The sequence below is a fragment of the Nitrospinaceae bacterium genome (assembly GCA_018669005.1).
GTDB lineage: Bacteria > UBA8248 > UBA8248 > UBA8248 > UBA8248 > UBA8248.
Map to the genome: position 1 here is coordinate 1 of JABJAL010000046.1, position 54,861 is coordinate 54,861.

Annotated in this window: 61 protein-coding genes; 32 read left to right on the forward strand and 29 right to left on the reverse strand. The window is 54.2% G+C overall.

From position 1 onward, the window contains the following. Positions 1-249: 249 nt before the first annotated feature. The 3 genes from HOJ95_05860 to HOJ95_05870 form a co-directional block, all read right to left on the reverse strand. Entirely contained in the window at positions 250-945 is a 696-nt protein-coding gene (locus HOJ95_05860) for a c-type cytochrome (protein ID MBT6394207.1), read from the reverse strand. 67 nt (positions 946-1,012) lie between these two features. After that, entirely contained in the window at positions 1,013-1,387 is a 375-nt protein-coding gene (locus tag HOJ95_05865; GenBank protein ID MBT6394208.1) for a hypothetical protein, read from the reverse strand. A gap of 137 nt (positions 1,388-1,524) precedes the next feature. Beyond that, positions 1,525-2,523 carry a Gfo/Idh/MocA family oxidoreductase gene (locus HOJ95_05870; protein ID MBT6394209.1) on the reverse strand — a complete coding sequence of 333 codons (999 nt, stop codon included), beginning with the start codon at positions 2,521-2,523 and terminating at the stop codon, positions 1,525-1,527. A 119-nt stretch (positions 2,524-2,642) separates the two neighbouring features. Here HOJ95_05870 and HOJ95_05875 point away from each other — a divergent pair, with 119 nt between their 5' ends. The 6 genes from HOJ95_05875 to HOJ95_05900 all read left to right on the forward strand — a co-directional run bounded on the left by HOJ95_05875 (position 2,643) and on the right by HOJ95_05900 (position 7,021). Beyond that, positions 2,643-3,833 carry an MFS transporter gene (locus tag HOJ95_05875; protein MBT6394210.1) on the forward strand — a complete coding sequence of 397 codons (1,191 nt, stop codon included), beginning with the start codon at positions 2,643-2,645 and terminating at the stop codon, positions 3,831-3,833. A 156-nt stretch (positions 3,834-3,989) separates the two neighbouring features. Next, a complete protein-coding gene (locus HOJ95_05880; protein ID MBT6394211.1) occupies positions 3,990-4,568 on the forward strand; it encodes a TetR/AcrR family transcriptional regulator in 579 nt (192 codons plus the stop codon). A gap of 72 nt (positions 4,569-4,640) precedes the next feature. Continuing rightward, positions 4,641-4,985, forward strand: coding sequence for a thioredoxin (gene trxA / locus HOJ95_05885; GenBank protein ID MBT6394212.1), 345 nt, complete (start codon positions 4,641-4,643; stop codon positions 4,983-4,985). Positions 4,986-5,044: 59 nt separating this feature from the next. After that, positions 5,045-5,659 carry a pyridoxamine 5'-phosphate oxidase gene (locus HOJ95_05890; GenBank protein MBT6394213.1) on the forward strand — a complete coding sequence of 205 codons (615 nt, stop codon included), beginning with the start codon at positions 5,045-5,047 and terminating at the stop codon, positions 5,657-5,659. Between the two features lie 44 nt (positions 5,660-5,703). Then, positions 5,704-6,150, forward strand: a complete 447-nt coding sequence (locus HOJ95_05895; protein ID MBT6394214.1) for a hypothetical protein — start codon at positions 5,704-5,706, stop codon at positions 6,148-6,150. A 202-nt stretch (positions 6,151-6,352) separates the two neighbouring features. After that, complete coding sequence (locus HOJ95_05900) at positions 6,353-7,021, forward strand: hypothetical protein (GenBank protein MBT6394215.1); 669 nt, start codon at positions 6,353-6,355, stop codon at positions 7,019-7,021. A gap of 35 nt (positions 7,022-7,056) precedes the next feature. On the opposite strand, the gene HOJ95_05905 is transcribed toward HOJ95_05900, so the two are convergent. Continuing rightward, positions 7,057-7,485: a hypothetical protein gene (locus HOJ95_05905; GenBank protein MBT6394216.1), complete on the reverse strand. Its 429-nt coding sequence runs from the start codon at positions 7,483-7,485 to the stop codon at positions 7,057-7,059. Continuing rightward, positions 7,482-7,997, reverse strand: coding sequence for an N-acetylmuramidase (locus HOJ95_05910; protein MBT6394217.1), 516 nt, complete (start codon positions 7,995-7,997; stop codon positions 7,482-7,484). The genes HOJ95_05905 and HOJ95_05910 overlap by 4 nt, the downstream gene beginning before the upstream one ends. A gap of 427 nt (positions 7,998-8,424) precedes the next feature. Here HOJ95_05910 and HOJ95_05915 point away from each other — a divergent pair, with 427 nt between their 5' ends. After that, a complete protein-coding gene (locus HOJ95_05915) occupies positions 8,425-9,576 on the forward strand; it encodes an MFS transporter (protein MBT6394218.1) in 1,152 nt (383 codons plus the stop codon). Between the two features lie 15 nt (positions 9,577-9,591). On the opposite strand, the gene HOJ95_05920 is transcribed toward HOJ95_05915, so the two are convergent. Then, a complete protein-coding gene (locus HOJ95_05920) occupies positions 9,592-10,530 on the reverse strand; it encodes a hypothetical protein (GenBank protein MBT6394219.1) in 939 nt (312 codons plus the stop codon). A gap of 34 nt (positions 10,531-10,564) precedes the next feature. Here HOJ95_05920 and HOJ95_05925 point away from each other — a divergent pair, with 34 nt between their 5' ends. The 3 genes from HOJ95_05925 to HOJ95_05935 are packed head-to-tail and all read left to right on the forward strand — an operon-like array spanning position 10,565 to position 13,218. Further along, on the forward strand, positions 10,565-11,974 hold the full coding sequence (locus HOJ95_05925; protein MBT6394220.1) for an MATE family efflux transporter: 1,410 nt from the start codon (positions 10,565-10,567) through the stop codon (positions 11,972-11,974). Positions 11,975-12,028: 54 nt separating this feature from the next. Further along, positions 12,029-12,871, forward strand: a complete 843-nt coding sequence (locus HOJ95_05930) for a radical SAM protein (GenBank protein ID MBT6394221.1) — start codon at positions 12,029-12,031, stop codon at positions 12,869-12,871. 32 nt (positions 12,872-12,903) lie between these two features. Continuing rightward, a complete protein-coding gene (locus HOJ95_05935; GenBank protein MBT6394222.1) occupies positions 12,904-13,218 on the forward strand; it encodes a monooxygenase in 315 nt (104 codons plus the stop codon). A 16-nt stretch (positions 13,219-13,234) separates the two neighbouring features. Here the strand turns inward: HOJ95_05935 and HOJ95_05940 are convergent, their stop codons facing one another. Genes HOJ95_05940 through HOJ95_05955 form a run of 4 tightly spaced genes read right to left on the reverse strand, consistent with a single transcriptional unit; the run spans position 13,235 to position 15,594 of the window. Beyond that, a complete protein-coding gene (locus HOJ95_05940; GenBank protein MBT6394223.1) occupies positions 13,235-13,840 on the reverse strand; it encodes a DNA-3-methyladenine glycosylase 2 family protein in 606 nt (201 codons plus the stop codon). A 15-nt stretch (positions 13,841-13,855) separates the two neighbouring features. Next, the gene (locus HOJ95_05945) at positions 13,856-14,872 is read right to left on the reverse strand and encodes a fumarylacetoacetate hydrolase family protein (GenBank protein MBT6394224.1); all 1,017 of its coding nucleotides are present in this window, start codon (positions 14,870-14,872) and stop codon (positions 13,856-13,858) included. Positions 14,873-14,902: 30 nt separating this feature from the next. Continuing rightward, positions 14,903-15,427, reverse strand: coding sequence for a hypothetical protein (locus tag HOJ95_05950; protein MBT6394225.1), 525 nt, complete (start codon positions 15,425-15,427; stop codon positions 14,903-14,905). 11 nt (positions 15,428-15,438) lie between these two features. Continuing rightward, positions 15,439-15,594 carry a hypothetical protein gene (locus HOJ95_05955; protein MBT6394226.1) on the reverse strand — a complete coding sequence of 52 codons (156 nt, stop codon included), beginning with the start codon at positions 15,592-15,594 and terminating at the stop codon, positions 15,439-15,441. Positions 15,595-16,016: 422 nt separating this feature from the next. Here HOJ95_05955 and HOJ95_05960 point away from each other — a divergent pair, with 422 nt between their 5' ends. The 8 genes from HOJ95_05960 to HOJ95_05995 all read left to right on the forward strand — a co-directional run bounded on the left by HOJ95_05960 (position 16,017) and on the right by HOJ95_05995 (position 21,647). After that, the gene (locus tag HOJ95_05960) at positions 16,017-17,426 is read left to right on the forward strand and encodes an MmgE/PrpD family protein (protein MBT6394227.1); all 1,410 of its coding nucleotides are present in this window, start codon (positions 16,017-16,019) and stop codon (positions 17,424-17,426) included. 12 nt (positions 17,427-17,438) lie between these two features. Further along, entirely contained in the window at positions 17,439-17,822 is a 384-nt protein-coding gene (locus HOJ95_05965; GenBank protein ID MBT6394228.1) for a DUF4863 family protein, read from the forward strand. A 3-nt stretch (positions 17,823-17,825) separates the two neighbouring features. Further along, positions 17,826-18,227, forward strand: a complete 402-nt coding sequence (locus HOJ95_05970) for a hypothetical protein (GenBank protein ID MBT6394229.1) — start codon at positions 17,826-17,828, stop codon at positions 18,225-18,227. Continuing rightward, positions 18,224-18,571 carry a DUF4911 domain-containing protein gene (locus HOJ95_05975; protein MBT6394230.1) on the forward strand — a complete coding sequence of 116 codons (348 nt, stop codon included), beginning with the start codon at positions 18,224-18,226 and terminating at the stop codon, positions 18,569-18,571. Before HOJ95_05970 ends, HOJ95_05975 begins: the two co-directional genes overlap by 4 nt. Positions 18,572-18,602: 31 nt before the next feature. Further along, positions 18,603-19,436: a solute-binding protein gene (locus HOJ95_05980; GenBank protein ID MBT6394231.1), complete on the forward strand. Its 834-nt coding sequence runs from the start codon at positions 18,603-18,605 to the stop codon at positions 19,434-19,436. A 38-nt stretch (positions 19,437-19,474) separates the two neighbouring features. Beyond that, positions 19,475-20,203 (forward strand): sulfite exporter TauE/SafE family protein, encoded by a 729-nt coding sequence (locus HOJ95_05985; protein ID MBT6394232.1) that lies wholly within the window; start codon positions 19,475-19,477, stop codon positions 20,201-20,203. A 104-nt stretch (positions 20,204-20,307) separates the two neighbouring features. After that, complete coding sequence (locus HOJ95_05990) at positions 20,308-20,994, forward strand: ABC transporter permease (GenBank protein ID MBT6394233.1); 687 nt, start codon at positions 20,308-20,310, stop codon at positions 20,992-20,994. Positions 20,995-21,044: 50 nt separating this feature from the next. Then, complete coding sequence (locus HOJ95_05995; GenBank protein MBT6394234.1) at positions 21,045-21,647, forward strand: ATP-binding cassette domain-containing protein; 603 nt, start codon at positions 21,045-21,047, stop codon at positions 21,645-21,647. On the opposite strand, the gene HOJ95_06000 is transcribed toward HOJ95_05995, so the two are convergent. Continuing rightward, positions 21,620-22,372 carry a PIG-L family deacetylase gene (locus HOJ95_06000; protein MBT6394235.1) on the reverse strand — a complete coding sequence of 251 codons (753 nt, stop codon included), beginning with the start codon at positions 22,370-22,372 and terminating at the stop codon, positions 21,620-21,622. The genes HOJ95_05995 and HOJ95_06000 overlap by 28 nt on opposite strands. Positions 22,373-22,558: 186 nt before the next feature. Between HOJ95_06000 and HOJ95_06005 the strand changes: the two genes are divergently transcribed. The 4 genes from HOJ95_06005 to HOJ95_06020 all read left to right on the forward strand — a co-directional run bounded on the left by HOJ95_06005 (position 22,559) and on the right by HOJ95_06020 (position 28,186). Further along, a complete protein-coding gene (locus HOJ95_06005; GenBank protein ID MBT6394236.1) occupies positions 22,559-24,685 on the forward strand; it encodes a transglycosylase SLT domain-containing protein in 2,127 nt (708 codons plus the stop codon). Positions 24,686-24,901: 216 nt separating this feature from the next. Beyond that, positions 24,902-26,002 (forward strand): DNA polymerase III subunit beta, encoded by a 1,101-nt coding sequence (dnaN, locus tag HOJ95_06010; GenBank protein ID MBT6394237.1) that lies wholly within the window; start codon positions 24,902-24,904, stop codon positions 26,000-26,002. Positions 26,003-26,189: 187 nt separating this feature from the next. Further along, positions 26,190-26,825, forward strand: a complete 636-nt coding sequence (locus HOJ95_06015; protein ID MBT6394238.1) for a helix-turn-helix transcriptional regulator — start codon at positions 26,190-26,192, stop codon at positions 26,823-26,825. A 119-nt stretch (positions 26,826-26,944) separates the two neighbouring features. Beyond that, positions 26,945-28,186 (forward strand): MFS transporter, encoded by a 1,242-nt coding sequence (locus HOJ95_06020; GenBank protein ID MBT6394239.1) that lies wholly within the window; start codon positions 26,945-26,947, stop codon positions 28,184-28,186. Positions 28,187-28,224: 38 nt separating this feature from the next. On the opposite strand, the gene HOJ95_06025 is transcribed toward HOJ95_06020, so the two are convergent. Then, complete coding sequence (locus HOJ95_06025; protein MBT6394240.1) at positions 28,225-28,806, reverse strand: cytidylate kinase-like family protein; 582 nt, start codon at positions 28,804-28,806, stop codon at positions 28,225-28,227. Positions 28,807-28,863: 57 nt separating this feature from the next. Continuing rightward, positions 28,864-30,186 carry a YihY family inner membrane protein gene (locus HOJ95_06030; GenBank protein ID MBT6394241.1) on the reverse strand — a complete coding sequence of 441 codons (1,323 nt, stop codon included), beginning with the start codon at positions 30,184-30,186 and terminating at the stop codon, positions 28,864-28,866. A gap of 135 nt (positions 30,187-30,321) precedes the next feature. On the opposite strand from HOJ95_06030, the gene HOJ95_06035 reads away from it, so the two are divergent. Beyond that, a complete protein-coding gene (locus HOJ95_06035; GenBank protein ID MBT6394242.1) occupies positions 30,322-30,888 on the forward strand; it encodes a hypothetical protein in 567 nt (188 codons plus the stop codon). A 19-nt stretch (positions 30,889-30,907) separates the two neighbouring features. Here the strand turns inward: HOJ95_06035 and HOJ95_06040 are convergent, their stop codons facing one another. The 3 genes from HOJ95_06040 to HOJ95_06050 are packed head-to-tail and all read right to left on the reverse strand — an operon-like array spanning position 30,908 to position 33,116. Next, a complete protein-coding gene (locus HOJ95_06040) occupies positions 30,908-31,774 on the reverse strand; it encodes an MBL fold metallo-hydrolase (protein MBT6394243.1) in 867 nt (288 codons plus the stop codon). A gap of 22 nt (positions 31,775-31,796) precedes the next feature. After that, a complete protein-coding gene (locus HOJ95_06045) occupies positions 31,797-32,672 on the reverse strand; it encodes an MBL fold metallo-hydrolase (GenBank protein ID MBT6394244.1) in 876 nt (291 codons plus the stop codon). A 39-nt stretch (positions 32,673-32,711) separates the two neighbouring features. Continuing rightward, positions 32,712-33,116, reverse strand: coding sequence for a cupin domain-containing protein (locus HOJ95_06050; protein MBT6394245.1), 405 nt, complete (start codon positions 33,114-33,116; stop codon positions 32,712-32,714). Between the two features lie 233 nt (positions 33,117-33,349). Between HOJ95_06050 and HOJ95_06055 the strand changes: the two genes are divergently transcribed. From HOJ95_06055 to HOJ95_06080, 6 genes are all read left to right on the forward strand, one after another. After that, on the forward strand, positions 33,350-33,763 hold the full coding sequence (locus tag HOJ95_06055) for a 6-carboxytetrahydropterin synthase (protein ID MBT6394246.1): 414 nt from the start codon (positions 33,350-33,352) through the stop codon (positions 33,761-33,763). A 264-nt stretch (positions 33,764-34,027) separates the two neighbouring features. After that, positions 34,028-34,831 (forward strand): motility protein A, encoded by an 804-nt coding sequence (locus HOJ95_06060; protein MBT6394247.1) that lies wholly within the window; start codon positions 34,028-34,030, stop codon positions 34,829-34,831. A gap of 3 nt (positions 34,832-34,834) precedes the next feature. After that, positions 34,835-35,518, forward strand: a complete 684-nt coding sequence (locus HOJ95_06065) for an OmpA family protein (protein MBT6394248.1) — start codon at positions 34,835-34,837, stop codon at positions 35,516-35,518. A 47-nt stretch (positions 35,519-35,565) separates the two neighbouring features. After that, on the forward strand, positions 35,566-36,198 hold the full coding sequence (locus tag HOJ95_06070; GenBank protein ID MBT6394249.1) for a PilZ domain-containing protein: 633 nt from the start codon (positions 35,566-35,568) through the stop codon (positions 36,196-36,198). 26 nt (positions 36,199-36,224) lie between these two features. Beyond that, a complete protein-coding gene (locus HOJ95_06075) occupies positions 36,225-36,869 on the forward strand; it encodes a PilZ domain-containing protein (protein MBT6394250.1) in 645 nt (214 codons plus the stop codon). Positions 36,870-37,000: 131 nt separating this feature from the next. Then, positions 37,001-37,303 carry a 2Fe-2S iron-sulfur cluster binding domain-containing protein gene (locus tag HOJ95_06080; GenBank protein MBT6394251.1) on the forward strand — a complete coding sequence of 101 codons (303 nt, stop codon included), beginning with the start codon at positions 37,001-37,003 and terminating at the stop codon, positions 37,301-37,303. 12 nt (positions 37,304-37,315) lie between these two features. Here HOJ95_06080 and HOJ95_06085 read toward each other — a convergent pair whose 3' ends face one another. The 3 genes from HOJ95_06085 to HOJ95_06095 are packed head-to-tail and all read right to left on the reverse strand — an operon-like array spanning position 37,316 to position 38,891. Beyond that, positions 37,316-37,948 carry a threonylcarbamoyl-AMP synthase gene (locus HOJ95_06085; protein MBT6394252.1) on the reverse strand — a complete coding sequence of 211 codons (633 nt, stop codon included), beginning with the start codon at positions 37,946-37,948 and terminating at the stop codon, positions 37,316-37,318. Positions 37,949-37,953: 5 nt separating this feature from the next. Further along, on the reverse strand, positions 37,954-38,487 hold the full coding sequence (gene purE / locus HOJ95_06090) for a 5-(carboxyamino)imidazole ribonucleotide mutase (protein MBT6394253.1): 534 nt from the start codon (positions 38,485-38,487) through the stop codon (positions 37,954-37,956). A 17-nt stretch (positions 38,488-38,504) separates the two neighbouring features. After that, a complete protein-coding gene (locus HOJ95_06095; protein MBT6394254.1) occupies positions 38,505-38,891 on the reverse strand; it encodes a reactive intermediate/imine deaminase in 387 nt (128 codons plus the stop codon). 151 nt (positions 38,892-39,042) lie between these two features. Between HOJ95_06095 and HOJ95_06100 the strand changes: the two genes are divergently transcribed. After that, complete coding sequence (locus HOJ95_06100) at positions 39,043-40,542, forward strand: replication-associated recombination protein A (GenBank protein MBT6394255.1); 1,500 nt, start codon at positions 39,043-39,045, stop codon at positions 40,540-40,542. 24 nt (positions 40,543-40,566) lie between these two features. Here HOJ95_06100 and HOJ95_06105 read toward each other — a convergent pair whose 3' ends face one another. The 8 genes from HOJ95_06105 to HOJ95_06140 all read right to left on the reverse strand — a co-directional run bounded on the left by HOJ95_06105 (position 40,567) and on the right by HOJ95_06140 (position 49,360). Beyond that, positions 40,567-41,304, reverse strand: a complete 738-nt coding sequence (locus HOJ95_06105) for a pentapeptide repeat-containing protein (protein MBT6394256.1) — start codon at positions 41,302-41,304, stop codon at positions 40,567-40,569. Positions 41,305-41,376: 72 nt separating this feature from the next. After that, entirely contained in the window at positions 41,377-42,375 is a 999-nt protein-coding gene (locus tag HOJ95_06110; GenBank protein MBT6394257.1) for an aldo/keto reductase, read from the reverse strand. 107 nt (positions 42,376-42,482) lie between these two features. Further along, positions 42,483-44,639 carry a pentapeptide repeat-containing protein gene (locus tag HOJ95_06115; protein ID MBT6394258.1) on the reverse strand — a complete coding sequence of 719 codons (2,157 nt, stop codon included), beginning with the start codon at positions 44,637-44,639 and terminating at the stop codon, positions 42,483-42,485. Between the two features lie 228 nt (positions 44,640-44,867). After that, positions 44,868-45,062, reverse strand: coding sequence for a hypothetical protein (locus HOJ95_06120; GenBank protein ID MBT6394259.1), 195 nt, complete (start codon positions 45,060-45,062; stop codon positions 44,868-44,870). A 620-nt stretch (positions 45,063-45,682) separates the two neighbouring features. After that, on the reverse strand, positions 45,683-46,282 hold the full coding sequence (locus tag HOJ95_06125) for a uracil-DNA glycosylase (GenBank protein MBT6394260.1): 600 nt from the start codon (positions 46,280-46,282) through the stop codon (positions 45,683-45,685). A gap of 383 nt (positions 46,283-46,665) precedes the next feature. Beyond that, positions 46,666-47,907, reverse strand: a complete 1,242-nt coding sequence (gene coaBC / locus HOJ95_06130) for a bifunctional phosphopantothenoylcysteine decarboxylase/phosphopantothenate--cysteine ligase CoaBC (protein MBT6394261.1) — start codon at positions 47,905-47,907, stop codon at positions 46,666-46,668. Continuing rightward, the gene (gene gmk / locus HOJ95_06135; GenBank protein MBT6394262.1) at positions 47,904-48,485 is read right to left on the reverse strand and encodes a guanylate kinase; all 582 of its coding nucleotides are present in this window, start codon (positions 48,483-48,485) and stop codon (positions 47,904-47,906) included. The genes coaBC and gmk overlap by 4 nt, the downstream gene beginning before the upstream one ends. 2 nt (positions 48,486-48,487) lie before the next feature. Further along, a complete protein-coding gene (locus tag HOJ95_06140) occupies positions 48,488-49,360 on the reverse strand; it encodes a YicC family protein (protein ID MBT6394263.1) in 873 nt (290 codons plus the stop codon). A gap of 171 nt (positions 49,361-49,531) precedes the next feature. Here HOJ95_06140 and HOJ95_06145 point away from each other — a divergent pair, with 171 nt between their 5' ends. Next, positions 49,532-51,313 carry a fibronectin/fibrinogen-binding protein gene (locus tag HOJ95_06145; protein ID MBT6394264.1) on the forward strand — a complete coding sequence of 594 codons (1,782 nt, stop codon included), beginning with the start codon at positions 49,532-49,534 and terminating at the stop codon, positions 51,311-51,313. Positions 51,314-51,331: 18 nt separating this feature from the next. On the opposite strand, the gene hemW is transcribed toward HOJ95_06145, so the two are convergent. Then, positions 51,332-52,504, reverse strand: coding sequence for a radical SAM family heme chaperone HemW (gene hemW / locus HOJ95_06150; protein MBT6394265.1), 1,173 nt, complete (start codon positions 52,502-52,504; stop codon positions 51,332-51,334). 79 nt (positions 52,505-52,583) lie between these two features. Between hemW and HOJ95_06155 the strand changes: the two genes are divergently transcribed. Continuing rightward, complete coding sequence (locus tag HOJ95_06155) at positions 52,584-54,152, forward strand: sigma 54-interacting transcriptional regulator (protein MBT6394266.1); 1,569 nt, start codon at positions 52,584-52,586, stop codon at positions 54,150-54,152. A gap of 4 nt (positions 54,153-54,156) precedes the next feature. Here HOJ95_06155 and HOJ95_06160 read toward each other — a convergent pair whose 3' ends face one another. Further along, the gene (locus HOJ95_06160; protein MBT6394267.1) at positions 54,157-54,417 is read right to left on the reverse strand and encodes a hypothetical protein; all 261 of its coding nucleotides are present in this window, start codon (positions 54,415-54,417) and stop codon (positions 54,157-54,159) included. Positions 54,418-54,861: the final 444 nt, after the last annotated feature.

The window sequence follows — 54,861 nt, forward strand, 5'->3', positions numbered from 1 at the left end:
GGGGGGACGCTAGCTCCGGTATTTGGACACTTCCGCCACCTGGCCGCTAGCGGCACTCTCAACGATAGCCTCAAAGGCTTCGGCTAATTGGTTCTGCCCGGTAGTGAAATCGCTATCAACGCGCTCCTCCCCCGCGGTATTCGCCGCAGGGGAGGATTTTTTTTTAGAAAACTCAATTTGATTGCATCATTCCGTGATGGGTCGATTTGTTATGTGGGCGATTGCCAATTTTGTCGCCATGCTCGGAATTTATTTTAAGGTTTTCGTACTTCCATGGGCATGCATCTCCCCGCCCATTTTCTTGTGCCCTCCTTTTAAACTCGTCAGGTAGGCTACCAGGTCAATTGCCTCCTGAAGCCCGATTGAGTCGCTATAGTTTGGCATGATGGACAGACCTTTTTTGATATATCCAGGGCCCTTCAAGATTACGCGATTAGGGTTGACGATGGACTCGAAAAAATAGGTTGGTTCTCCGTGCATTGAACCCATGCCGGTGAGGTCGGGGCCTATGTTTGCTGGATTTTTTTCAATTTTTGGAAATTTTTCTCCTCCAATGTAGTGGCACGAAAAACATTCCATTTTGACAAATGCCTCCCGCCCCTCTTCGGGATCGCCTGCGGGAATTCGGAATTTCCAACCCGGAGGTGTGCCGCCATAGGCGTGAATCGCATCCATCGAGATGATGATGGGCTTCACGTCTTCTTTGGTGGAATCTTCCTTCTGATGTGTGTCACCAGACTTCGAGTCGTGGTCGCCGGACATTGGCATGTCGCCACGATGTTCATTCTTTATTTCTTTTTTTTGTGTTTTTTCAGCCTTCCCACGGCCATGACCGGGGGCGCCTCCTCCGGCATGGCTTAAAATCGGGACGCCAATCGCCTGGGCGATTAAGAACATTCCTATTGTCATGAAAGTGGCAATTCGCCCTTTATTAGTATTCATCATTATTTCTCCTCTCTAAAGCAACTTCGCAGGAGTAGTCCTTGAAGGTTTCAAAAAAATTATAAGGGGGTTAGGCCCGCGCGGTAAGAGGAGGGGCTCTTTCGGGAGTGGATAAAATGAGTAAGAGAAGTGGTTTACGAAGCTTGAAGTGAATAATCCTGAATTCACTTGTTAAAGCCGGGAAGGTTAGTTCTGGCGCAACTAGAATCGCGCTCATAGTTAAAGTGGCGATATGTTTGGTGATGTGAGCGCCGGGCTTGAGGGCCTGAGAGATGCAATCATTTTCCGCAGTCGCATCGGGCGCTGACTGGGCGTGTCCAGAGTGGGAATCAAGTGCCTCACTAAAGGCGTGGACGCTGCACGGGGTCGCAGCCAGGACCAGAATGAGGACCGGCAGCGCCAGTAGCAGTAGTTTCGAGGGCTTTTTTCTATCTATTCCGGACATCCCTCACTCCCGATTTATTGCCTCCCCCCTGGCGGGAGAAGCCTCAATCATATATTTAGGAGTATTTTATCTGTTTTGCTATTCTTTTTTTTGAATTTTTGGATTTATATTAAGAAGAATGGGGGTTGCGCCCGGCGCTAGTTGCGGTATTTGGACACTTCCACGACCTGGCCGCTAGCGGCACTCTCAACGATAGCCTCAAAGGCTGCTACCACTTCGAGCGCCTCGGCTCCGCCGATTTCAGGTTTTTCTCCCGTACGGATGCAGCGGGCGAATTCTGTCATCTGGTCGGCCAGTGCATCGCCCGCCTCGACGGGTATCTCGGTTCGGGAAGTTTCATTTTTTTTCTGGACATAGAGTTTTGCGCCGTCCTCATCGCTCCAGGCTGCCGCTTCGGTGCCGAGGGCAGAGGTCAGAATCGAAAACGGAACGACTTGAGAGACGGCAATATAGCCGAGCGGGCCGCTTTCGAATTCAAGAGTAATCACCGTCGCATCGTCGAGCTGTGTTGCGCCAAGGATTTTCTTGCTAAAAGTCGAGACGCGTTTAATCGGGCCTGCCAGGTAGTGGAAGTTGTCGATCATGTGGACCCCGCGCCCGGTCATACCACCAAGCGGCCATTCGGCAGGATCGTTGTGCCACCCCTGGGCGGGGCTCTGGCGGTTCGCGTTAAAGACGTGCGCCTCGAGCTGGTGGAGCATTCCGAGCTCTCCTGCCTCGATCATTGAGCGCACTTTTCTGGTCGCGCCCAGTCGCCTTCGGTGGTGTCCAACCTGGAGGGTAACGCCCGCCGCCTCTGCTGCGGTGATGGCTTGCCGCCCCTCTTGAACTGTCAGGGTAAGGGGTTTTTCGACAAAAATATGTTTTCCGGCCGAGGCGGCCTCGCGGATTATTTCGAGATGTGTCGAATGCGGGGTGGAAATAACCAGGCCCTCCACGGAATCGTCTTTGAGGATTTCATCGAGGCTTGAGGCCGGGGCGCCGCCAAATTTTTCGGCGAAAGTATTTCTGGTTTCCTCTGTCCGGGCGAAACAGCGGACAGGTTCTGCCGCCCCGCTTCTCTCTGCCGCTGCTGCTAGACGGCTGCCCCAGTTTCCAAGGCCGACGAATGCCAGTTTCACTTTTTCAGGTGCCATTTTTTCTCCTTGCCAAAATTTTGTCGGTGCCTCTGCTGTCAGCTCGCGCCATGCTACACTCGCCGCCGTGAATTTTAACAACCTACTAATTTGAGCCTATAGCTGACAAGCACACTTATATGAATTTTTCTTCGCGATTTAAAATTTTTATTTTGGCGGGCAGCCACTCAGTCAACTCTGTCTACAACCGCGTGCTGACCCCGGTGCTGCCGCTTATCGTTATGGATTTCGATCTGAGCTATGCCCAGGCGGGTCTCATCGTCACGGCCTATTCAGTGGGGAACAGTTTATTTCAATTCCCGATATCCTTCGCCGCCGACTACACGGGCAGACGCCGCTTGGTGGTAATTTCCTCTCTCATCGTCAACGCCCTGCCCGTATTCTTTTTCGGCTGGGCCTGGTCGTATTCTCTGCTTATCTTTTTGGTGTTTCTAAGCGGCTTGGGTTGCTCTGGCTTCCACCCATCGGCGGTTGCAATGGTGGCCGATGTCGCGAAACAGCGGCGGGGCTATGCCATGGGCCTTTTCAAGGCGGGCGGGGACTTTGGGAGCGTGTTTACCCCGGCCATTGTCGGATGGCTAGCCGTTGTGTTGTCCAGTTGGCGGACGGCGGCGCAAATATTCGTTCTGCCCGGCCTTGTATGGGCGGTGCTCATCTGGATGGTGTTTCCCAAAGAGACGCCCATCAAGCGGGGACCGATTGGCAAGGAAGCGAAATCCACCATCTGGGAGCTTGTCAAGAACCGGGCGCTGATTTTTCTGCTCATGGTTTCCTCGTGCCGGGTGATGATTGGCCGGGGTACGATGGCGTTCTTCCCTCTCCTGTTGGCGGAGAGTTTCGGATATACCACCATCGGCATCGGATGGGTCATCACAATCTATTATGTTTTCGGAACAATCAGTTCGGTCATCATGGGTAAGCTTTCGGATTATTTCAAGAATTCAAGCCTCATCGTCGTGTTGCTGTTTTTCGGTACGCTGTCCCTTGTCCTGATGCCGATTCCAGATAAGATCTGGGGTCTATTTGCGCTGATGATTTTGCTTGCCACGACTCTTGGGCCGTCGCAGGGCCCTATCCTTTCTGTGATGGCCGAGATGGTTGACGATAAAAGCCGGGCCAGCTCGGTCGGGCTTCTTTACACGACAAACGAAATCGCTGGCGCTATTTCTCCTTTCGTTGGCGGGCTTATTGCCCAGGCTGTGGGGCTCAGGCTTTCCTTTCTTTTTTATGCATTGATTTCCCTTCTCGCCACCGGCGCCGGGGTGATGGTTTATCGCCTCAGGGAGCGCCAGCTACTTGCGGGCGGGTAAATTTCACCCTTCACAACACCCTTAAGTATCTGTAAACAGGTAAATTATAATTTATTTTGTAATTTGTTCATTTTTTACTGGACCGAACGGTCCGGATGATATATATTCCTCACAGGTTGATTGATTTGTTGTGTTTTTTTTTAAAGAGAGGACGTCATGCCCCGGACGAAGGAATTCAGCGAAACCGAAGCCCTTAACCAGGCGATGGATATTTTTTGGGAAAAGGGCTACGAGGGCACCTCTCTTCAGGATTTGATTGGCGCGATGGAAATTTCGAAGAGCAGTTTTTATGAAGCCTTCGGAAGCAAGCACGAGCTTTTTGTTGCGGCCATCGAAAACTACATCGACAAGGAAATTGGCGCTGCCGTGGCTTTTCTCGACGCAGAGCCCTCGGGTAGAGCGGCTATCGAAAAAATGATCCGCAAGACACTGGAGGCGTCCTGCGGTGAAAATAAACGAGGCTGTTTTCTCTGTAACTGTGCCGTAGAAATGGCGCAACACGATCCTGTGTCCGCCGAATATGTGGCTCGGGGTCTGGAGCGGACTGTCGACGCTTTTGTTCGGACGATTGAACGAGGTCAGAAGGCCGGCGAGATTTCCAAAGACCGCGATCCAAGGGCGCTGGCGAGGTTTCTTTTGAACACCGAAATCGGCGTGCTCGTATGGTCTAGGGGCGGTGCCGATCGGGAGACTCTGACGAATGTCGTGGACATGGCGCTTTTAGCACTGGAGTAAATTTTTTTTACCTTTATTGGACCAAACGGTCCATTTGTAGGACCTCCCCCAAGGGAAAGGAAGGGAAATCAGATGAGTAATATCAGCGAACAGACAACTACCGTTCATCTCACTGACGAGAATTTCGAGTCAGAGGTTATTGACTCAGAGACCCCGACGCTGGTGGATTTTTGGGCAGAGTGGTGCGGCCCGTGCAAAATTATGGGCCCTGCGGTTGAGAAAATCGCCGAAAAATTTGAAGGCCGCGTAAGGGTTGGCAAGCTCAACGTTGATGAGAACAGACAGATGGCCGATCGCTTCGGCATCAGGGGCATTCCTTCCCTGTTTCTGTTCAGAGGCGGCAAGATTGTGGATCAGAGAGTGGGTGTTCAATCGCCTACGCAGATCGAGGCCCTGATCGGGCAGGTGTTTGTATAAAAATTTGCAGCACGGAGTTCAGTGAGTCTCAGTGCGCACATTGTAGAAAGGGAGACGACATGAATCAGCCCATCAGCAACATCGCTTTCACGCCCTCGGTCAAGGCAATACAGGAGCGTCTCGGCTCGCGCAGTATGTATAAGCGGGTAGAGGAAAAAGGCGGCTGGTCGGATACCGTCTCCGGCGACCTCGCCGGATTTATCGCCGAGCGCGATTCGTTCTACCTGGCGACGGCCACTGCCGATGGGCAGCCCTACATTCAACATCGAGGCGGGCCGAAAGGGTTTTTAAAGGTTATCGATGGGCGAACGCTGGCCTTTGCGGATTTTGCAGGGAATCGCCAGTACGTCTCGATGGGCAATCTCGATGAGAACGATAAGGCCTATATCTTTCTTATGGATTATCCGGGCCGCAGGCGGGTGAAGATTTGGGGCCGGGCAGAGGTTGTCGAAAACGACCCTGAGTTAATAAAAAAACTTGTTCATCCGGACTATAAGGCAAAACCAGAGCGAGTTTTTCTTTTTCATGTAACGGCGTGGGACATCAACTGCCCCCAACACATCACGCCGCGTTTTACAGAAGAAGATATGTCGCCCGAGATTGAAAAGCTTCGTGCCCGTATCGCCGAGTTAGAGGCGGAGGCCGAACAGTTCAAAGCGCAGATTATTAATTAAGAAATGAGCGATTACAAAGATTTAATTGTAAGGAGAAAATAGCCATGCACACTTTGAAAGTGAGAAAGGTCATTGAGCTTCCCGCCGATGAAGTGTGGGAAGCGGTTTCGGAAGAAAACAAAGGCAACCAAAACTACATGGATTCTATTGGCGAGACGTTGGGCGCCAAGGTTGCCGAATGGGTGGAGGGCGAAGGCGTTCAGACGAGCCTCTACAACATCACAATTCCGCTGAACAAGGCGAAGGCGTGCCTGAGCGTTCGGCAGGCCGGGGCGGGTGAGTCCGAGATAACGGTATCGATGAGCTATCGCGCCGGGTGGGGGCCTCTTGGCGGGTTGGTAAACGCCATTTTAATTGGACCGGCAATGCGAAAAGCAATCGGAAAAACTTTGGAGAATGCGCTACCGTCCGGTGGCTCGGCGGGTGCGCCCGTGAAGGTGCGCGAGCGCGTGGGCACCTTGATGGAGGCAAAACTTGTTCTCGCCGCATGAAAAACAAACGCGAAAAAATCCCCCCTGGCTATTTCGGCGAGGGGGGATTTTTTAATTTTAGAACGAGCCTGATCACGTATTTTTTCAAATCCATTACAACGCCCCCTGTCCACTTTGTTATTAATCGCGATTTACCATGGTAGTCTTGAAATGATAGATGTGAGTGAGAGCCACTTCCATGAAAATATTAAGGAGTAGGCGGATGACGGATCTGAGCGCGCCAGCACGCGACATCTTCCCTGAATTCAACACGATTCCCAGGCTTTTTGAAGAAGAAGTACGCGGGCTCCCGAAGGCGGCCCTTGCCCGCCACCGGCCCGAAAAAGGATGGGGCGGCTGGTCAATCAGCGAGCAAGTTAGCCACGCGGCCTGGATTCCTTACCTCATTTTTTGCGTTATATGGCGAGAGACCCTATTTGGCGATGAAACGCCGCCCCATCTGGATCGAACGGATACAGGCGGGGCGGACCGTATGCTCGATCCGGGCCGGTTTTATGAAATGCCCAATCTTCTCGGGGCGCTCGGGGATGGTTTTGCACTAGGCTGGATTCTTCTTGGGCGCGAAACCCTGGGCTCGATGCGCGAGAAGGTTTTGGCAAGGGATGTAAATCCTGATCGCCAATGGGCCACCGGCGAGCGGGTGATTGATTATTTCGAGCAACTGGTGGCACCGGCACACAAGGTCGGCCTTCGCCGCGATGAAAATGACCCTTATATATTCCATCAAACGTTCGAGTGCGCGATGCGCCACATCATCTGGGAGGCTCTCGTCCATCTCAAGACCATCCAGATGCACAAGGCCGCCGAGGGTCTTCCTACCGGTCCGCCCGTGTCCGAGGAAGGCTACGTTAAGCTGCTTGAATGGGATTAACGCCAGCACAGAGCCGCGAAATTAGCGATGCGAAATTAATTTCTTATCGAGTCGGTCTGCGTTTTTTTCATCTTATCGAAACTGCGCATGCCCCCGATGCCGAGCATTCCGGTGATGACGGCGAAGAGCTGTCCTGAGTCGAAGACGGGGGGCGGCAAGGCATCGGGGGGAATCCATCCCTTTGCCTTGAACCACACCCAGCCCCAGGTCATGAGCGGGTAGAGCAAAAACTGGTATGCCATCGCGAGCCCGCCAACCCAGCCGATAAAGGGCCGCCACCCGGCGACGAAAATGCTCTTGTGCGCGGCCTCTTGTTTGTTGACCGCCATCTGGCCCTGTCGCTCGCCGGATTCAATTTTTCGCTCCTCCAGTAATATTTGCAGCCGTTCCTCGTCCGAGGTAATCAAATCGCCTGCTATCTTACCCACGCCCTCGACGATGGCTCCGATGCCCAGAATGTTCATGCGAGCACCTCCATCGTTCTGTTCAGCCAGCCGAGTAAAAACTTTTTCTGGGAGAAATCGCCGTTGCAAATCGCGGCGTAGCGGGCCACTTTTGCGATGGCGAATTTCATGTCGAAAATTTCAGGAGTCTCGACGTTCAAGAGCTTCACTGTCTTAGGGCCAATCGCGCCGTCAGGCGATGCGCCAACGGTAAGCTGAGCGAGTTTAAAGCCGACGTTTTTCCCGGCGTTTACCGCAAAATCATAAATAGACTCCGCAATTTCCTGGCTCTTGATTTCATCGCCGAGCATTCGGTCCCAAAATTGGGCCCGGTAGAAATCGCGCACATGTTCGGCAAGCCTTGGGCCAGAGCTGCCCTCTTTGTCGATAATCTTCCAACCCGGCCACTTCGGGTGCCAGCGGCGGGATACCCCGGCATAGGTCATGCCGCCCGTGTCGCCCGGCGTCTCGTGGAGCTTGTAGCCGCCCTCTATGAGGATGGTTTTTTTAAACGCGGGATCGAAATCAGCCATTTCGTTCTCCTGTGGAGTTTGGAGCGGGGAAGATTCGTGACCAGCCAGAAGTGCCGGAGCGATTGGATGCCCTCTTTTTATAGAGTAGGGAAGCGGGGCATATGGTCAGCACGTGGGAAAATCCTCCGGCCTGGAGCTGTGGCCGGAGCGCCCGAATGGGCAAGGGCATTATCCGATTTGTTGGATCGTTTATCAATAGTTATTTACTGATTTCAGTAAAGGTTGGGGCGATGTTCTCTTTCATCTGCTACTCTTTTGATTCCACCTAGAGCCTGATTTTCCCGCCCGGCTACGATAATTCTAATATTTTTTTATTAAGCTCGTTATTTAAGGGGCCACCGTGTCAGAAGAGCGCACCGCGCAGACAGGTTTCTTTGAGAGTAAGTGGCCTTCGGTTTCTTTGCTGGCCTTTTGCGAGGTGCTTGCTATGGGGCTGTGGTTTTCAGCCTCGGCGATCATCCCTGCCCTTCGGCTCGAATATCAGCTCAGCGATCAGCAGGTTTCTTTGATTTCGAGCAGCGTTTCCGCCGGTTTTGTCGTGGGCACATTAACGAGCGCGGTGTTTGGCCTGGCCGATCGGCTGGACCCCAGGCGTTTTTTCATGGCCTCGGCGATTATCGCGGCCATCTCGAACGTGTCGATTCTCTGGGCCGACCCGGCCTCGCTCGCCGTCCCCGCCCTACGCTTTATCGTCGGCGCTTGTATGGCGGGGGTTTATCCCGTGGGAATGAAAATGTCCTCGACCTGGGCACGGGGCGACACCGGCCTGCTGGTGGGTCTTTTGGTGGGCGCCCTCACATTGGGCTCGGCCTCCCCCTATCTTCTTGACGCCCTGGGCGGCCTCGATTGGCGGTTTACCCTCGTGGCCTCATCGGCCCTGGCGGCGGCCTCGGGCGCGCTGATACTTCTCATGCAATTAGGACCCAACCTTACGCGCTCGGCGAAATTTCGCGCGCCGCTTGTTCTTGAAGCATGGCGAAAAAAATCTCTTCGCCTCGCCAACCTGGGTTACTTCGGGCACATGTTCGAGCTCTATGCCATGTGGACCTGGATCGGTGTTTTTCTAACGGCGAGCTTTGCGCTTAATCCCGGTGGCGAGGGCGCCGGTTTTTACGCAAAGCTGCTCACCTTCGCGGTCATCGCCGCTGGCGGGGCCGGGAGTCTTTTTGGCGGCCTTTTTGCGGATCGCCTCGGGCGCACGACGCTGACGATGGGCGCCATGGGTTTGAGTGGTGCCTGCGCGATTGCGTCGGGCTTTCTGTTTGGAGGCAGCCCCTGGCTGCTCGGATTATTGTGTCTCATCTGGGGGGTAGCCGTCGTCGCAGACTCGGCCCAGTTTTCGGCCAGCATTATTGAGCTCTCAGACCCCAGCCTCGTTGGAACGATGGTCACTGTCCAAACATGCGCAGGGTTTTTGCTCACGATGTTCACGATTCACATGATCCCGCCTCTGACCGAAGTCTTTGGCTGGCGCTACGCATTCGCCTTCCTGGCGATCGGGCCTTTTCTCGGTGTCTGGGCCATGTCCCGCCTGCGCCGCCACCCCGAGGCCGCCAAACTCGCCAGCGGGAACCGGTAATTTTTTTTTGGGTCGCTACTTCTTCGGTCTTGGGTAGACCTCGATCATCGGGAAAAGCTGGCGGGTATTTTCGAGCAGGCCAAAGAACAGGGGCAGCTCTTCTTTTTCGCCGTGGGCTAGGGTGGCCAGGTCGAGGGGTCTGCCGTCTGGGTAATGCGCCCAGCCCCCAACTTCTTTCAGTACGGCGAGCGGGCCCAAGATGTCCCAGATGTAGGGCCTGTCCACGAGTACGCCGATGGTGTTTCCGGTAATGGCGTAGGCGACATGGGCGGCGATGGAGCCATAGGCCATCGATTTCCCCGGATAGGTCATCTTGTAAAAACGTTTTCTCGATGATGGCGAGAGCATTACCGTCTGGTTGTCGATCTCCATGGGCGAGATAGGCGATATCGGCTCGCCGTTTCGCAATGCACCATCGCCCCGGGCGGCGATGAGCATCTCGTCCACGCGCGGCAAAAAAATTCCACCCGCCAGTGGCACGCCCGCCTCCATCACCCCGATGCAACATCCCCATGTTGGCAAGCCGTTTAAGTAAGGGTTGGTCCCGTCGATGGGGTCGACCGCCCAGAGGCGCTGGCCCGCGATGTCATTGTCTCCTGCGGCGCCGTGCTCCTCGCCGATAAGCCTATCGTCTGGAAAGTGTTCGGCGATGCGCCCGGTGATATAGGTTTCCACCCGTCGGTCGGCCTCACTGACAAGACTGCGGTCGGCCTTTCGCTCGCCCTTGGCTTCCGGTGCGAGGGAGAGCGCCATCTTTCCCGCCTCGCGCAACGTTTCCTCAATAAATTTCTTCATGAAATGTTCCACTCTTTTGTTTTTGAAATTTCCTGGGCCACAAATTACCGCGCCCGGCCTAATTTTGCCATAGAGCCCGGCTTGCCCGGTGGTGGGAGGAGGAACATACTGGCCTGTAAGCTTAATCGATACATCTTCCCGGCGGGCGATGAAGTACATCTCCCGCCGAAATTCCTTTATTAAAGAGTGTGAATTGAAAAAAGAGCGCTCAAAAACACAGGACATTTACGATTACACCAAAGGCTCTATTGGCTGGGCCATCACCCGCCTTTCGGTGCCGATGTGTGTTGAGCAGATTATCCGCAACATCGACAGTGTCCTCGAAATATACTGGATAGGTATGTTGGGGCCCGAATTCCTGGCGGCAACCTCGCTCGGCTTCATGACCGTTTTATTTCTACGCGCGGGAGGTTTTGGGATTCGAATCTCGGGCCAGGCATTGATCGCCCAACGAGTTGGGGCCGAAGATCATGAGGGCGCGTCGATTTACGCCGGTCAGTCGATAATAATTCTCATGGTTTATTCCTTGGTATTCACTATTCTCGGGTTGGTCTGTGCGCCGTATTTCATGCTGTTGCTTAGCTCGGACCCCATGATTATTCGCCACGGCACCAATTACATGCGTGCGGGCTTCTTGGTATTTGTCGCATGGGAGGGGATGTTTGTTTATTCGAGCATCTTGCGGGGCGCGGGTGAGGCGGGCTATACGCTTATCGCGATGATTGCGGGGGTCTGTGTGTCGATCTTCGCGGTGCCGATTCTGATTTTTGGGGCGGGGCCCATTCCTGCCATGGGTATCGCTGGCGGATTTTTAGGGATGGGTACAGGCCGCTTCACAGGGTGGATGGTGATGATGTACATCGTCGCCAGCGGACGCTCGCGGGTGAAAGTGCGCTTTAGCGATTTGTGGCCCCGGCCCGAGCCTATTATGCGGATCATCAACTTGGCTTGGCCCGTTTCGGTGCAAAATCTTCTTGAGCGCGGCGCGAACATCATTCTACTCAGAATGCTTTCGGCGTTCGGCCCCTTTGCGCTGGCGGCCTGGGCTATCGGCAATCGGATTACGCTCATCGCGCGGATGCCGAGTTTCGGGCTTCAAGGCTCGGTACGCACCCTGATCGGGCAAAATCTGGGCGCGGGGCTCCCCGAGCGCGCGGTGCACACGGTGAAGGTCGCCCTCTATGCGATGACCGCGCTCATGGGGGTGGTTTCGGTCATAATGTTTGTTTTCGCACCCGATATTGTCGTCGTGTTTGGCTTGAAGGGCGAGGGGGAGGGTATCGGCGCTATGGCCCTTCGCATACTTTGTGTCGGGCTAATCATGGAGTCTGCCCGCCGCGTCGCCACCGGCGTGTTCCAGGGCAGCGGAATAACGAAGCCGCCCATGATGATTGAGGGTGTCGTTCGCTGGGTGGTCCAGCTACCGGCGGCGGTTTTGATGATGTTCTTTGGGATGGGCGCGGCGAGTATCTGGTTTGCCATTGCTGGCAGCCAGGCCATAAGCGGCGCGGCGATGCTCGTCTGGCTCTGGATTTGGTCCCGGCGGGGCGGGCTGGCCAAGCGTGCGACAGCCATAAGCGCCGAAAGAGCGAGCAATGCATGATGTGTATAATCGGCTTTTGATGCCGGATTATTTTTTGATTGAGTATATAAAGCGATGAATGAAAACCTGAAAGAAAAAGATTTGAGGGTTATCGGCGTTGGCGATGCGGGCGGGCTGCATCCCTCAACGGTTTATGGGCCGGTTAGCTCGTGGCGCTTTGGCAGCTCGCTCGGGGTGGATCTCATCCTCCAGGCGAGCGTGTGCTCGTTCAACTGTGTTTATTGTCAGCTTGGCGCGATTCAGGTTGTTACTGCCGAGCGGCGGCTGTTTGTCACGACCGAGCGCGTCATGGCCGATCTGGAAAAAGCCGATTGGCAGGGCGCTGATCTTGTCACCTTCAGTGGAAGCGGCGAGCCTACCCTTGCTCTTAATCTTGGCGAGGCTGTCCGGGCGGTGAAAGAGCGCACCGGTATTACCACCCACGTTCTGACGAACGGAACGCTTTTGCATCTCCCCGAGGTGCGAGAGGCGCTGTGCGGGGCCGACCGCGTTTCGGTCAAGATAGATGCCCCGGATGAGGCCATGTTCCAGCGGGTGAACCGGCCTGCGCCTGGTGTCACCCTCGCTGGCATCGTTGAGGCGACGATAAAGTTTAAGCAAGAATTTTCTGGTCATATGGATAGCCAGGTGATGTTCATGCCGGTTAACCGCGCGATGACCGAAAAACTTTGCGAGTTGTTGAACAAGATTCGGCCCGATGAGGTTCAGCTCAACACCCCCCGGCGCGCCTATCCGTCCGAGTGGTTCATCGAAACCAGGGGCCGCTATGATTATGAAAAAGCCCCGGCCAAAATTAGCGAGCTTAGAACACTGGGCTTTGATGAGGCCGAGGCCGTCGAAAAAATTATCCGCGAGAAAACGGGCCTTTTAGTCAGCAGCATCTACAACGGGGAGTAAAGGTTCACGCACACATCTAAAGGAGGTTTCCCATGATCACCGCCATCGTATCCGCGCCCCTACCCGAGGGCCTCACCTACGAGAAGTACGCCGAGAACACGAAAAACATGGCCGAGCGCTTCCGCGCCATTCCAGGACTGATTCGTAAGAACTTTCTTTTCAGCGCCGAGGAGGGCAAGGGCGGCGGGGTGTATCTGTGGGAGTCGCGCGAGGCGGCCGAGGCCTGCTACGCGGGCGTGTGGCGAGAGAACTTCATGAAAGCCTTTGGCGTTGAGCCCACCATTGTTTTCTACGACACCCCGGTTGTTGTTGATAACGCTGCGGGGGAGATTAAGACGGCGGCGTAGGAAAAAATCAGAATTTTTAATTTCCCCCGTCCAGTATTCGCCACATGTACATGGCGAGATAGCTGCGGTGGGGGGCAAAGCGCGCGGCGGCTAGGGTGGGTTTTTTGCGACCGATGTAGCGCCGAAAAGTATTTTGAACGCTGATGTCGCCCTCGGGCCAGATGTCTTCATCTTTAAAAAAGAATATTGAGGCCATATCGCACGTCCAGGGGCCGATTCCCCATATGGACAAGAGGCGGGCCGAGCGCTCTGTGTGATCCATTACGCGCAGTTTTACGGGGGACAGCAATCCGGCCCGGTGGGCTTCTCGAATGTGGGCAAGCGCTTTTGTTTTGCTCGCCGAGAGCCCGCAGCTTTTAATTAGCGGTGCGTTTTCTTTCCTGAAAAAATCGGGCGCTCTTTCCCTGGCATTTTTTCGTGCGTTTTGAATTCGCTCCCAAATGGTTCGCGCAGCTTTTGTGGAAAGTTGCTGGCCGACCACGGCGCGGGCGAGATGGTCCGAGAGGGATTTGTATCTTCGGTCGGGAAAATCAATCGGGCCGAGGGCGCGAATCTCCCCGGAGAGCTCCGGGGAGATTTCTTTTGAAATTTTTATAAGCCGTGTGTGAAGTTTTTTGTCCATGATAGCGAGAGCGTTTTATTTATACGTGTAGGGCTTGCGCTCTCCCTTTTCGCCGATTCTGTTCGCCAGGACCCCTAAGGGCCCCATGTCTATTTCAACGAGGTCGCCAGGCTGAATCCACCGCTCGATCTCCATGCCGCAGCCGCCGGGAACAGTGCCCGAGCCGAGAATGTCGCCGGTGAGCATGTTCTCATCGCGCGAGGTGTAGGAGACCATCTGCTCGAAGGTCCAGTACATTTCCCCCGGGGTGGCCTCAATCCAAGTCTCGCCGTTGATGCGTGCGGCCATGGGTATTTCGGCGGGGTTGCCCAGCTCGTCGGGGGTGACGATCCAGGGCCCGAAGCTCCAGCACCAGTCTTTGCCCTTGTAGGGGCCGGTGCCCATCGCCATCTCGCCCGTTTGGGCGTCGCGGGCGCTCCAGTCGTTAAGAATTGCGTAACCAAAAATATGCTCGCCCGCATTTTCTTCCGTGATGTCACGTCCTGGCTTTCCGATAACAGCGCAGAACTCAAGCTCGAAATCCATCTGCTCGGTGTAGCTTGGCCAGGGGACTGTTTCGCCGACGGCGGCCATGTGGGCGCAGCTTGCCTTAAAGCACAACGGGCGCTCGTACCAGGTGTCGGGAATCGTGAGTCCCATTTTTGCGAACGTGGTCTTTAGGTGGCGCTCGAAGCCCGCAAAGCCCCGAATCAACGGAGGCCGCTCGATGGGGGCAAGAAGGCGCACCTCGTCCGGGCGGTAGATAAGCTGCTCGCCTTTGGGTCCCTCTACTTCGGGTTTATCTTGGAGAAAATCGAGCGCTTCTTGTGCCGCTTCAAGGGAAGGCGCGCCGGCAGCGGCGAAATCCGTCATATCCGAGGGAATAATGGCGCCGGCCATCTCTTGTGGCCGGGGCGATCCTTCATCGGCGAGGCTTGCGGCCATCGCGAAGTTAAGATCAGCGTAGGCTAAGTTTTCCCCGCTTTCGATAACGGCGCCGAGGCGCTTGAAGGGTCCGACGGGTGTTCTGACTTCAAAGGTGATGAGTTTCATGTGCGCCTCATGAATTGGTTTGGGTTTAAATTAAAGGTCTATCTTGTCCCGATCGTCTGTCTCGGGGAAAGGCCCTTCCTTTATTTCAATGACTTTGGTGTTGTCCTCTAAAAATTCGACCTCGTGGCCCTCGTACATGAGGATGAGATCGTCTCGCTCTAAAATGGCCTCGCCAACCTCGTCGCCTTCTTTGGTAAAAACGCCGATGCGAACCCTGCCTCGCTGGCAGAGGAGTATCTGGTGCCGTGTGGCGTTGACCGTGGGCCGCTCCTCGACGACGTGGTAGTGCGCCTTGGTGATGGCACCCTTGGGTCGGTTTAGGATAATGACCTGAAGCGGTATTTCATCATCCGTCATGTGGGCCTTGGTATTGCGCTCGGCCTCAATATCCTGGCCTGCATACGCGGTGCGGATGTGCTCCTGGGCTTCCTCGGTGTCGAGGTAGGGCGGGAACTTGGCGTGGTCATCGAAGTCTCCCTTGATGTGGATGGCGATGACGCGGCCATCCGGCGCTTTGTAGTAGTCAACGCTCTTGCTTTCGACTTCGAGTGCCATGACGTGCTCCCTTATTTTCGAATGTTGCGGATTTTGGGATATGGAATCGATAAAAATTTTGAGGGCGAGGCAGGCTCGTCCGTGTGCGATGCCACAAGAATGAGAACGCGATCAGACTGCCATGCGCCTCGCTGGCCCGCAAGGCTCGGGCGTGCAAAAAAAGCCATAATTATCCTATGAAAATAAGGCTTTTCTTGCCGCCGGGCGCTCTTTCTGTTAACGTATGCTTACGGATTGAGATTAGGCGAGCGTCCCAGTGGCGTGGCCGTGTTTTTTTCTCTTCCATCTGCGTAGCGGGCCTCCATGCGGATTGGCCCGCGTTTATTTTTGGGACGAAATTCAAGCCCCGAAGGCGGAAAATGGGTAGAGGACTCGGATGGCTGTTGGGAACATTGGTTTTCTCGGTGATTGCCTTCATGGCCTTAAATGGTGTTTGTCAGAAACCGTATGCTTTTCCAGCTTTGACGAAATTTTTCTGTCCTCAGCCGAGAGCCGTGGCCGGGCCACAGCCTCCAACGAGAACGCCGACCGGTGATGGTGCCGGGACGGCCCGTTAATTTATCGTTTTTTACTCCGTGGAAGGAACAAAATGTCTAGTGCAGATAGTCCTATTACCGATGCCGTAGTGGAATTTGTTCTGGGGACCGAGGCCGCCCAGATTCCCGAGGACGTGAAAGTTATTTCCCGCCGCTGTTTTGTGGACGGGACCGGGCTTATGGTGGCCGGCTCGACCGACAATAGCGGGCGAATCGTCCAGGCATATGCCAAGGAGATTGGTGGAGAGCCCGAGGCGCGCATCATCGGCACAGACATGACGGTTTCGGCGCACACTGCAGCGTTCGCCAATGGCGTGGCGGCTCATGCCATGGACTACGATGACACCCAGCTTTCGAGCTACCCGGATCGTATCTATGGCCTGATGACCCATCCGACGTCGCCTGTGCTTGCCGCCTCGTTGGCGATGGCCGAACTTTTGGGCTCCTCGGGCGAGGAATTGTTCACGGCGTTCATGATCGGTTTTGAGGTCGAGTGCAAGGTTGCCGAATGCATCAAGCCCGATCATTACATCAAGGGTTTTCATTCGACGGGCACCATTGGCGCCATCGGCGCAGCGGTCGCAAGCGCCAAGCTTCTTGGCCTCGATGAAGCGCAGCTTCGCTTTTGCCTGGGCATTGTTTGCTCGGAGAGTGCGGGTCTTCGCGCGAATTTCGGGACGATGACGAAACCGTTTCACTCTGGACGCGCCGCCGAGAACGGTGTTGTTGCTGCGCGCCTCGCGGCGGGCGGATACACCTCGGACCCGGGCATCTTCGATGGTGAGTGGGGCTTCATGCAGATCATGGGTGGCGGCTGCGACCCTGAATATCTGGTCGGCGAGTTGGGCGACCCCTGGTCAGCGGTGGACCCCGGCATTTCGATAAAACCCTACCCGAGTGGCTCGCTTTCACACCCCTCAATGGATGCGATGCGCGATCTGATTCTTGAGCACGACATCAAGCCCGAGCAGGTGAAAAGTGTCCGTCTTGGCACAAACACCCGCGTACTCCAGCCGCTTCGCTACGACGATCCCCAGAACGAGCTTGAGGCGAAGTTCTCGATGAAATACAGCCTTGGCATTCTTCTTCTCAATGGCGGCAAGGGCGGCATTGCCCAGTATCGGGACGAGGTAGTTGAGAGCCCCGAGGTGAAGGCGATGCTTGAGAAGGTCGAGCCTTTCGTTGACGAGGAGATCGAGGCGATGGGCTATGACCTTATTCGCTCGAAGCTCACCATCGAAATGGAGGACGGCACCGTTCACGAAAAATTCTCGGACACCTCGCGCGGCACACCGAAGCGGCCGATGGATCGCGAGGAGCTTTACGAGAAATTCACCGAGTGCTGCAGCCTTGTTTACGAGAAGGATCAAATTGCTCGTGCCGAGGCGGTTCTATACAAGGTGGATACCCTCGATGGCGTTTATTCGCTAATCGATCTCCTGGGCACCAAAAACGAAGAGTAGGGAGCCTGGGCCATGGGTTTTCACAAATGGGATGACTTCACCCGGCGCGCCAATATCCGAAAGGGAACCTGGCGGCGCGTTATCGCGACGGAGAACCTTACCGTTCAGCGCGGGGAGATGGAGCCCGACACCGAGTTTGACGGTGGCGTTCACCGACATCCAGAAGATCAAATTATCGTTGTCATGAAGGGGAAGATGCGCCTTCACATTGACGGCACTGAAGGCTGGCTTGAGCCGGGCGATGTGGGTGTTATACCCGGCGGCGAGTTCCATGGCGGGGTGGATGTGGGGCCCGAGGGCGCCGAGTACCTTGAAATTATCGCAGGCGGGCGGATGGATTATCTGCCCGGCTATGTCGGACCTCCCAAGAATGAATTCAAGGGACCGGGGGATTAAACGATGGTGGAGGAGGCGCAGCGCATATTTGTCGTTTGCACGGACCTGATGTTTTCTGCGCGTATCCGAGAAGCGGGTACCTCGCCGGGCGCCGTGTTTGAGTTCATTGGATCAGAGGAAAAATTCGACATGGCGGTTGAGAATTTTAACGCCGTGCTGTTTTTGTGCGATCTGCACCACCCCACGCTTGGCGGCGAGGCTGCAGGCGAGTTGATCAAGAAACTCCGAGCCTCGAAGCGGGGCAAGGGTGCCTATGCCATCGCCTTTGGAAAGCACACTGAGCCAGATTTACTCAAGGCTGCCGATAAGGCTGGTTTTGACAAGGTGATGCCGCGCTCGCTTTTCGTCAAAGAAATGCCCGAGATTGTCCGCCGGGCGGCAAGTCGTATTCGGACAGCCGGTTGACCCTAAAGCCTCCTGCCTCGAATCCAGTATCGTTTTCGGGGAGCCTGATCTACTGGCTCGAAGTGCCTTCCGACAAACAACATTTTATCCACGGAATTTTGGACGGCTACGACAATCTGGGTTACTACCAGACGATGGTCCATGGATGGGGCGAGCGTGTAGATGGCGGGGCCACCTCGTTGGCGCGCATCACCTCGACCGAGGATACCCGGGAGGAGATGGACACCCTTCTTGAGGCGCTCTCTGCGGATTTTGGTCTCAAGTTGTTAGATGAGGCGCCTGATATTGCGCCTGACTTTCAACCCGTATCTCGCAAGCCAGGAGACGAGGCGGAAAACGCCTGAGCGGGTTTTCGAATTCATGGGAAGCGATTGCATGTTGGGTAGGTGGCGAACAATAGTCTCGGCGGTCGTGGTAGCGTTTTTTTTAGCGACCCCTGCGCATGCAGCGAAAACGCTTCGGCTGGCAACGACGACGAGCACCCACTTCACTGGTCTTCTGGACTGGCTGCACCCCCATTTTGAAAAGCGCCACAATGTCCGCATACACACCATTGCTGTTGGAACGGGAAAGGCGCTGCGCCTGGGCCAAAATGGCGATGTGGATGTTGTTCTGGTCCATGCCCCGGCGGCGGAGTTGAAATTCGTCAACGAGGGCCACGGCGTGAACCGGCGAGGCGTGATGCACAACGATTTTGTGATCGTTGGTCCGGGGGCAGATCCTGCCGGAGTGTCAGGGGCGAAAAGTGCGGCCTCTGCCCTTCGCCGAATCAGAGGAAAAAAATCTCTCTGGCTCAGCCGGGGAGATGATTCGGGTACATATAAAAAAGAAATTTTTTTGTGGCAATTCGCGGGGGTTAAGCCAGAGGGAAAGTGGTATCGCTCCCTAGGGCAGGGAATGGGCGCGACATTGAGGGCCGCCGATGAGATGCGGGCGTATACGCTAAGCGATCGTGGCTCATTCCTTTTCATGGCTGCTCGGGGGAAGGTGGCACTTAAAGTTCTTTTCGAGGGCGCCATATCCCTGCTAAATCCTTACGGTGTGATTGCCGTGAACCCGGAGCGCCATCCATATATTAAATTTGATCTGGCGATGAAGTATGTCCGCTTCCTCACCTCCAAAGAGGGGCAGCGCCTCATCGATAAGTTTCGCTTGAAGGGAAAAAAACTATTTTATCCATCCGCAGTGAAGAGGCAGGCGGGCAGTTGATAATATTTTCTACAGGTGATGGAAGTTAGAGGACGAACATGCTGGCAACACTATTTTTTTTCGTGGCGGTTATCTATTCGAGCGTAGGGCTTGGCGGCGGCTCCTCCTATACCGCCATCATGGCTATTTTTGATGTCAACTATGTGTTGATACCCACCACATCGCTCATGCTGAATGTGGCTGTAACCAGCGTCGGCGCCGCGAATTTTTGGCGAGGAGGACACGTGAACTGGCGGCTGATTACGCCATTTCTCGTCTCCTCGATTCCTATGGCCTACCTCGGTGGATTGATACATCTGTCGAGACAATTTTTTTATATTCTTTTGCTCATCACGCTAACTACCCTTGCCGTGCGCATCTATTTTTTTGATAGCCTACGGATCTCGCTCAAGCTTGAGAGTGGCCAAAAAGTTGTTTTTTCGGTTGTTCTGGGCGGTTTGCTTGGTTTCGTCGCCGGGGCGGTGGGAATCGGCGGCGGTATTTACCTTGTGCCCATTATTGTTGTGTTCGGACTGGGTACGGAAAAAGAAGCGGCGGCCACGGGTTCGATATTCATCTGGATGAATTCGCTCTCAGGGCTCCTCTCGCGGATGCAGCGTGGGGCGTTCGATATGGAAATGATCCTTCCTTTGCTGGCGGCAGTTGCCGTCGGCGGTTATCTTGGCTCCTACATGGGCTCATTTCGTTATTCGCCTCGCGTTGTTCAAAAAGTGATGGGGATTGTGGTCGTTGTTGCCATAGGCTTTTTGATAAAAAGAATTCTTTAGTTGGGTCTCACGGATAACAATGTAATCTTCAGTGTTGAACGTGCGGCATCTTAATCAGTTGTATTGAGCAAGCCCCTCAAAGACGCAATCGGGACACAAGAGCGATGGAATTTTTACTGGATGGAATTTGGGAAGGCGTCCTTCTCGTGCTGCGGGGCGACCCCGAAGTGATGGCTGCCTCATGGGTCACCGTCCGCGTGAGTTTTGGTGCGACCATTGTGGCGGGTTTGATCGGCTTGCCAATTGCGTGGGTACTGGCCTCATTTCGCTTCAGGGGGCGCGGGGTGGCCATCTCTATTATTCAAACTCTGCTTGGCGTGCCCACGGTCGTAATTGGTTTGATCGTTTACGGCCTTCTCTCCCGCCGGGGGCCTTTGGGTTTTACGGATGTTCTGTTTAGTCCGACGGCCATTGTTGTGGGGCTGGTCATTCTCTCGATACCGATAGTTTCTGTTTTCGCGATGACGGCGATCTCCTCTGTGGATCAACGTGCCAGGGAAACGGCTCTTACCCTGGGCGCCTCTTCGCGCCAGGTGGCCTGGGCAGTGTTGTGCGAGGCGAGATTTGGCTTGGTCGCGGCCATTCTGGGGGCCTTCGGGCGGGTGTCCTCCGAGGTGGGCATTGCGATGATGCTCGGGGGAAACATCAAGGGATACACCCGGACCCTTACGACCGGCATCGCTCTTGAGAGCATGAAGGGCGAATTCGGGTTCGGCATCGCGCTGGGTGTGGTGCTCATGGGAATAATATTCGCGGTCAATCTTGGCACACGAATATTACAAAAATCATGACAAACGCATTTTCCATAGAGAATCTTCAAGTAAGTTTCGGCGGAGAAGTTGTGCTTGATATCGAGAAGCTCGCCATCGCATCCGGTGCGGTGACTTCACTATCTGGACCGAATGGCGCCGGGAAGACAACGCTTCTTCGTGTTTTGGCGGGTCTTCTTCGTCCTGAGCGGGGTCATGTTGTTTACATGGGAGATTCGGTTGTCTGGGGCGGCGGGGGGGCCAGCCATAGGCAGCGCGTCACGCTACTTCACCAGGATCCTTTCATGTTCCGAGGCTCGGTAATGGCCAACGTCGCTTATGGGGAGAAGGTACGCGGGGCGAGCTGGGAGAGCGCTGAGTCAGGTGCAAGGGCTGCGCTCGATCTGTCGGGTTGTGCTCACTTGGTTGAAAGAGGTGCTAGAGAATTATCGGGCGGCGAGAGAAAGCGGGTAGCCATGGCGCGAGCGCTCGCGGCGGGCGCCGAGACCTTTTTGCTCGATGAGCCTGCGGCCGGCGTGGATGCCGAGAATACCGAGCGATTGAGAGAGGTGATAGCCGCGCTTGCAGACAAGGAGAAAACCATCATCCTGAGCACCCATCAACCTGAATGGGCGGCGCATTTTGCCGAACATCGAATCAGCATTGCCTATGGAAAGATCGATTCTTTAGGGTGAGTTTTTCCGCCGAGTAAATTGGCCTCGTAGGGCCCTCCTTCCCATTTCGGGAATTTACGAATGTAGTAATCGACCACCCCCATTTCTATTAGCGCCGGATCGGCGTAGTTCGTGTGCGCTCGCTGGGTGGCATGACAGGCCTCTGCCTCGGCGCGGGTGCGCTCGTGATCGCGGGCGTCGATGATGGTGGTGTAGTCGTCCCGGTAAATTATGTCGGGGCGGTTTGTAATGGTTCGGCGCTTTTCTGGCACGATACGCCAATAGAGCCGCGATGGTCCTCTTTCGGATTTATCGCTCAGCCGCGTAAATGCCTCGGTCGCCCATTTTGAGACCACCAGGTGGTCGGGGTGTCCGGTGATTCCGTCGTCTGCGAAAGTAACGACCACCTCGGGGCTTATCAACTCGTAGGCCTCTATTAGCCGAGCAATGGCTTCCTCGTTATCTACATCGCCAAGACCGCCGTCCGGGTAGTCCCAGAGATCGAGGCGACTGATTCCAAGTATGCCTGCCGCCTTCCGCAATTCACCGGCCCGGACGCTCCCGAGCTCCTCGGGTTTACATATCCCGTTCGTCTCTCCCGCCTCGCCATGTGTGAGGCAGACCAAGCTCACCGGGGCGCCCCTGCTGGCATAGAGCGAAATAGTGCCCGGATTCCCGAAAGATTCATCGTCAGGGTGGGCATAGACATGGAGGATGCCCCTTGAAGCGTTTGGTGTATCTATCATGAAACTCTTAATACCTTTTAAAGACGGGGCTTTTGGTGTAATGCGCGCGCGAGTTTAGCAGAATGTTCGGACTTCTCTCACCTGGCTTGAACTCATTGAAATATTTGACTTTAATTACTCCATGTAAGGTGCTAGGGTGCCTTAAGTTATAAATTGCCCGAGCACGAAAATGGAGTTGTCTCGTTTATGAAAATTTGTAGCCGTTTGTTTTTCCTCCCTATTTCTTTGATCGCGATTTATTTGCTCCTCTCATCTGGCCCCGTTAGTGCGAAGGTCCTGCCAAACGGCGTCAACGGGGGCATAAATTTTCCCTCTCCTGCGGGTTTGAAGGAAAACGTGGATTTTTGGCGGGATGTATTTGCGCGCTATAAAATTACCGAGGTCGTCTTTCACGACGAGAACAATCTTGGCCTGAGATTCGATGTCATGAAGCTGGGCCACCCCTGGCGGGCTGGTCGAGAGCAGAAAAAACGGATACGCGCACATAAAAAAAATATCAAAAATATATTACTTGCTCTTGCAGAAGGAAGACGGCCGCCTGCCGGATTCAATTCGTTGGCTGATCGAATCAGAGGGATGGTTAAGAATCAGACCCTCTCCAAGATACGAAGGGCGGCGTTTAACGTTCGCGCGCAGCCGGGACTCAAGGAAAGATTTCTCGAAGGGTATGTTCGTGCGGGACGTTATCTGCCGCAATTTTTATATATTTTCCGCAAGCACGGCTTACCAGAGGATCTAACCCTTCTTCCTCATGTCGAAAGTGGATTTCGCGCTAATATTTATAGCCATGCCGGAGCTCTTGGGCTCTGGCAGTTCACCCGAAGCACAGGGCGGCTTTTTATGCGTGTGGACAGTACGGTAGATGGTCGGCGTGATCCTTTTCTGGCCGCCGAGGCGGCCGCGAAGCTCCTTAAGCGAAATTACGAAGATCTGAAAAGCTGGCCGCTCGCTCTCACGGCGTACAACCACGGCGCGCGGGGTATGCGACGGGCGGTAAAGCAAGTGGGTTCAAAGCGCATCGACATCATTTCGAAAAAATATAGGAGCCGGACCTTTGGCTTCGCCTCGCGCAATTTCTACGCCGAATTTCTTGCGGCGGTGCACATTCACAAGAACATTAAAAAATATTTCGGCGAGGTGCAGCGAGATTCCAGGCAGTCTTTTGATGAGTTTCGTCTGCCCGGCTACATCAGGATTACAGATCTCTCCCGCCGGATAGGTGTGAAGACCGAGGTATTAAGGAAGATGAACCCTGCTTTGCGTACATCTGTGGCGCGGGGGCGGCGCAATATTCCGAGAGGTTATCCGCTTCGTTTGCCCGTCGGGGCCCTGGCGCGGGTTCGCTTGGCTTATCATCAAAAAACAAAGAACGCGTCTCCCGCAGAGCAAAGTGATGGCTCGAAATGGGTTTTGGTCAAGCCGGGTGACAATCTTGGCGCCATTGCCCGCCGTAATCGTGTTCGGCTCAAGGATTTGATGGAAGAGAACGGGCTTAAAAAAAGCTTGATCGTTGTGGGCGACCGGCTCAGGCTGCCAGATAAATCCGGCTCGAAAAAACAACGGATAGCGTCCTTAAGAAAAATGTCTCCAAGACTGGTCGCCTCGCCCCAAAAAGAGAATAAAGAGAGTAAGCAAGCGGCCTCGGCCAAAGCCACTGTCAAAAAAACTATCCAGGTCGCAAAAAAGACAGTTACGAAAAAACAGACGGTTAAAAGTAAAATTGTTTCGCTCGTGAAAAAAACGACTCCAAAAAACTCATCTTCCTCCGCGGCTTCTGGCAGCGGTAAAAACTTTTTTGTTTTTGTTTCCGAATATGACACGCTTGCCTCCTTGCCCACTCGCGGCTCCGAATATCGGGAGGGCGCGCTGCGCCAGGCCACCGCGGTTTCCAAGTCGGGGAAGAAAAATACCGGGTGGGTGCGCGTTCAGGAAAACGAAACCATTGGCCATCTATCCAGGTGGCTTAAAGTGTCCCAGGGCCAGATTCGCCGGATGAACGGTATACGTTCGAATCGCCGGGTTCGAATGGGAAAGAAGATTCAGGTTTCCTTCAAGCAGGTGCCCAAAAACGATTTTTTGGAGCGGCGGGTCGCCTACCACAAGGGGATTGAAAAGACGTTTTTCGATAAATTCACCATCTCGGAAGTAAAGCGCCACAAACTGAAGTCGGGAGAAAATGTCTGGACCCTTGTTGTGCGTACCTACAAGGTCCCATTCTGGTTAATGCGCCAGTACAATTCGGGCAAAAATCTTCGGCGGCTCAAGACGGGTGTCGAACTGACAATACCGGTGGTCGCGCGGCGAAAGTTCTAACGCGCCGGGGTTAGTTATGGCTTATTTAATCGGTTAAAAAACAATATCTTGCCCCTTGAACAAAGAACTGTCTTAATCCCTTGCTCCAGGTGAGCCTTTATCTTAGGATGCCTTTCCCACCAGGGGAAATATGGGGATTCATACCCTTTGGCGGGTTTACAATCGCAATAGCTTGGCGGGCTCATTTTTCACTGAGCGAGTGAGGGAAATATCACCATGGATATCGTGATTAGCAGGGAGATGCTGCACCGCGCCCTTCAAACGGTACAGGGGGTGGTGGAGAGTCGAAGCAGTGCCATGCCGATCCTGCAGAACGTTCTCCTCACCACCGAGGGCAAGAAACAGGTCCGTCTTGTTGCCACAAATCTCGATATCGGACTTAAGGGCGTTTTCGAGGCCAAGGTGAACAAGGGTGGCTCGGTGACGCTCAATGCGCGAAAGCTGTTCGACATTGTGCGCGAGTTGCCGGACGCCGATGTGCATCTTGTCGAGGAAGACGGACAATGGATCCGCATGACGTGTGAGCGCTCAAGCTTTCGATTCCCGAGCTTGCCGGCCTCGGATTTTCCCTCGGTTCCGGATGCAGATGGCGATTCTCCTCAAGGCGTTTCGTCTGAAGTTCTTGGGGATATGATTCGAAAAACCATGTTTTCGATCTCGCAGGATGAAACGCGCTATACATACAACGGCGTATTTATGGAATCTGAAGGCGATATGCTTCGTCTGGTCGCAACGGACGGACATCGGCTGGCCCTTATCGAGCGGCCCAACGATGGCGCTGAATTTGCCACGGGCGTAATCATTCACAAAAAAGCGCTTGGCGAGCTGGTTAAACTCCTTTCTGAAACTGGCGGGAGTGTTGATATTTTTCTCCAAGAAAATCATGTTATTTTCAAGTCTGATAGGTTTGAGCTTTCTGCTCGATTGATCGACGGTGATTTCCCGAAATACCGCCAGGTGATTCCCAAAGATAATGAACATCGTATTGTTACGGATCGAGACAAGCTTCTTCGGGCACTTCGGCGCGTTTCTCTTCTCTCGAACGAGACCCGGATGGTGAAATTTGTTTTTGGTTCCGGGCAGTTGAAGCTGACCACAAATGGCTCTGAGGCGGGAGAAGCTGAGGAAATTTTGGAGTCTGATTATTCTGGAGAAGAATTGACTATCGGGTTTAATGCCAGATATTGCCTTGATGTGCTCAATATTCTTGACGAGCAGAATGTATGCTTTCAGCTCAAAGACTCTCTGAGCCCTGGGATATTGCGCCCTGATGAGGCGGAAGGCTACACATATGTCATCATGCCCATGCGCGTTTGATTTTTTTCTCCATGTTCTAGACATTTAAGTTTGCGAATGGTATCTTCTGGCCGCGTTGCCGCAATTGGTATTATCGGAAAAATACAAAAACTAAGATAAAAAATATTTTTTGAGTGGTGGATTATATTTTTTAATTTTGAGGGGTTCGTGCGAATAGGTACGCAACCTGAAAGGGTGAAAAGAAAACATGGCACTAAAATCAAAGGGCCGCGTTGGCCGGCCTCGTAAAACAGAAAGCACACCGACAACGAAAATTAAACTTAAAGTTCCCGAGGTCAAAATCGGAGAAAAGGTCCGCAAGCTTCGCAAGGAGAACGGATATTCTATCCAGAAGTTGGCCGAGCTCTCTGGTGTTTCCCCGGCGGGCATTTATAAAATTGAAACCAACGGGATGGTGCCCACCGTTACGACGCTGGTGAAGTTGGCGACGGCGCTAGAGCATCGGGTGAGCCATTTTGTCGAAGAGGAAAACGGTTATCCCGAGGCGCGTCACATTCGAAAAAAAGATCGAGAGATTGTTTCGAGTGGCCAGGAAGGCCGGACTGAGGTCGTCGCCGAGCGTCTCAGGCAGGGCCGTCTTGAGTCCGTCTACCGCACACTTGAGCCGGGAAGCAAAACCAAGAACCCGATTATCCGGGCTGGTTGCGAGCATTTAATTTACTGCCTTAAGGGCGATCTTTGCATCTCTCGGGGAGACAATTCTTTCCACCTCAAGGAAGGCGATTCGTTTCACTGTGAATCGAAGGGCGAGCTTGCTTTAGTGAACGATGGTCGCGCCGAAGCGAGGTTCTTGGTCGTGAATGCCGGCCATAACGCGATGTGAGCCTCGACCGCTTGTGCATTTGTTTCGCGTTAATTTTATTTTAGGATGCTCGGACGTCATTTCCGGCGGGGGTGGCGTCCGTATTTTATTTAACCCCGCGCGGGACAAGGGGCGTAAAAGTGCGCTTCTTTGATGCCGCACAGGAGAGCAGCCCGCGTTACTACGGCTGGCTTGTCGTTGCGCTGACGTTCACCACAATGGCAATTGGTGGCTCGATAGTCAGCACCTTCCCTATATTCTACGTAACATTTCTTGATGAGTTTGGCTGGTCTCGTGCTGATACGGCGCTAGCGTTTTCCACCTCTATGGTGACGTTTGCCATCGCGGCCGGGCCCATCGGAGCGCTGATTGATCGCTTCGGGCCTCGGGTGGTCATTCCCTCAGGAGTGGTCGTTCTGGGTTTGGGCCTTACGCTGATGTCCATGGTTTCGAGCCGCTTTAGCCTCTATCTTTATTATGGCGTTTTTGTGGCGCTCGGGGTCACGCTTATCGGCATGATTCCGACAAGTACCATTGTGAGCCATTGGTTTGTCCGAATGCGATCCACGGCACTCGGAATTGCCCATTCGGGTCGTAGCGCCGGCTCGATGGTTCTTGTGCCCCTTTGTGCATTCTTGATTGCCTGGGTCGGTTGGCGCTCGGCCTATCTGTTTCTTGCGGCAGGAATTGTTTCGATTCTTTTGCCACTAAATCTTTTTCTTCATCGGAACCCACCCCAGCGAGAAGAAATCGAGCGGAGTGGCGATAGCCCTTCGCCGCAGAGTTGGACGCTCGCCCGGGCGCTTCGCGACCGCGCATTCTGGCTTTTGTTTTTTTCAGGAATTTTTCAAGGCATATCTTTCAGTGTTGTCGGCGTGCATATGGTGGCGCATATGGTCGATGTCGGCCTCACGACGATTATGGCGGCGTGGCTTTTAGGATTCATGGCGATACTTCGTGCGGTGGGCGGAATTGGCGGCGGATGGGTCGGCGATTTGGTGGGAAGGCGTTCGGTTTTTGTCGTCTCTAGCCTTATCAGCGTATTAGGTGTGGTGTGTCTGATGTTTATTACGTCGGATCGGTGGGCCCTTGGATACCTGTTCGTATTTTTGTATGGCATTGGCGCAGGCGCCCGAGGCACCTCGTTTGTATCCTTGAAGGCGGATATTTTTCCTGGAAAGAGTTTTGGCCGAATCCTGGGTTTTTCGCAGATGGGCGCAGGTCTCGCCTCAGGATTTGGACCGTGGTTGGCCGGCTATATTTTTGATGTGATGGGAAGTTATCGATGGGCTTTTTTCTTGGTGCTGGCGATGAATTTGATGTCGATTGTAACTGGCATGATTGCAACCCGGCGGGCGGCACACCCTGGCCGAGCAAAATAAATTGAAAGTGTGGTCAGGAAATGTGAGGCTTTGTCAGATTAAGCACCCAAAACCGGTTTCTCCGAGATTTCAGCAATCATGGATGGAACCATCTCGCAGATGTCATCAGATGAAATTTGATCGATATTGAATACGGCGTGATAAAGCTTAGGATCTGCGAAATCCACTCTAAAGAAAAACTGTGAAAATAAGCCCTGGTCACGATTTGATTTCGCGACGATATCCTCTGCTCCCGAGTGCGGAACACCAGCGGAATTCATGATGTAGCGAATACGAGATTCGTTTGAGCCAACAATGCGCAGGTGTATGGCTCCGGGGTGATCTCCCAAAAAAACTTGACCGCCCCAGCCGCCGATAACGACATTGTCTCCTTGGGCCGCGTTTTTCATTACATCTTTGATTGTATCCTGGACTTTTATGCGATCAAGTAGGAAAAGTCGCTCAATGAGTTTTGGCGGGCGGCCTTCGATTCGCTCCAGATCAATATCAAGCCCGCGCTCTTTGCATCCTGCGATTAGCTCGTCGAGGTAGATGAATCGATAATTTAACTTTTCAGCTATTTTGCGCCCGATGTTGATTCCGCCAGTTCCGTACTGACGGGAGATGGTGATTATGGCCATTGTTCGGGTCCCCCCAATTTAAAAATCTGATTGTTTCAGTTATGTCTCTTTCAAATCTTATCCGTCAGCCTCTACGGTGGAAATGCTAAATGCGCCACCGTCATTGCTCGCGTCCTCGATCAGTATTTCAAGCGTTAACCCCTCTAGTGAGGTGCGCCGCCCTTGGTGCATTTTATCAATAACGGCCTCTGCCCGGGGATGCTCGCCGGGGTGTGTGGGCCCTGACTCCATGGCGTCGAAAATCTCGATAGCCGCAATCGCCGAGGGATTTCTTGCTGGAAGTAGCTGGTCTCCCTTGTTTGTCTCGGCGATGAGTCCGCTTTCTCTTAGCTGATAAATGACATTTTTCAGTATTTCTGTCGGATAGTCCAGCTTTTTTTCGAGTGAATCGAGGGTGAAAAGTGGCTCGCGAGTATCAGCCCGTCTGGCTAGCAGGGCCATTACCCTGAGACCTGCCTCCCAGCTGAGACCCGTATCCGGGATTTCATCCTCCTTGTGGCTTCGTTCGGGCAGCCCCTGGACGAGAGCCGCAATTTCGGCCGCATAAAGAAGAATATTCCATCCAAGATAAATCCAGACCATCAGGATGGGAAGCTGGGCTAGGGCGCCGTAAATGGCCGTTTTACCGGTGAATCCCACCTGAAGGCTCACATATCCCCATTGAAGGAAATATAATAGTACGCCGCCGACTGCACTGCCCACGAGGGCGGGGGCAAAGTGTATCTTTTTGTTTGGCATGACGATGATCATGAGGGAGATTAAAATAATCGAGCCCACCAGCGGAATCATCTTGAGCAGGATTTCCGCTCCGGTGGACAGGAACCAGAAGGAGCCGAACGAGGCGAGAAAGTCACGCATTTTAAATAGTGTTGTCGCGCTGATGATGATGCCCAGCAAAAGGGGCGTGAAGAAAATCATGCTGAAGTAGTCGGAAATCCGCCGAGTGAGGGCGCGGGGTTGTTTTACGTCGAAAATCACGTTCAGCGAGCGCTCCACCGCATTGAGGGTGAGGACAATGGTTACGAGAAAGGCTCCGAGGCCTGTTGCACCCATGGTCTTGAAGTTTACTTTATCGACGAAGGTGAAGAGCTTCTCGCGCACTTCGCTGTTAAAGACGGGCCCGAGTTGCTCAAGAATGTATTCGTAGATTCCTTGGTCGAAGCCCAAGCCGCGCAGGATGGCGAAGCTAAAGGCGAGGATGGGCACGATTGAGAGCAGCGTGGTGTAGGTGAGTGCAGCGGCGCGAATAGGGGCCTGGTCGGCCTGAAAGCGAACGAGTGCTAGAATAGACAGGCGAAGCGCGCCATGGGAGCCCACGAGGGCATCTTTCAGCTCCCCGATATTGCCGGGAATGCCATATTTAGAAAGATAATTTCTCAAAAGCGCCCTCCGTTTCACTCTTGGGCCGCACATGGGTTACCTTCGCTAAAGCATCAAAAGAATCATCCCAGCTTAGGTTGTGCGCCGCAAGTGAATATTTTTCAATTCGTTCAAGGATTAAGACCTGGAGGCAACGTGACGATATCCCCTGAGGAGATAATGACCCGGATGGGTGTGTTCACCCCGCTATGGGCTGCCGATGATGGTGTCATTTGCGGTGCCGTCAACGATAAGGAGTGTGGGCGGTTTTTCGCCATTGACCGCGAAAGCGGCAACTTTCGCTGGCGTTTGGATAGCCCGGCGGGTTGGGCTGTGGCGGCTCCTCTGATTTGGGGCGATTTCTGCATCGCCGGAACCAGTGTTGCCGACATGAATAGAAGCGAGGAAGGCGGGCAGTTCGCCACGGTGAACTGGCGGCGAGGGGGGGCAGTGCTCGCCATAGAGATTCAAAGTGGTGAGGTTCGCTTTTTGGATTTACGTTGCGGTGTGGTGCGCGAGACGCCCCGGGCCGAGGGTGACACCCTGGTAGTCTCGGGTGAAATTCGTGTCGGGGGATTTAGGGACGATGAACCCTGGTCGGCATCCACCGAGGTCGAGAGTCGCTTTGATCTTCCCTCGGGCCGCCTTATAGGCCGCCGCGCCAAAGGGGCCTTGCGTCCTGAGGATTTTCCGGGCGAACCCGCACCGGAGCTTTTGGAATAGTTGCTGGCTAGCTTTGGCTCTAGCCAACCTTTTTTAAATGCTTGGCCATGTTGAGCGCATTGGCTGCAAGGTTGTGGGGCCGGGTCCAGCCTTTACACTCTGGCATTTGTACCAGGGCCGCAGCTTTTTGAGGCGAACTTTCTTTTTTAAGCGCGGCGGCCACCCGGCGACGCAGGTTTTTGAAGTAGGTGATGTTCTCATCCACAATCTTCGAGCCTCTTGTGGGCAGGGCACCATGCCCGGGGATGAACCGCAGGGCGGGGAATTTTTTGAGCCGCGGGAGCTCCCGCCGCCAGTTTTCGAGATCCGCTTGACCGGTAGCGGTGTGGGAGCGGTTGGCGATGAGATCGCCTGAGAAGAGGATTTTTTCCTCGGGCATCCAGATAACCGAATCGCCCCGGGTATGGCAGTGCCCGATGCGAATGAGCTGAAATAATCGCCCACCGTATCGAACCTCAAGCCGATCATCGAAGGTGAGCATCGGCGGGTCGAAATCGAGGCCAGGCGCGAGGTGGCCTAGATGAAACCCGCTCTTATCCAGCGCAGCGGCCCAACTTCCCCTCCTTAGCTCCCGTTCCATTTCTTGTCTAATAAGACCCGCACCAACCGTGACCGCACCCCGGCGAACGTGATAGCCGTTGTCCGAGGTGTGGTCGAAATTGTGATGGGTGTTGAGGACAAGGCCCGCATTTTTTCGCGTGACGCCGCGCATATATTTTAGAAAATGTTTACGCACCCGCATGTCGCTGTCGATAATGACTGGCTTGTCGCCGGTGAGGATGAGCCCGAAATTCGTCTGGCCCCCGCCTCCGATGTAGATATGTACCCCCGGGGAAATTTCGCGAAATTCCGGCGATTTAATCGGCGAGGCTGGCGTTTTCGGCACGATGAGTCTCCTCTTGCGCTTGTTAGCGTTTGCTCTTTAAGTCCTTGGCCATCTTGAGAGCGAGGCCCGAAACATTTCCGGGCCGGAACCATTTGGCGTACTCGGGCATCTCCACGGCCGCCGCAGCTTTGGCCGGGGTTTTGTGCTTTTTAAGTGCCGCCTGGGTTCGGCTTTTCAAGCGCGAGAGATAGGTTTTGTTGTCGGCGATGATGCTGCTTCCCTTTGGGGGCAAGGGGCCATGGCCGGGAACGATATATTTCGCCGGGAATTTTTTGAGGACATCCAGCGCCGGGAGCCAGTTGTTGAAGTTTCCGAGGCGGTTCACCGGGTGGGTGCGGTAGGTGGTCAGGTCGCCCGTGAAGAGCACGCCTTCCTCGGGCATCCACACCACGGTGTCGCCCTTCGTGTGACAGTGATCGATATAGATCATCTGGAACAGCCGCCCGCCGTAGCGAATGTCGATTTGATCCTCGAAGGTGACCGTTGGCGGCGAGATGTCGAGTTTTCCGATGAGATGATCAACGCTCGGCTGGCGCCCGGCCATTTGTTTGACCCAGTTGCCCGAGGCGTATTCGCGCTCCATTTCCTGCCGGGCGAGATCGACTCCGAACGAAACGGCGCCCTTGCCCATGTAGTAGCCGTTGTCTGAAGTGTGGTCGAAATTATGATGGGTGTTGAGGAGCAGCCCGGCGTCTTTTTTCGTTATTTTTTTCATACCCGCCAGAAATTGCTTTCGAACGCGAATGTCATTGTCGATGACGACGGGTTTGTCGTTCGTGAGAATGAGGCCGAAATCAGTTGTTCCGTTTCCGCCGATGTGGGCGTAAATGCCTTTCGTAACCTTGACCATTCCGGTGGTCTTGGCGGGGGCGGGCATCATATTTGCGCGGCTTGCCATGTGTAGCTCCTTGTTGGTGGGTAGCGAAAATTATTCGAGTTAAATTTCGATGTCGGGCACAAGATCGGTGTGCCCAAAATTTTCTTTATTTTTTTCGGGAATGAAAAAACTTATCTGCTCGCTTGGTGCATTTCCTGTGTTGGAGACGCCGTGGATTGTCTCGGCGGGAACGATGAGCGTATCGCCGGGGCCACAGATTCTACGCTCCTCGCCGACGAGCGCATTCACGTTGCCGATGAGGAAGTGGATAATTTCGGCGGTGTCATGAAAATGAGGAAGCACAGCGCCACCCGGCTCGATTTTCTCGCGCAGCACCTTCCACAACTGGAGATTGAGTCTCCTCGCCTCCTCCGCCGAGACCAGGCTTTGTTGGTACAACTCGCGGTGGCGGGCAGCGGCGGTCCACTCAAGTTCATCGTTGAGGCGCATCCGGGGAATATTCAATTGAAATTTCCAATTCATGAGAAAACCACAAAATGTATATTTACCTTATACCGGAGATAGGTGGTTGGTTTCCAATCCCTCTCCGGGGGGCAGTGTTTTGTTTATCGTCAAGCACAGGGAGATTCGGAATTTTTTCGTTCTCAGGCGGAGCGTTTGGAGGAGACTTCGTGTATTCTTATCTGGCACGATGTTTTCGATAATCGCTATATGATTTGCGAGGAAGGGATATGGGGATGATGGAGATTACTCGCCGTGAGGAGTTTAGTGCGGCGCACCGCTTATATAACCCCGAATTTTCAGACGAGAAGAACCAGGCTCTTTATGGTTTGTGCGCCAATCCCCACTACCATGGACATAATTATGTGCTCGAAGTGACCCTTCGTGGCCCTGTGGACCCGGATACGGGAATGACTTTCAACCTTGCAGATCTTAAATCGACTGTGCGCCGAGAAATCATAGACGAGGTTGATCATAAAAATTTGAATGAAGATGCGGCCCAATTCATGGAAAACCGCATTCCGACAGCGGAAAATATCGCCATATCAATCTGGGAGCGCCTCAAAGCCCATATCGAGGGCGCTCTTCTCTACCGAGTGCGTTTATACGAGAACGAGCGGAATTTTGTTGATTATTACGGAGAGAAATAGAGGCTTGCCTGCGGATTTCATCATGGTGGCGGGCCTGCTTTGAACCCACAAAGGCTCTTTTGGGGTGTGTGTGAGCATAAACCCCATGAAATCAGCGAATTCAGGGATTGAGCATTCCTGTATTTCCCGTCATAATAGAGTCATTCCCGGGTATTAGCTGACCCGGCTCTTTCTCGGTCCGAGGCGGGAACCCGAGGCGGGAAGAGATTTAAGCTTTTAATTTGAAATCTGTTATTCGTTTTTAAATGGGGAGAACTGGTAGCTGTGTCCACTGCAATAGGAATTTTTGTGGGTGGAGGTCTGCTCTTTTATGCGATCTTGTCCCAGGGCGGCATCGCCATTTTCTACGATCCCGGTTCGCTCATGATCGTTGGCGGGGGCACGCTTGCGGCTATCCTTATCTCCTTTCCCCTTCAGCGCGTGGTTGGCGTGTTCAGAATTCTAAAAAATGTTTTTGGCCGGGAAATTTCCGATGCCAGTGCCTATATCGCTATGGTCGTCAGGCTGGCGCACAAGGCGAGAAAAGAATCGATACTCAGCCTTCAAGAAGACGCAAAGAACGTCAACAACCGCATCATGCGCATGGGGCTTCAGCTCGTCATCGACGGCCAACCGCCCGAGATTGTGCGTGCTGTTCTCGAAACTGAACTCGACGGTCTTTATTCGCGTCACGATGAGGGTGCCAGAATTTTTAAATCCATGGGTCGCTACTCTCCCGCATTTGGTCTAATCGGAACGCTGATCGGTCTGGTTTCGATGTTGCGCTCTCTTTCGGGTGGAACGGAAAATCTTGGCCCGGGTATGGCGGTCGCTCTTATAACAACTTTTTACGGGGCTCTTTTTTCGAATCTGTTTTTTCTCCCCATGGCGGACAAGCTGGAAAATCGCTCCGAGAAGGAAGTCCAGCAGATTCGTATTGTCATCGAAGGAATTTTGATGATTCAAGAGGGCGGAAACCCCCGTTTAATAGAGCAAAAACTCAACGCATATCTTGAGCCCGATCAGCGGATACAGCATTTCGAGCGCATGCTCCGCCGCGAAAAGGGTGCTCAGGCAGAGGGCGGATAAGCCATGACCGCTCAACCTCCAGAAAGAAAAATTGATCCGCCAGCAGAATGGCTCATGACCTTCGGGGACATGATGGCTCTTTTGTTGACGTTTTTCGTGCTTCTAATCGGCATATCGAGTCCCGATCCCGGTAAATTTGATAAGGCGATGAAGTCCATCGCCGACTCCCTGGGCGCGGCACCCGTATCGACAGAGACGTTGATGGTCGCCGAAAAAGAGTCCGAGGCTTCATTCGAGAATCTGGGCAGCCAGGTCAGTGATGTCATTAACGAGGGCAACATGCAGGATGTTGTCGAGGTCGAGGTTAATGAGAAGGGAATCGTTTTAAACATCGTAGGGGGTGCTCTTTTCAAGGCGGGCCAGGCGAGAGTGTCCAAGGGCATCAAGCCGTTGATTCTCGAAGTGGGTCTGATGGTGAAAAAGCTGCCTTACAAAATAATTGTCGAGGGTCATACCGACAACACCAAGAGCAAGAAGGGCGGGCGCTACCCTTCGAATTGGGAACTTTCAGCGGCGAGAGCGGCGGCGGTTGTCCGTGTAATGACAGAGGAGGCGGGTGTCGACCCCGGAAGATTCTCGGCAATTGGTTATGCCCAGTTCCGACCGTTGTATGCACAGACAAAAGCGAACAGAGCTAAGAACCGGAGGGTGGAGATTATTATCTCTAGAGAGGGGCAGGAAAGTTGAATTTAAGAGCCCGTATGAACTTTTCCGGTGAACATCATGAGCGTGGTATGTCCGAGCCGAATGCCCTCGGAAGTTTTGAGGATACGTACAATTTCGGTCAAAAAGTTTCCTCTGATCGTTCTGTGCCCCGTGTGGCGGTGTCTTTTCCCGTTCGTTTTACGATGATTTCGGAAAAAGAATATGAGCAAATGTCCCCAGTTTATATAGCTTCTCCGACGAGTGAGCGTCAGGGGTTGGGTGATGTGCCGGAAGGGGGTCAATCACCTCTCAAGGCCGAGTCTGGGACATTGGCTGGCGAGATTTTGGAGCGGCTCGATATTATCGAGAAAAAACTGGACTATCTCCTTGGTATCGAAAATTCGGGAGAGGGGCCCCGAATCGAGGAAATGTCAGGAGAAGTAGGATATATCCGTGATATTTCAGAGGCTGGATTGCTTCTCGCCGCGCATCATGTGTACACCCTTGGGGGATGCCTGAATGTCGAAATTAAAACGGAAATTCCATACCCATTGAAATTCAACGCTTTATGCCGTATTGTACGCTTGTTGCCACCTGGGGACAGTAGTATATATGAAATGGGATGTGAATTTTCCGCTATTCACGAAAAGGACCTCGAGAAGGTAAACTCTTTCGTGTACAGGCGGCAAAGAGAATTGACGCGGATTCGGCAAACCGGCTGATCGTTAACTATCCGGGAAATTAAAAAATGGCCAATGAAAATCTTGATTCAATAGGATCTGACAGCGGGCAAGCGCGAGGCGCCGCCCGGACAGCCGAAAGGTTTCCTATCGAGTATGAACTTATTACCGATAAGGAAGTCGAGATTCTCCGGCCAATGTATCTTGAGGCCCGCACTGCCGAGCGGGTTGACGGTCCGGCGGGAGCCATCGGCGGGGCCGATGCGTTTCTTGCAATGGGAGTTCCCCAGGCGCAGATTATGATGTACCAGCAGACCATGCGTGCCTTTAAGTCGCTTGAAGACAAGCTTGACGATGTGCTCAAAGCGATGGGAACAGATTCTAGCGATGATAAAAAGGCGAACAAGGCGATGTGTGTAGATCTTTCCTCTGGTGGAATGAGAATGATTACCGCCCAGAAGGTCAAGCGCGGAGCCTTGGCGAAGCTGACGTTAACGCTTCCGCCGCTACATCCCGTGATTGTCGTGGCGGTTGGGAAAATCGTGAAGGCAAGCCCAATTCGCCTTTCCTCGGGCAAACGAGCTATGGAGACGGCCATTGCATTTGAGGTTATCAACGAAAACGATCGCGAAGAGATTGTCGCCTACAGCTTTAAACGCCAGCGCCAAGAGGCGGCTAGGGCGGCTAGTTCCCAGGATGATGACGACTACTAGAAATTCCTCTTCCACTGTTGGCGAATTTCCTTTTTTCCTGTATTGACCCTGTAGAGACTTTTATCGATTTTGTTGCGGTGCGGGTTTTTTTAGATTCAGGCACACGCCGGGTGCGCTTGAAAGGAGCATAGATCTTGCCAACGATTCAGATTAAAGATATCGATGTGGTGCACGAAGCCGACGTCGGGACCACTATACTGGAAGCGAATCTTGAAAATGACATCGAACATGCAAACGACTGCGGTGGAAATTGCGCCTGCTCAACCTGCAAGGTGATGGTCATCTCTGGCGGGGAAATTTTGTCAGATCAAAGCGAGGATGAGCGTGACACCCTGGATGCCTATGGGTGGGATCCAGACGAGTATCGCCTGTCGTGTCAGTGTGTCATCGAAGGCGGGGGCGTGGTGGTTATCGAGTTCCCAGAGCCTGAGTAAGCCTAACTGCGCTTAGTCATCCTCCCAGACCCGGATGACTTTCTCGAAATCAAAAGCGCCCTCTCGAATCAACACGGGCGCATCGCCTCGAAGATCAACCACCGTTGAGGGTGCCTCGCCCTCTATTGCGCCACCGTCGAGAATCAGACTGATTTTATCGCCAAAATGTGCTGCGATTTCGGTGGCGCTCGCAAAGGGCGCCTTGCCGGGTGGATTGGCGCTAGTTGCTGCAAAAGGGCCAGCCGCGCGAGCAAGCGCTTGGCATAGCGGTTGCGCCGGGTAGCGAGCTGCAATTCCGCCGCCCTCGGCAAGCAGGGGTGGAACCTCCTCTCCTGCCTCGAAAATGAGTGTCAACGGCCCCGGCCATAGGGCATAGAGGTTTTCCCGTATCTTCTCGTGAAGCGGTTTTGTCAAAAGGGCGAGCTGATTCATTAGGCCGATAATCACGGGCGCACCTTTTTCATCCTCCCGGCCTTTGGCTTTGTAGAGTTTTTCTATCCCCTCGGCATCCCCCGCTTTTGCGCAAAGACCCCATAGCGTATCGGTGGGAAGCGCGATGACCGCTCCTTCGCGCAACACCTCGGCGGCGCGTCGCACGGCGGCATCGAGTGGTGCATCGATTTCGATGGGGATAATTTCCGCCATCTTGATTACTTCCGGGAGCTGGGTTTTTTGGATTTGCCCGCGCGTTTTTTCTGGAGCTCGGCATCCGCCTTGAGCACTTTGGCGCGCTGGCCCTCGACGAGCTTGCGGTAGCGCTTGGCCAGGGCCTCGTCCTCTAGCGCGAGGATTCTCGCCGCAAAGAGACCGGCGTTTCGTGCCCCGGCCTTGCCAATACCCATCGTGGCCACCGGAATGCCGGGCGGCATCTGCACCGTCGAGAGAAGGGCGTCGAGCCCGCCTAGCGAGGAGGCGTCCATCGGCACCCCGATAACGGGAAGATCCGTGGCAGCGCCGACCACCCCGGCAAGATGGGCAGACATGCCCGCCCCGGCGATGAGTACGCGAATCCCCCGCCCAGGGGCGGCGTTCACATAATCGTGAACCTCCTCGGGTGTCCTGTGGGCCGAGAGCACCCGCATCTCGCTGCCCACACCGAGCTCTTCAAGTGCATCGGCCGCCGCCTCCATTGCGGGAAGATCCGAGGCGCTTCCCATTACGATGCCCACCTTAATTTTTTTCATGTTGCCGGGTCCTCTGGTTAAGGCATAAAGGCGGTGAGTTCAATTTCGAGCTTTGCGCCCGCGATGATCCCCCCTGCCTGAAAGGTTGTCCGGGCGGGCGGATCGACCACCCCGAAATACGACTCGAACACATCGTTCATTTCTTTAAGGTCGCCAAGATCAGCCATGAAAATAGTCACCTTCACTGCATTGGCAAGCGAGGTTCCCGCCTCCTCACAGACGGCTTTGAGGTTCTCGATTACCTGTCTGGTTTGCTCGGCCACCCCACCAGGGACGATTTCGCCTGTCGCCGGGTCCATGGGAAGCTGTCCCGAGCAAAAGAGCCAGCCTCCGGCTACGATGGCCTGAGAAAGAGGCACCTTGCCCGATGAGGCCTTGTCGGTGTGTATCACCTTTTTTTCCATCTGATGGGTCTCCGAATAAGAGTCAAAGGAATTGGTGAGGAAAGACGCTTCCTGATAACCTGAGCCGGTAGCTGCGTCAAGGCGGGGTCGGATAAGCTCGCTTGTTCTCTTGTTTTCGTATCTGGCTCGACTAAGGAGATGTCTCATGGAAATGGATCTTTTTGGCTCGGCGGATGAGGGTGCAGGCAAGGCGGACTCATCTGGTAGTCGGCCAATCAGCCCTAAGCCTGCAGACAAATCCGCTCCCCTGGCCGACCGCATGCGCCCGCGCACTATTGATGAAGTGGTGGGTCAGCCTCATCTTCTTGGCCCGGGCAAAGTTCTTCGCCGCGCCATCGAGCGAGACGAGGTGCGCTCGATTATTTTCTGGGGCCCGCCCGGCACCGGCAAGACCACCCTTGCGCGCATCATTGCCACTCGCACCGGCGCGCACTTCATCACCCTCTCTGCCGTCCTTCATGGGGTAAAGGAGCTTCGGGGCAGTCTCGATGAGGCCCGCGCCATGCGTCGCCGGGGAATGCGCACGATTTTGTTTATTGACGAGATACATCGTTTCAACAAGGCCCAGCAGGACGGCCTTCTCCCGGCGGTGGAAGACGGCACCGTCATTCTTATCGGCGCAACGACCGAGAACCCCTCGTTCGAGCTTATCGCGGCCCTCCTTTCGCGCTCGCGCGTTTTTGTTTTAGAGGCCCTGGATGAGGCGGCAATTCTCTCGTTGATGGAAGCTGCGCTGGGTGACACAGAGCGCGGGCTGGGCTCTGCCGGTCTCCGCATAGAGGACGATGCTCTGCGCCGCATCGCCTCGCTCTCTAGTGGTGATGCCCGATCGGCGCTCAATATACTAGAGCTTGCCGCTGCCATTGCGCTTGATGAATCCGCCATCTCTGGCGGCACGGACAGCGCTCCCACCATCGGCGAGGCAGAGGTGGCCGAGGCCGCCCAGCGGCGCACCCTTCTCTACGACAAAACCGGCGAGGAGCACTACAACATCATTAGCGCCCTTCATAAAACGCTTCGAAGCTCGGACCCCGACGCCGCGCTTTACTGGCTGGGCCGGATGCTTGAGGCGGGCGAGGACCCGATGTACATCCTCAGGCGGCTGGTTCGCTTTGCCACCGAGGATGTGGGGCTTGCCGATCCCCAGGCGCTCACCCTCGCCATGGCCGCCCAGCAGGCGTTTCATTTTATCGGTCTGCCCGAGGGTAAACTCGCCATAGCCGAGCTCACCGTCTACCTCGCCGCTGCGCCCAAGAGCGATGCCGTCTATCGTGCCTATGGCAGAGTTAAGCGCGCCATCGACGAGCATCCGGCCGAATCCGTGCCCAAACATTTGCGAAATGCGCCAACGAACTTGATGAAAGAGCTTGACTACGGAAAGGGCTATCAACATGCCCACCAGTTTGATGACGCTGTTGTCGAGATGGAGGGCTTGCCCGATGGCTTGCGGGGCGAGCGTTTCTACCGCCCAGGAGATAGGGGCTTTGAGGTCGAGATTGCCCGGCGGATGAGCAACCGCGAGGATATTCTCGCCGAGCGCATGGGGCGCACAATGGGCGTTCCCGAGGAGCCACCCACTAAAGACATGCGCCCCACGGACCCGGCCATGCCCGGTCGTAGAGCCAAAAAGCCCCGAGATCCTGCGGAGTAGAATTTAATTTTTTTCAGCTTTCGATTACTTCCAACTCTCACACGCAGGATAATACTCGCGCCGCTCGATGTGCCGGGGAAGTTTTGTTCCCTCGCCGGGGCAGGCGGCGTCAATTTGGGTCTGGTCGAGGTTCTTGGCTCCTCGAAGGTCAGTTTCTTTTAAAATGGCTCCGGTGAGATCGGCATTTTTCATGTCGGCCCCTGCGAATTTGGACCCAATAAAGAAGGCCCCACGGAGGCTAGCCTCTACGAGCCGGGCCCCGGAGAAGTTCGTGTCCTCAATATAAGCGTCTCGCAGATCCGATCGCGTGAGGTTGGCATTTTTGAAATTAGCCAAACCGAATCCGGCTTCCCTGAGATCGACCCTTTCAAGGCGCGCACCCTTAAGGCTTGCCCCGCCAAGGTGAACCCGCCTGAGGCTTGCCCCTCTTAAATCGGCGTTATTAAGGTTAGTGTTTCGCAAGTTCGCCCAGAAAAGATTGGCCCCCCGAAAATCTGCGCCTTTTAAATTAGCTCCGCTCAAATCGGCGGTGCGAAGGTCGGCTTCTCGAAAATCGGCTCCAGTTAAATTTTTCCCGCTCAGATCTGCCGCCTTTAAGCGAGCGCCCTTGAAATTGCGCTGGGCGGGGTCGATTTTCTGCCCGGTTTTGAATCCGGCCCCGGCCCTGTCGGCGGCTACGGCGGCAGGCACCGTGAGGAAAATACACGCGGCGATCAATACGGAAAGAAAAATGCGAAAGAAAATGGGAGGATACGCGAGCATGGGGGAGTCTCACGGAAAGAGAATTTTTCCATCAAACGTATGATACAGGGCCTCATCGCCCGGTGAAGGTCTTCAGGAAAAATTATTTTCCCAGATGGCCTGGAGCCTTTCCATCGTTTCATTATCAAGGCCGCCAGCGCCGGAGCAAGTGGCGGCCTCTTCCAGTTGCTCGGCGTTTGAAAAACCCACCAGCACCGATGAGACCCCCTCTTTCATCAGGGCAAAACGGATGGCCGCCTGGGCGATAGTCATGTCCTTTTGAGTGAGCCAAGCCAAAGCCCCGGCCCGGCGGGCGTCCTTGTCGAACTCAGAGCCCACCGAGAGAAGGGGCGGCGTGTTCTCCAAAAAGCCGAGCAGCCCTGGATCGGCGGTGAGCGCCCCGAGCGCCAGGACGCGAATCACCAGCACCCCGAGGCCGGCTTCAGTCGCGCGGTCGATAAGCTGGCGGTAGTCGATTGCACTAAAATCATCGGGCGCCCGGTGCCCGGCACTCGGGTTGAGTAGGTTAAAGTATGCCTGCACGGTGTGGAACTCGCCGCATTCGGCCAGCGCGATTAATGAGGCGGGATCGCCGATGCCGGTGAAGCCGAAAAAACTTACCTTCCCCCGGTCTCTTAGCTCTTTAAAGCCCTCGATAACGCCCCCCGCGCCGAGGACGTCCTCCACATCGAGCGCAGTAATGCCCACCGGCCATTCTCTGTCCGGGGCGATGTAGTTGTGAATCTGAATCACGTCCACCGACTCGCGCCCGAGCCGCTCTAAGCTCGCCTCGACCGAGGCGATGGTGGCCCCGCGCGGATCTTCAAGCTCATCGGGCCCGAGGCGAATCTTGGTGGCGAGAACAGGCTCGCCGCCTGCCGCCTTTAAGGCGCGGCCCAGATTGGCCTCGGATTTTCCTTTGCCGTAGCCCGATGCCGTGTCGAAATAGGTGACGCCCGCAAGGGCCGCGTCTCTCACAGCCCGCAACTGCCCCGCATGGTCGTCCCCCACCATCAGCTCGCTGATGCCCCCCGTCCCGAAGCCAATCTCCGAGACTTTAAGGCCGGTCTTTCCCAGCGTGCGGTATTCCATGGGGGTTCTTCTCCTGGAGGTTTTTTCAGTCATGAAGGGGTTTCGATGTGTCCATCATCGCACGGCGGATGAGGGCGGGAAAGCGGGGTAAATCGGCGAAAACACTACTATTTATCCTTCCAAAATTTACATCCGGGGTAGGTGTTTAGTCTTTTGATATGCGGCGGGAGCTTCGTGCTTTTGTCCACACAGGCGTAGTCAATCTGTTTTTGGGTAAGTTTTTTTGTTTTTCGGAGGTCTACTCCCCTGAGATCGGCCTTCATGAGATCGGCCCCCCTGAGAATGGTCTTCCTGAGATTGGCCCCCCTGAGATTGGCCTCCCTGAGATTGGCCTTCATGAGATTAGCCCCTTCAAGATCGGCCCACCTGAGATTGGTACTTCTAAGATTGGAGTTTTGGAGTTTTGCGTCAAGTAAATTTGCTTTCACAAGATATGCACCGGACGCCGAGGAGTGCGATAAATCCTCGCCACGGAGTTGAGCGCCCGAAATCAGCTCGAATTTATTTTTATTCGTCTTGCGTTCGTTTGATTTTTTGGTGGTTGATCTTTCGGCGATGGCCGCAAGCGCCCGGTCCCGCGCCCAGTTCGGGGGTTTGGTGGAAACGTCCTTGTCAGTCAGTTTCAGATGTGCCCGGCCGCCTATTATTTTCAGGGCAAGCGGAATTAAAGCATCCGGACTTTGGGTGATCGCCCTGTCGGAAACGAACAACGCGAGGACCGCCACCGCCACTGCCCCGGCAAAAAGCCTGTGCACTCTGTCCAGGATATTTTTGTAAGTTTCAAGTTTTTTCCAATCTTTCACGTACCGGATGGGCTCGTGGCGGAGCGTATTTCTCGCCAGCCGCTGGAAATGTGCGGCGGAGATGACGGCGATGGTTAAGAAAGAAATGTGAAACGCGATGTACACCGGATCGTGCGTTCTCAAATACCAGAGCCAGAAAACGGCGACCGTTACGGGGACGGCCCACCAGGCGAGCAGGATGGATATAAAGCCCTGGAGGTGGGACAGCGGAGGGCGGCCGCTTTTTTGCAGTATCGGAAAGTGGGCCCGCACCCGCTGGGTGAGCAGCCAGGGATAGGCCTTATCGTCGAGCGGGGTGCCGTCCGGGAACACGGCGGGGAGTTTCGCGAGGTGGTGCCACATTTTCTGTAGATACAGATGAAAATAGAAAAAGATGACGAGAAGGATCATCGGGGCGACGAAGTAAAAATCCGCGATGGGAACCCCGACCTGGATGATGGGGAGCGGGGAGGAGGATGAATTCGTGATGAGCTTTTCGTCCCCGGTGCTGAATATCGTCAGGAGCGAGTAGACGCAGGCCAGGAGCATTGTCAGGAAAATCTTCTTCGCGCTCATCGAGGTTTCCTTGAGGGTTTCGAGGCTGTCCTCGAAGTTGTTTATTTCCCCGGGCAGCTTCGCGCCCGAGACGTTGCATTGCGCGAACTGATCTGCGAGTACGCCCTCGGCCCCGGTGAGGTCGGCGTTCTGTAGGTTGGAACTTAGAAGCCCAGCACCGAGCAAATTGGCATGTTGAAGATCGGCCCGGGATAGGTCCGCCCCTTCGAGATTCGCCTCACCCAGATCGGCTTGGGAGAGGCTGGCATCGCTGAGGTCGGCGGATTTTAGATTCGCACGGTGTAGGTTGGTAAGCTCCGCAGGCCCCGTCCCCTGTCCCGCTTTTACTTTTCGAAGAGATGCGCCCTCAAGGTTTGAATCCCGCAGATCGGCTCCCTGAAGAAACGCCGAGGACAAATTGGCGCCTTCAAGATTAGCCTCGAAAATTTCTGCTTTCTGGAGCGCCACGCCGGTGAGGTTGGCATTTCGGAAATTCGTTCGCCAGAGAAGGGCTCCCTGGAGAATGGTTTTTCCGATGTGGTCTTCGGGATTATAGCCTTTGGTGCCTAATAAACTTTTTCGGACGTGAAAATTGGCGTTCTCGAAATTCGTGTTTTGAAGATAGCTGTGCCGGAGGTTGACCCCACCGAGAAAAGCGCCACTCAGATCGGCGTCCGCCAGGACGATTTCCGCGAGGTTCAGGCTCTCGAAATTGTCTCCACGAAGGCTGGGACTATCGAAATCAAGTCCTCGAAGGTCGGCACCGCTGAGGTCGGCTCGCTCGCCTTGTTCCTCTCCGCCTTCTTTTGCCTTGGATTCGGCCCATTGGTGATGGGCCAAGAGAATTTTCATTTCTTCATCGGTTGGTTCCCGGTAATTTTCGCCGTATCCGTCGTCGAGCAAAGCAGCTTCGTTTTCATCAACCATGGCCCGAATCTCCAGTGGAACCCTGGGATGCGCCCCGCACCCGCCTCCGGGTGAAGGTGGGTCGTTTTGTTCGAGGTAATAATTAGATTATAGCGTTTTTTGGGCTGCGGGGAAGTTTAAAAAACGAAGGGAATCAGAGGGTGCCGTCTTGTTGTTTAAACCCCAAATGCAAAAAAGCCGCACGAGGAAAAAATCCTGATGCGGCTTTTATTGTGTGCGTGCGTTGGTTTATTTCATGGTGGAGGAGGCAATGATTTTCTTGTCCTTGGTCTCTTTCGTGACAGTTTCTTGAAGCTTGATCTTGGCCTTGCCTTTATCCGTGACTTTGAGTTTTGCCGAGTAGTCGCATAAGCCATCACCGCCAGCAAAGGCAGGGGCGGCAAAGACGAGAACGGCCAGGGCGGCGAGAAGAATATGTTTCATGGGTTGTCTCCTTTTTTCAAGTTTTCGCATCGGGTAGGTGTCCCGGCACGGCGAGGTCTGATGAATATATGGTAGCGAATAGGGGCGCGGAGTCAAGGGATTTATTGCGGCGGGTTTTGGTGGGAAATAGGTGGTTTATGGTGCTATTAACTGGTTTGTGACGCTTTCGGGGCCGCAAATTCGCCCGGCAGTGGGTGAATTGGGCTCTTTTTGGGGCCCTAATTGAGCATGAAGTATTTTCGCTCCCAGGCGAGGGTGTTGTGCTGGTAGTTGCGATAGCCGGGGCAGGTGCGGAAAGCCTGGCGCGTACACCATTCGTCAATGACCTGGATGGGGGGTCTGATGAGTTCGGCGAGTCAGGGGTCGAAGCAGAGGACTTCCCCGGCTTTTGATATGAGTCTGTAGGGGCATCTTTTGTTGGGGGGCATGGCGGGGTTCCTCCTATGAGCGATTTACATCGGGGTCATCGGCCTCCTGCCGGCCATGGGGTTGAAAATGGCGGCTCGTATGATCTGAAATATAGGGTCCCCGGCAGAAAATGGCGATAGTTTTGTGAGGGGGGTTATCGTATGAATATCAAATACTTAGAGCCGGAGGGCTCAGAGAGCGGCATGTTGCGGTCAGTCGGGTATCTCCATCTCGGGCTCGGCACCATCGAGGACGGCCTTCATCTTGAGGAGATCATCCATGACGACGCGCTTTTGGCTTGAGTTTCGTAGCAGATAGGCCGGGTGGTAGGTGGCCAGGGTGGTGATGCCCCGGTAGCGGCCAAATTTGCCGCGTAGCTTGCCTATCGGGGTATCGGTGTCGAAGAGAAACTGGGCGGCGAACTTGCCGAGGGCGACGATAATCTTGGGATTGATGATTTCTAGCTGTTTGTGGAGGTAGGGCTCGCAGCAGTCGATCTCGCCGGGCTCGGGGTTGCGGTTTTTTGGTGGCCTGCATTTGAGGACGTTGCAGATGTAGACATCGCTTCGCGGAATTTCGATGACGTTTTCGATCATTCGGGTGAGCATCTGCCCCGCCCGCCCGACGAAGGGAATACCTTGTTTGTCCTCGTCCCGGCCTGGTGCTTCGCCGACGAAAACGAGATCGGCGTTGGGGTTGCCGACGCCGAAGACAAGATTCGTTCGATCGTGGCCGAGTTGGCAGCGGGTGCAGCCTGCAATCGCCTCAGAGAGCGTATCGAGAGTCATTTTCTCATCGGGGTCGAAGGGCATAGGCGGGGTGTCTTTGTTGGCGAAATCTTTCTTGGGTGGCAATGTAGCCTCCTGGTCGGGCAGGGAGAGTGCCGGGGCCGACAGAACATCCTTACGCGGGACGGGCGGTGTAGCTTCGTCCGAGGTGCGTTGGATTGCAGAGTGTGTAGCGGAAGTTCTTATTGCGGCAACAGGTGGCCCCGGCTCGGCGATGGTGCCGTCGAACTCTCCCTGCCCGTATGAGGTTTCCGAATGAGTGGTTTCGTCGTCGAGCGCAACATAGCGCACTCCGGCGTCACGGAGGATGTTTAGATGCTCAAGGAGCGTCTGTGGTGCATTGTCAGGGGTGTTCATTGTGTTTCCTGGAACGGGCGCTGACTAATGGTTCCAGGTCAGAAGTAAGATTATGTATTTTTATCCCATATTCTGGAAAGTTTGTCTAGAATTTTTCCGGCGAGTAATCCTTTTTCCTGAAAGGGGAGCTCTTCCCCGCCCCCAGAGGGATTAAAGATAATGGCCCGGCTCGCGTCCGCACCCATAGCATCATCTTCGCCTGATACGTGGTTCGCAACGATGAAATCCAGCTTTTTGTCCTGAAGTTTCCGCAGGGCATTCGCTTTGAGGTCACCTGTTTCCGCCGCAAAGCCAACGAGGATGCGATTGCCCTTCGAGGCACCCATTTCGGCGAGAATATCGGTGGTGCGCTCAAGATGGAGGGTGGCCCCGCCTTCTTCTTTTTTTATTTTGTCATCGGTTGTCCGTGCGGGTCGGTAGTCCGCCACGGCGGCTGCCATGATGGCGGCGTCGGCTCCCTGCCAGGCTTCTAGTATTGCGGTGTGCATCTCTTGGGCAGATTCAATCCGTATGACTTTCACGCCGGGCGGATCGGGCAAGGAAACCGGCCCGCTCACGAGTGTGACCTCGGCCCCTCTGGCCAGAGCGGTCCGGGCGATGGCAAAGCCCATTTTTCCGCTGGAGCGATTTGAAAGATAGCGTACGGCGTCCCACCGCTCGCGGGTCGGGCCAGCCGAGACAACCAGGCGGCGGCCAGCGAGATCAGGCCGGGGTAGTAGAACCCGGTGAATTTCAGCCAATACGTCGGCGGGCTCGGGCATACGGCCCCGTCCCTCGCCTTCCTCGGGGCGGGCCATTCGGCCTACACCGGGCTCAATTACGATGTGGCCCCGAGATCGGAGGAGCCGAATATTGTCAATTACGGCGGGGCTGTTCCACATGCGGGGATTCATTGCGGGAGCGATGATGACCGGCGCACGGGCTGAGAGCAGAAGGGTTGAGAGAAAGTCATCGCCGTATCCGCGCGCGAATTTTGATATGGCGTTGGCGGTGGCAGGCGCGAGAACGATTTGGTCCGCAAGATCGGTAAGAGAGATATGCGGCATGTCTCCCGGATGGCGACCGCCTTGGATGGGAAACATTTTGTCGATGGGCGCTCTACCGGTGAGCACTTGGAAAGGCAGCGGTTGCACGAAAGACAGGGCGTTCCGAGTGAGGACGCACTGCACCTCGGCACCCTCAAGGGTTAGTTGGCGCGCCAGGTCAATGGACTTGTAGGAGGCGATTCCCCCTGTAACGGCAAGAACGACGAATTTACCCGCCAGTGGAGCGGGATGATGGTCTTCGCTCAAGGGCCCGTCTCCTCTTTGCCCAGGCGATAGGTTTCGATAATTTTTGCCAATTCCGCGTAAGCGACATCAATGACATCGTTAACGATAATGTGGTCGTATTCATCCCGATGGCCCATCTCTTTTTCGGCTATGGAAAGTCGTCGCTGGATAGATTCCTCGGTTTCAGTCTGACGGCCCTCGATTCGCTTTCTAAGCTCTTCGATAGATGGTGGCATGATGAAAATCATCACGATTTCGGGGCGACGTTGCTTTACCTGTAGCGCGCCCTGAACGTCCAAATCCATAATGACGTCGTCGCCATCCGCCATCCGCGCGTCTACGCTTGCGCTTGGGGTGCCGTAAAATTCACCGTGTACGGTGGCTGATTCAAGGAAATGATCTTCGCCGAGGGCTTTTTCGAATTCTTCATGAGAGAGGAAGAAATAATGGCGACCTTCTTCTTCATAGTCTCGGGGTGCGCGCGTGGTTGCACTGATGGAGTGCCAGGTATTGGGAATTTCCAAAATGGCTCTGTCGATTAGTGTTGATTTTCCGGCACCCGAGGGCGCGGATAATACAAAAAGATGGCCTTGCCGCATGATCACTCCGCGTTCTGCACCTGTTCGCGGATCTTTTCGAGGGCGCTTTTGAGGTCAACTGATTTTTGTGTGAGTGTTAGGTCCACTGATTTTGAGGCAATGGTGTTCGACTCGCGGTTCATCTCTTGAATCAGAAAGTCTAGTTTTCGACCTAAGGGTTCTCCCTGCTTAACGAGGGAGCGAAACTGTGAGATGTGGCTGGCGAGGCGGCTTAACTCCTCGTTGATATCCCCGCGCTCGGCTGCGAATATCAATTCCTGCTCGATGCGGCCCTCGTTCATCTCAACGCCCTCGGCAAGCTTGATGACGCGATCCCGCAAGCGCTCGGTAAGGGCTTTCTGTGCATCGGGGAGGTGTATTTTGACTTCACCGGCGAGACGCTCGACATCATCGAGGTGGTTGAGAATGTCACGCTCAAGCGCCTCTCCTTCGCGCCCTCTCATGTCGGCCAGGTTCGAAAGAGCGGAATCAAGGGCGCTCATCAGCGGCTCGCGTATTTCATCTGCGGCAAAAGCGGTGTCCGCGCTCTTTAGAGAGTCCTTGAAGCTGGTGAGAAGCGCCAGGTCCACTTCCCCTTTGATTCCCAATTCGTCTCGTAGGCTTTCGAGGGAGGTGACAAAGTTTTTTGCTGCGTTGATGTCAATTATCTGAGCGTTATTGTTTGATTCTTTGTAATGGATGAAAATGTCGAAACGACCGCGAGCAAAGCGTTTTTTGACTGCCTCTCTCACTTCGTTTTCGAGAGACAGGGTCCAGCGCGGGCCACGAACGGAGGACTCAAGGTAGCGATGATTGACGGATCGAGATTCGACCGAAAATACGGCGTCCCGGAAGGGGGCCTCACCTGCGCCATAGCCAGTCATACTGAAAATCATAGCTCAACTTCCCCTTTAAATTCGATATCAACCGTGTTTACAATAGGTTTCCGGCGGTCCTATGTCAATTCCGTCGGAAGTTATACGAAATATTTGGCCATGAGAATCGCGATAAATGGCCGTTAATGGCTTTCAACGGAATTCGATAGTAAAGAATTCCAGGAGTTAGTGATGGATATTTTTGTTTTACGGGCGATTTCTCATGAAATTAACGAGGAACTTGAAGGTGCCCGGATAAAGAGAATCATTCAGCCTGATAGGCGTACGCTGTTTTTAACGTGCGAGAGCACCCGTCGGCAGACTCATCGCCTTGTCTTGAGTGCAGATCCTACGCATTCCCGGATACATCTTACAGATGAGAATCCACAGGCTCCTGCCGTTCCGGCTGATTTTTGCCGCGTTCTCCGAAATTTTCTTGTTGGCGCGAGGATATCGCGAATCGCCACAGGCGAGCGCGAGCGGGCGGTTCAGATTACGGTTGAGAAAACTGACAGGAGCAACAAGCAAGCCTGGTATGCGCTGATGGCCGAAGTAATGGGTCGCTGGAGTAATATTGTCCTCGTGGATGCAGGTACAGGGTTAACTCTCGATGCTATTCGCCGAATATCCGCAGAGCAGAATCCAAGTCGGCCCATTGTCCGGGATGCGGCCTATGGGCTTCCCTCCGAGCAGGACAAATTGCGGTTTGAAGATTTGAACGAAAGCGTATTCCTGGGTCTTTTCAATGATGCGGGTATCCGGGCGGATGACGGACGCGGTATGAATCGCTGGTTGGTTCGATCTTTTGCAAGCGTTGGTCCCGAGGTGGCCTCGGAGATAGCGGCACGCTGGCAAGGTGGAGATGGGCAAATGCTATGGTGCGAATTTTACGGGCTGATGAAAGAGTTGTGGGATGGCAAGCCTCATCCTACAGTTATTTTAAACGAAAATGGTTCTCCGAAAACGCTAGTTGCTTTTATCCCTCGTGAAACGCCTTCCGAGAGATCCCTTTCTTTTGAAACGATGAATGAGGCTGCCAAGTATTTCTTTACAAAAAGAGTTTCGCCGGATGTATTTGCCGTTGAACGTGACGCCCTTGGACGAAAAATCGGCCGTCATTCCAGCCGATTAAAAAAAACCCTCGCGGCAATTGAACGGGATCTGGTCGAGAGTCGGGGCGCTGATGAAGAGCGTCTAAAGGGAGAACTCTTGCTTGAGAATTTGGGAAGCGTTCCTGAGAAAGCGTCGGCGTTCTTTTCGGAAATTGGGGGCAGGAAAATTGAAATTGCGCTCGATCCCAAGTACACGGTTTCGGAAAATGCCCAAAGATTTTTCAGGCGCTATAAGAAATTGCGCCGCCGGGCCGTGGTAGCCGAGCAGCGCGGTGCGGCTGTTCGGGAAAAAGCGGTTTTTCTGGACGGGCTTTCATTCGAATTGGAGGAAGCTAGCTCGCCAGGCGATTTGGAAACAGCGCGAGCTGCGCTGCTGGCAGGCGGTTTCCAGGAAAAGCGTTCTCGCAGGGAAGGAGAAGGGTCTACTGTCGTGGGCCGCCGTGCAGGGGAAAAATCTAAAGGTCGGCGCTGGCGGCGGTTTGATGCTACCGATGGTTGGCAAATTTATGTGGGCAAAAATGCGATGGGAAACGACGCGCTCATGCGTGAAGTCGGGCACGAGGGAGATTTATGGTTCCATGCCCAAGGTGTTCCCGGGAGCCATGTCATTCTTCGTACTTTAGTGGGTCGGGCCGAGAATGTAGCACCTGAGGAGGCTGTTCTTCAGGCGGCCTCTCTTGCCGCGTACCATAGTAAAGGTCGCGGGGGAGGACGGGTGAATGTGGCATGCGTTCCCTTCCAGAAAGTGAAGCGCCCTCGCGGGGCACCACCTGGCCTTGTGCACATTACCGGGCAGCGCACCGTTGCCGCCTCGCCGGACGAGGCGACATCTATCATGGCGTTGTTGGATGAAATTGAGTGAGGTTTAGCCAAATAGGGCTTAGATGAATCTTGCCAGCACCTGATTGGCGAGTAGCGTGCCACGCGGGGTGAGGCGAATTGTTCGATTATCATGCTCAAGAAGTTTTTTGTCGATTAATTCCGTGAACACTTCACCGAATTTCTCTTCAGGATCTGCGCCGCATCTAGAGGCGATGTCGCCTAGTGAAACTCCCTCCTTTAGCCGAAGACCGAGCATGAGCGCCTCGCCGATGGCTTTATTCGGATCTGTGACATCTTCTCCGCCCACCTCCGGATCGTCTTTGGATTCGATGTAGTGATCGGGTCGGGCGATGTTCCAGATGCGTTTTCCAGCGATGAGTGAGTGTGCACCTGCACCCAAGCCGAGATAGTCTCCCCTGAGCCAGTAGTTAAGGTTATGCCTGCATCTAAAGCCCTTGCGGGCGAAATTGCTAATCTCGTAGCGCTCGTACCCCGCTGCCGACAGCAGGCGGTCCCGCATCTCCCACATTTCGAGTGCGGTGTCCTCGTCGGGAAGGCCGGCGAGCTCTCCCCTGCCGTGAAGCGCCCCGAAGTTGGTGCCTGGCTCGATGGTGAGTTCGTAGGCGGAGATGTGTTCCGGGCCGAGGGCCAGGGCGCTCTCGACATCTGCGGTGGCCTGGGCAAGAGATTGAAACGGTGTTCCGAACATCAGATCGAGAGAGACATTTGAAAATCCGGCACGGCGAGTCGAATGGAAAGCCTCGCGGGCCTCATTTCCCGTGTGGACGCGCTCAAGGCGACTGAGTATTTCATCGTTGAATGACTGCATCCCAATGCTGATGCGATTGAACCCTGCTCCTCGGAGGGCCTCGAAGCGCTCGCACTCCGCCGCACCAGGATTCGCCTCTAGGGTGATTTCGGCCTCGGGGGAGAGTTTGAATGTGTCTTGAATTGTTTCAAGTATGCGGATGGTTTCAGGTTCAGGAAAAAGCGATGGGGTGCCGCCGCCGAAAAAGACCGTATCGACGGCGGTGCCAGCTAGGCCTAGACGCTCTGCTCTGCACTCGATCTCCCGGATAAGCGATGTCCCATAGGTGGTGGCCCAATTCTCGTCCACGTGTCCCATGTTTAGCAGTTTGTCCACTGCGTATGAATTGAAGTCGCAATACCCGCATTTATGGATGCAGAAAGGGATATGGATATAAAGGGATAGTTGTTTCGGCTCTTTCATATCGCGTGTCCGGTCATGTTGTTAAGGATTAATTCTCCTTGGTAAGATAGGGGACCACTAACAAGGAAGGGGTCCACCGTTGCCGATTCGGAATCTTACCACCGAGGAGCGTTATCAGGGCATCCTGCGCATCGACAGGGTGTTGAACTCAAGTCTCGATCTTGACGTGGTGCTCGGTCGTGTTGCAACCGAGCTAAAGGCTATTTTACCTCTCGACCACGTTGCCCTGCTCTTAATTAACTCTGATGAAAAAAGCTACACCTGGGCCAATATCACCTCGGGCGGAGAGGAGGGGGTGGATCTTCCGGACAAAGATATCCCCCTTGAGGGCGGAACGCTCGGCTGGTTTATCGAGCATCGATCTGAGGTGCCTTATGTAATTTATCAGGATCTTCTTCGGGAGCGCCCGTTTGCCGAGGATGAAATTGTTTTCCAGCGCGGCATTCGGAGTGGTGTGCGCGTTCCTCTTATTATCGAGGATGAGGTGTTTGGAGAACTCGCGGTGGCGAGTTTTGAGCCTAATTGTTTTACCGAGGAGATGGCTCAATTTCTCTCCGATGTTGCGCCGCACATTGCTACGGCTGTGGCGAACGCCCGGGCGTATGCCACGCTTCAGGCCAGCCAGGAAAATCTTCATAAAGAGGCTCTTTTGCTTCGGAGCGAGTTGAAGTTTTTCTCGGAGACAGATTTTGTGGGCTCAAGCCGGGGGATGGCCGATCTTAAGGATATGATACGGCGGGTGGCCCAGACCGAAGTGACGGTGCTTATTCTGGGCGAGACAGGAACGGGAAAAGAACTAGTGGCTCATGCCATACATAATTTGAGTGCGCGGCGCGAAAAGTTGATGGTGAAAGTAAATTGCGCGGCGCTTCAGGACACGCTTTTGCTAAGTGAGTTGTTTGGCCACGAAAAGGGGTCTTTCACTGGTGCGGTGGAAAGGAAGATCGGTCGGTTCGAGCTGGCCCACCAGGGCACTATTTTTCTTGACGAAATTGGCGAGTTACCGATGGAGGCTCAAGTTAAGGTGCTCCGGGTGATGCAGGAGCGTGAATTTGAGCGTGTAGGGGGGACGCGGACTATTCAGGCCGATACCCGGATCGTTACTGCTACGAACCGTGATTTGGAGGCGGAGGTTGAGAACGGTCGATTCCGGCAAGATTTGTTTTTCCGCCTTAACGTTATACCAATCCGGGTGCCTCCGCTGAGGGAGAGAAAAGAAGATATCCTAGATTTGGTTGAGCATTTTGTTCGAAAATATGGGCCCGGAATGAACCGGCTCATCAAGAGAATAGATCCGAGGGCAATGGAGCGGCTGATGCGCTACGATTGGCCGGGAAATGTGCGTGAGCTGGAAAATGTTGTGGAGCGCGGGTTGGTCCTGGGTTCGGGAGATACCTTGCGTTTTAATAAACAATTATTGGGAGATCCTCAGGCAGCCCGCCCCGATACTGAGGAATTTTCCACGATGGAAGGGCATGAGCGAAGTTATATTTTAAAAGTACTTGAACGAACGGGCGGAGTTGTCTCGGGTGAAAAGGGGGCGGCAAAGATACTGGACATGAAACCAACAACGCTTCAAAGCAGGATGAAAAAATTGGGGATAAAGCCTCAGAAAAGCTACGGCGTTGTGGAAGATGTGGCTGGCTAGTTGCTCATGATGCTTTTTTAAAGTTTGGAAATTTAGGTCCGTTTTCAAATTTGTTCATAGAGATATTTTCCTCCGCTTCAAGAGTGGCACTGAACGCTTTTACAATTTCAGGGTCGTTTGCCATGGCGATGGCCTCTAGTCTGTCTTGATTCGTTTTTCTGATTTTTTGAGCCAAGTCAGATTTTTTTTGAAATATACTGAAGCCGAATAGCCATTTTCGTTTTTGGGTTGTCAGGTATGGCCGTGAGGACTTTGCTAACTTCATCGTATTTTCCCTCCAAATAGAAATAATATTTTCCAACGCAATAGAAATTTAACCCCAGGCTCGTCGCTCTGGCAGTGACCCGGGTTACTAACCCAGACGATTGAGGCGGTCTGGAGTGCTCAGCTACTGCCTGTGTGGTGGATGAGGGAATTGTGTGCATTCCGCTTCTGCGGATTGGGTGGCGCCCAGATGTATAGCGCCCCTGGTCTTGATGAGTCACAGAAGAGTGCGTTTTACGAAGAGCATAGAAAACGCAAATGTCGCGAAATGACGATATGTCGTAATATCTCCTGGCGGTTCAGCCTGGAAACTCTCGCCACAAACCGTGTAAATAATTGAATAATAAAGACATATATCCGAACGTGTATTTGGCACCCAAGTTGCAATTTAGGGGGTTGAGTAACAATTAGCTCCCAAATCCGTTTTGGGGATATGTTAGCGCCG

Coding starts and splice junctions, on each gene's coding strand:
- HOJ95_05870 (MBT6394209.1), bottom strand. CDS start 2,523: ATGGCACCTGAAAAAGTGAAACTGGCATTCGTCGGCCTTGGAAACTGG.
- HOJ95_06025 (MBT6394240.1), bottom strand. CDS start 28,806: ATGGCCATAATCACCATCTCCCGTCAGTACGGAACTGGCGGAATCAAC.
- HOJ95_06000 (MBT6394235.1), bottom strand. CDS start 22,372: ATGATAGATACACCAAACGCTTCAAGGGGCATCCTCCATGTCTATGCC.
- HOJ95_05985 (MBT6394232.1), top strand. CDS start 19,475: ATGCTGGCAACACTATTTTTTTTCGTGGCGGTTATCTATTCGAGCGTA.
- HOJ95_06015 (MBT6394238.1), top strand. CDS start 26,190: ATGGCACTAAAATCAAAGGGCCGCGTTGGCCGGCCTCGTAAAACAGAA.
- HOJ95_05955 (MBT6394226.1), bottom strand. CDS start 15,594: ATGGCTTTTTTTGCACGCCCGAGCCTTGCGGGCCAGCGAGGCGCATGG.
- HOJ95_05980 (MBT6394231.1), top strand. CDS start 18,603: ATGTTGGGTAGGTGGCGAACAATAGTCTCGGCGGTCGTGGTAGCGTTT.
- HOJ95_05875 (MBT6394210.1), top strand. CDS start 2,643: ATGAATTTTTCTTCGCGATTTAAAATTTTTATTTTGGCGGGCAGCCAC.
- HOJ95_06055 (MBT6394246.1), top strand. CDS start 33,350: ATGATGGAGATTACTCGCCGTGAGGAGTTTAGTGCGGCGCACCGCTTA.
- HOJ95_06145 (MBT6394264.1), top strand. CDS start 49,532: ATGGATATTTTTGTTTTACGGGCGATTTCTCATGAAATTAACGAGGAA.
- hemW (MBT6394265.1), bottom strand. CDS start 52,504: ATGAAAGAGCCGAAACAACTATCCCTTTATATCCATATCCCTTTCTGC.
- HOJ95_06125 (MBT6394260.1), bottom strand. CDS start 46,282: ATGCCCTTCGACCCCGATGAGAAAATGACTCTCGATACGCTCTCTGAG.
- HOJ95_06140 (MBT6394263.1), bottom strand. CDS start 49,360: ATGATTTTCAGTATGACTGGCTATGGCGCAGGTGAGGCCCCCTTCCGG.
- HOJ95_06070 (MBT6394249.1), top strand. CDS start 35,566: ATGTCCGAGCCGAATGCCCTCGGAAGTTTTGAGGATACGTACAATTTC.
- HOJ95_05915 (MBT6394218.1), top strand. CDS start 8,425: ATGGGGCTGTGGTTTTCAGCCTCGGCGATCATCCCTGCCCTTCGGCTC.
- HOJ95_06045 (MBT6394244.1), bottom strand. CDS start 32,672: ATGGCAAGCCGCGCAAATATGATGCCCGCCCCCGCCAAGACCACCGGA.
- trxA (MBT6394212.1), top strand. CDS start 4,641: ATGAGTAATATCAGCGAACAGACAACTACCGTTCATCTCACTGACGAG.
- HOJ95_05890 (MBT6394213.1), top strand. CDS start 5,045: ATGAATCAGCCCATCAGCAACATCGCTTTCACGCCCTCGGTCAAGGCA.
- HOJ95_05940 (MBT6394223.1), bottom strand. CDS start 13,840: ATGGACAAAAAACTTCACACACGGCTTATAAAAATTTCAAAAGAAATC.
- HOJ95_06110 (MBT6394257.1), bottom strand. CDS start 42,375: ATGGAATACCGCACGCTGGGAAAGACCGGCCTTAAAGTCTCGGAGATT.
- HOJ95_06160 (MBT6394267.1), bottom strand. CDS start 54,417: ATGAAGTTAGCAAAGTCCTCACGGCCATACCTGACAACCCAAAAACGA.
- HOJ95_06115 (MBT6394258.1), bottom strand. CDS start 44,639: ATGGTTGATGAAAACGAAGCTGCTTTGCTCGACGACGGATACGGCGAA.
- dnaN (MBT6394237.1), top strand. CDS start 24,902: ATGGATATCGTGATTAGCAGGGAGATGCTGCACCGCGCCCTTCAAACG.
- gmk (MBT6394262.1), bottom strand. CDS start 48,485: ATGCGGCAAGGCCATCTTTTTGTATTATCCGCGCCCTCGGGTGCCGGA.
- HOJ95_05935 (MBT6394222.1), top strand. CDS start 12,904: ATGATCACCGCCATCGTATCCGCGCCCCTACCCGAGGGCCTCACCTAC.
- HOJ95_06105 (MBT6394256.1), bottom strand. CDS start 41,304: ATGCTCGCGTATCCTCCCATTTTCTTTCGCATTTTTCTTTCCGTATTG.
- HOJ95_06075 (MBT6394250.1), top strand. CDS start 36,225: ATGGCCAATGAAAATCTTGATTCAATAGGATCTGACAGCGGGCAAGCG.
- HOJ95_05965 (MBT6394228.1), top strand. CDS start 17,439: ATGGGTTTTCACAAATGGGATGACTTCACCCGGCGCGCCAATATCCGA.
- HOJ95_05865 (MBT6394208.1), bottom strand. CDS start 1,387: ATGTCCGGAATAGATAGAAAAAAGCCCTCGAAACTACTGCTACTGGCG.
- HOJ95_06100 (MBT6394255.1), top strand. CDS start 39,043: ATGGATCTTTTTGGCTCGGCGGATGAGGGTGCAGGCAAGGCGGACTCA.
- HOJ95_05970 (MBT6394229.1), top strand. CDS start 17,826: ATGGTGGAGGAGGCGCAGCGCATATTTGTCGTTTGCACGGACCTGATG.
- HOJ95_05950 (MBT6394225.1), bottom strand. CDS start 15,427: ATGGCACTCGAAGTCGAAAGCAAGAGCGTTGACTACTACAAAGCGCCG.
- HOJ95_05895 (MBT6394214.1), top strand. CDS start 5,704: ATGCACACTTTGAAAGTGAGAAAGGTCATTGAGCTTCCCGCCGATGAA.
- HOJ95_05920 (MBT6394219.1), bottom strand. CDS start 10,530: ATGTACTTCATCGCCCGCCGGGAAGATGTATCGATTAAGCTTACAGGC.
- HOJ95_06095 (MBT6394254.1), bottom strand. CDS start 38,891: ATGGAAAAAAAGGTGATACACACCGACAAGGCCTCATCGGGCAAGGTG.
- HOJ95_06085 (MBT6394252.1), bottom strand. CDS start 37,948: ATGGCGGAAATTATCCCCATCGAAATCGATGCACCACTCGATGCCGCC.
- HOJ95_06005 (MBT6394236.1), top strand. CDS start 22,559: ATGAAAATTTGTAGCCGTTTGTTTTTCCTCCCTATTTCTTTGATCGCG.
- HOJ95_05930 (MBT6394221.1), top strand. CDS start 12,029: ATGAATGAAAACCTGAAAGAAAAAGATTTGAGGGTTATCGGCGTTGGC.
- HOJ95_05900 (MBT6394215.1), top strand. CDS start 6,353: ATGACGGATCTGAGCGCGCCAGCACGCGACATCTTCCCTGAATTCAAC.
- HOJ95_05905 (MBT6394216.1), bottom strand. CDS start 7,485: ATGAACATTCTGGGCATCGGAGCCATCGTCGAGGGCGTGGGTAAGATA.
- HOJ95_05910 (MBT6394217.1), bottom strand. CDS start 7,997: ATGGCTGATTTCGATCCCGCGTTTAAAAAAACCATCCTCATAGAGGGC.
- HOJ95_05860 (MBT6394207.1), bottom strand. CDS start 945: ATGATGAATACTAATAAAGGGCGAATTGCCACTTTCATGACAATAGGA.
- HOJ95_05945 (MBT6394224.1), bottom strand. CDS start 14,872: ATGAAACTCATCACCTTTGAAGTCAGAACACCCGTCGGACCCTTCAAG.
- HOJ95_05880 (MBT6394211.1), top strand. CDS start 3,990: ATGCCCCGGACGAAGGAATTCAGCGAAACCGAAGCCCTTAACCAGGCG.
- purE (MBT6394253.1), bottom strand. CDS start 38,487: ATGAAAAAAATTAAGGTGGGCATCGTAATGGGAAGCGCCTCGGATCTT.
- HOJ95_05990 (MBT6394233.1), top strand. CDS start 20,308: ATGGAATTTTTACTGGATGGAATTTGGGAAGGCGTCCTTCTCGTGCTG.
- HOJ95_05960 (MBT6394227.1), top strand. CDS start 16,017: ATGTCTAGTGCAGATAGTCCTATTACCGATGCCGTAGTGGAATTTGTT.
- HOJ95_06120 (MBT6394259.1), bottom strand. CDS start 45,062: ATGAAACATATTCTTCTCGCCGCCCTGGCCGTTCTCGTCTTTGCCGCC.
- HOJ95_06065 (MBT6394248.1), top strand. CDS start 34,835: ATGACCGCTCAACCTCCAGAAAGAAAAATTGATCCGCCAGCAGAATGG.